Annotated in this window: 51 protein-coding genes and 1 tRNA gene (2 of these 52 only partly in view); 25 read left to right on the top strand and 27 right to left on the bottom strand. The window is 70.6% G+C overall.

The features are described 5' to 3' along the window. The 3 genes from HNR16_RS03020 to HNR16_RS03030 all read right to left on the bottom strand — a co-directional run. Positions 1-561: the 5' portion of a PRC-barrel domain-containing protein gene (locus HNR16_RS03020; RefSeq protein WP_158040164.1), read on the bottom strand. 480 nt of this gene lie to the left of the window's left edge; the window shows 561 of its 1,041 coding nt (coding positions 1-561); it begins with the start codon at positions 559-561; its stop codon lies beyond the left edge, outside the window. Positions 562-679: 118 nt separating this feature from the next. Then, on the bottom strand, positions 680-1,807 hold the full coding sequence (locus tag HNR16_RS03025) for a DUF4349 domain-containing protein (RefSeq protein WP_179558072.1): 1,128 nt from the start codon (positions 1,805-1,807) through the stop codon (positions 680-682). Positions 1,808-2,012: 205 nt separating this feature from the next. Continuing rightward, a complete protein-coding gene (locus HNR16_RS03030) occupies positions 2,013-2,864 on the bottom strand; it encodes an aldo/keto reductase (protein WP_158040162.1) in 852 nt (283 codons plus the stop codon). Positions 2,865-3,317: 453 nt separating this feature from the next. Between HNR16_RS03030 and nrdH the strand changes: the two genes are divergently transcribed. From nrdH to HNR16_RS03050, 4 genes are all read left to right on the top strand, one after another. Then, positions 3,318-3,554 carry a glutaredoxin-like protein NrdH gene (nrdH, locus tag HNR16_RS03035; protein ID WP_158040161.1) on the top strand — a complete coding sequence of 79 codons (237 nt, stop codon included), beginning with the start codon at positions 3,318-3,320 and terminating at the stop codon, positions 3,552-3,554. Positions 3,555-3,647: 93 nt separating this feature from the next. Further along, on the top strand, positions 3,648-4,070 hold the full coding sequence (gene nrdI, locus HNR16_RS03040; protein WP_158040160.1) for a class Ib ribonucleoside-diphosphate reductase assembly flavoprotein NrdI: 423 nt from the start codon (positions 3,648-3,650) through the stop codon (positions 4,068-4,070). Positions 4,071-4,096: 26 nt separating this feature from the next. Then, positions 4,097-6,196, top strand: coding sequence for a class 1b ribonucleoside-diphosphate reductase subunit alpha (nrdE, locus tag HNR16_RS03045; RefSeq protein ID WP_158040221.1), 2,100 nt, complete (start codon positions 4,097-4,099; stop codon positions 6,194-6,196). Between the two features lie 126 nt (positions 6,197-6,322). After that, entirely contained in the window at positions 6,323-6,679 is a 357-nt protein-coding gene (locus tag HNR16_RS03050; protein WP_179558073.1) for a VOC family protein, read from the top strand. 78 nt (positions 6,680-6,757) lie between these two features. Here HNR16_RS03050 and HNR16_RS03055 read toward each other — a convergent pair whose 3' ends face one another. Both HNR16_RS03055 and HNR16_RS03060 read right to left on the bottom strand, forming a co-directional pair. Beyond that, on the bottom strand, positions 6,758-8,290 hold the full coding sequence (locus tag HNR16_RS03055; protein ID WP_158040159.1) for an APC family permease: 1,533 nt from the start codon (positions 8,288-8,290) through the stop codon (positions 6,758-6,760). 113 nt (positions 8,291-8,403) lie between these two features. Beyond that, entirely contained in the window at positions 8,404-8,961 is a 558-nt protein-coding gene (locus tag HNR16_RS03060; RefSeq protein WP_179558074.1) for a TetR/AcrR family transcriptional regulator, read from the bottom strand. A 159-nt stretch (positions 8,962-9,120) separates the two neighbouring features. Here HNR16_RS03060 and HNR16_RS03065 point away from each other — a divergent pair, with 159 nt between their 5' ends. Together HNR16_RS03065 and nrdF are read left to right on the top strand one after the other, a co-directional pair. Further along, a complete protein-coding gene (locus HNR16_RS03065) occupies positions 9,121-10,539 on the top strand; it encodes an NAD(P)/FAD-dependent oxidoreductase (RefSeq protein WP_158040157.1) in 1,419 nt (472 codons plus the stop codon). Between the two features lie 362 nt (positions 10,540-10,901). Then, on the top strand, positions 10,902-11,885 hold the full coding sequence (nrdF, locus tag HNR16_RS03070) for a class 1b ribonucleoside-diphosphate reductase subunit beta (protein ID WP_158040156.1): 984 nt from the start codon (positions 10,902-10,904) through the stop codon (positions 11,883-11,885). Between the two features lie 85 nt (positions 11,886-11,970). On the opposite strand, the gene HNR16_RS03075 is transcribed toward nrdF, so the two are convergent. Both HNR16_RS03075 and HNR16_RS03080 read right to left on the bottom strand, forming a co-directional pair. Beyond that, the gene (locus HNR16_RS03075; RefSeq protein ID WP_158040155.1) at positions 11,971-12,279 is read right to left on the bottom strand and encodes a hypothetical protein; all 309 of its coding nucleotides are present in this window, start codon (positions 12,277-12,279) and stop codon (positions 11,971-11,973) included. Between the two features lie 97 nt (positions 12,280-12,376). After that, a complete protein-coding gene (locus tag HNR16_RS03080) occupies positions 12,377-12,652 on the bottom strand; it encodes a hypothetical protein (RefSeq protein ID WP_158040154.1) in 276 nt (91 codons plus the stop codon). Here HNR16_RS03080 and HNR16_RS03085 point away from each other — a divergent pair. From HNR16_RS03085 to HNR16_RS03120, 8 genes are all read left to right on the top strand, one after another. After that, on the top strand, positions 12,636-13,523 hold the full coding sequence (locus HNR16_RS03085) for an ABC transporter substrate-binding protein (protein WP_225737821.1): 888 nt from the start codon (positions 12,636-12,638) through the stop codon (positions 13,521-13,523). The two genes, HNR16_RS03080 and HNR16_RS03085, sit on opposite strands and share 17 nt — an antisense overlap. 13 nt (positions 13,524-13,536) lie before the next feature. Continuing rightward, on the top strand, positions 13,537-14,655 hold the full coding sequence (locus HNR16_RS03090; RefSeq protein ID WP_158040153.1) for an amino acid ABC transporter permease: 1,119 nt from the start codon (positions 13,537-13,539) through the stop codon (positions 14,653-14,655). Next, positions 14,652-15,425: an amino acid ABC transporter ATP-binding protein gene (locus HNR16_RS03095; RefSeq protein WP_276509184.1), complete on the top strand. Its 774-nt coding sequence runs from the start codon at positions 14,652-14,654 to the stop codon at positions 15,423-15,425. The genes HNR16_RS03090 and HNR16_RS03095 overlap by 4 nt, the downstream gene beginning before the upstream one ends. 136 nt (positions 15,426-15,561) lie before the next feature. Continuing rightward, the gene (locus HNR16_RS03100; protein ID WP_158040152.1) at positions 15,562-16,584 is read left to right on the top strand and encodes an NAD(P)H-quinone oxidoreductase; all 1,023 of its coding nucleotides are present in this window, start codon (positions 15,562-15,564) and stop codon (positions 16,582-16,584) included. A 24-nt stretch (positions 16,585-16,608) separates the two neighbouring features. Beyond that, positions 16,609-17,166 carry a GNAT family N-acetyltransferase gene (locus HNR16_RS03105; protein ID WP_158040151.1) on the top strand — a complete coding sequence of 186 codons (558 nt, stop codon included), beginning with the start codon at positions 16,609-16,611 and terminating at the stop codon, positions 17,164-17,166. Between the two features lie 175 nt (positions 17,167-17,341). After that, positions 17,342-19,633, top strand: coding sequence for an ABC transporter substrate-binding protein/permease (locus HNR16_RS03110; protein WP_158040150.1), 2,292 nt, complete (start codon positions 17,342-17,344; stop codon positions 19,631-19,633). Positions 19,634-19,662: 29 nt separating this feature from the next. Then, positions 19,663-20,565: an amino acid ABC transporter ATP-binding protein gene (locus HNR16_RS03115; protein WP_158040149.1), complete on the top strand. Its 903-nt coding sequence runs from the start codon at positions 19,663-19,665 to the stop codon at positions 20,563-20,565. A 287-nt stretch (positions 20,566-20,852) separates the two neighbouring features. Then, the gene (locus HNR16_RS03120; RefSeq protein ID WP_179558075.1) at positions 20,853-21,746 is read left to right on the top strand and encodes a 3-methyladenine DNA glycosylase; all 894 of its coding nucleotides are present in this window, start codon (positions 20,853-20,855) and stop codon (positions 21,744-21,746) included. An 87-nt stretch (positions 21,747-21,833) separates the two neighbouring features. Here the strand turns inward: HNR16_RS03120 and HNR16_RS03125 are convergent, their stop codons facing one another. Both HNR16_RS03125 and hrpA read right to left on the bottom strand, forming a co-directional pair. After that, positions 21,834-24,359 carry an esterase-like activity of phytase family protein gene (locus HNR16_RS03125; protein WP_225737820.1) on the bottom strand — a complete coding sequence of 842 codons (2,526 nt, stop codon included), beginning with the start codon at positions 24,357-24,359 and terminating at the stop codon, positions 21,834-21,836. Positions 24,360-24,597: 238 nt separating this feature from the next. Further along, positions 24,598-28,563, bottom strand: a complete 3,966-nt coding sequence (gene hrpA, locus HNR16_RS03130; RefSeq protein WP_158040148.1) for an ATP-dependent RNA helicase HrpA — start codon at positions 28,561-28,563, stop codon at positions 24,598-24,600. Positions 28,564-28,630: 67 nt separating this feature from the next. Between hrpA and HNR16_RS03135 the strand changes: the two genes are divergently transcribed. Further along, on the top strand, positions 28,631-29,179 hold the full coding sequence (locus HNR16_RS03135; protein ID WP_158040147.1) for a TetR/AcrR family transcriptional regulator: 549 nt from the start codon (positions 28,631-28,633) through the stop codon (positions 29,177-29,179). A gap of 13 nt (positions 29,180-29,192) precedes the next feature. Here the strand turns inward: HNR16_RS03135 and HNR16_RS03140 are convergent, their stop codons facing one another. Then, positions 29,193-30,206 carry an SDR family NAD(P)-dependent oxidoreductase gene (locus HNR16_RS03140; RefSeq protein ID WP_158040146.1) on the bottom strand — a complete coding sequence of 338 codons (1,014 nt, stop codon included), beginning with the start codon at positions 30,204-30,206 and terminating at the stop codon, positions 29,193-29,195. Positions 30,207-30,438: 232 nt separating this feature from the next. Here HNR16_RS03140 and HNR16_RS03145 point away from each other — a divergent pair, with 232 nt between their 5' ends. Further along, on the top strand, positions 30,439-31,281 hold the full coding sequence (locus HNR16_RS03145; protein WP_158040145.1) for an aldo/keto reductase: 843 nt from the start codon (positions 30,439-30,441) through the stop codon (positions 31,279-31,281). Positions 31,282-31,351: 70 nt separating this feature from the next. On the opposite strand, the gene HNR16_RS03150 is transcribed toward HNR16_RS03145, so the two are convergent. Continuing rightward, on the bottom strand, positions 31,352-32,038 hold the full coding sequence (locus tag HNR16_RS03150) for a hypothetical protein (protein WP_158040144.1): 687 nt from the start codon (positions 32,036-32,038) through the stop codon (positions 31,352-31,354). 277 nt (positions 32,039-32,315) lie between these two features. Then, positions 32,316-34,598 carry a dolichyl-phosphate-mannose--protein mannosyltransferase gene (locus HNR16_RS18580; RefSeq protein WP_225737819.1) on the bottom strand — a complete coding sequence of 761 codons (2,283 nt, stop codon included), beginning with the start codon at positions 34,596-34,598 and terminating at the stop codon, positions 32,316-32,318. A 66-nt stretch (positions 34,599-34,664) separates the two neighbouring features. Between HNR16_RS18580 and rsmI the strand changes: the two genes are divergently transcribed. The 5 genes from rsmI to HNR16_RS03180 all read left to right on the top strand — a co-directional run bounded on the left by rsmI (position 34,665) and on the right by HNR16_RS03180 (position 39,926). Next, on the top strand, positions 34,665-35,513 hold the full coding sequence (rsmI, locus tag HNR16_RS03160; RefSeq protein ID WP_158040143.1) for a 16S rRNA (cytidine(1402)-2'-O)-methyltransferase: 849 nt from the start codon (positions 34,665-34,667) through the stop codon (positions 35,511-35,513). Between the two features lie 10 nt (positions 35,514-35,523). Next, a complete protein-coding gene (gene metG / locus HNR16_RS03165) occupies positions 35,524-37,107 on the top strand; it encodes a methionine--tRNA ligase (RefSeq protein ID WP_158040142.1) in 1,584 nt (527 codons plus the stop codon). Further along, positions 37,104-38,033 (top strand): TatD family hydrolase, encoded by a 930-nt coding sequence (locus tag HNR16_RS03170; RefSeq protein ID WP_179558077.1) that lies wholly within the window; start codon positions 37,104-37,106, stop codon positions 38,031-38,033. Before metG ends, HNR16_RS03170 begins: the two co-directional genes overlap by 4 nt. Continuing rightward, positions 38,030-38,878, top strand: a complete 849-nt coding sequence (rsmA, locus tag HNR16_RS03175; RefSeq protein ID WP_158040141.1) for a 16S rRNA (adenine(1518)-N(6)/adenine(1519)-N(6))-dimethyltransferase RsmA — start codon at positions 38,030-38,032, stop codon at positions 38,876-38,878. The genes HNR16_RS03170 and rsmA overlap by 4 nt, the downstream gene beginning before the upstream one ends. Positions 38,879-38,984: 106 nt before the next feature. Continuing rightward, positions 38,985-39,926: a 4-(cytidine 5'-diphospho)-2-C-methyl-D-erythritol kinase gene (locus HNR16_RS03180; RefSeq protein WP_158040140.1), complete on the top strand. Its 942-nt coding sequence runs from the start codon at positions 38,985-38,987 to the stop codon at positions 39,924-39,926. 52 nt (positions 39,927-39,978) lie between these two features. Here HNR16_RS03180 and HNR16_RS03185 read toward each other — a convergent pair whose 3' ends face one another. The 15 genes from HNR16_RS03185 to HNR16_RS03255 form a co-directional block, all read right to left on the bottom strand. Next, positions 39,979-40,626, bottom strand: coding sequence for a response regulator (locus tag HNR16_RS03185; RefSeq protein ID WP_158040139.1), 648 nt, complete (start codon positions 40,624-40,626; stop codon positions 39,979-39,981). Then, entirely contained in the window at positions 40,617-41,561 is a 945-nt protein-coding gene (locus tag HNR16_RS03190) for a sensor histidine kinase (protein WP_179558078.1), read from the bottom strand. The genes HNR16_RS03185 and HNR16_RS03190 overlap by 10 nt, the downstream gene beginning before the upstream one ends. A 206-nt stretch (positions 41,562-41,767) precedes the next feature. Beyond that, on the bottom strand, positions 41,768-42,409 hold the full coding sequence (locus HNR16_RS03195; protein WP_225737818.1) for a DedA family protein: 642 nt from the start codon (positions 42,407-42,409) through the stop codon (positions 41,768-41,770). Positions 42,410-42,589: 180 nt separating this feature from the next. Next, on the bottom strand, positions 42,590-43,210 hold the full coding sequence (locus tag HNR16_RS03200; protein WP_158040136.1) for a maleylpyruvate isomerase N-terminal domain-containing protein: 621 nt from the start codon (positions 43,208-43,210) through the stop codon (positions 42,590-42,592). An 80-nt stretch (positions 43,211-43,290) separates the two neighbouring features. Beyond that, entirely contained in the window at positions 43,291-45,147 is a 1,857-nt protein-coding gene (locus HNR16_RS03205) for an ABC-F family ATP-binding cassette domain-containing protein (protein WP_158040135.1), read from the bottom strand. 69 nt (positions 45,148-45,216) lie between these two features. Further along, positions 45,217-45,999, bottom strand: coding sequence for a glucosamine-6-phosphate deaminase (gene nagB, locus HNR16_RS03210; RefSeq protein WP_158040134.1), 783 nt, complete (start codon positions 45,997-45,999; stop codon positions 45,217-45,219). Positions 46,000-46,271: 272 nt separating this feature from the next. Next, positions 46,272-48,032, bottom strand: a complete 1,761-nt coding sequence (locus HNR16_RS03215) for a TerD family protein (protein WP_158040133.1) — start codon at positions 48,030-48,032, stop codon at positions 46,272-46,274. A gap of 1 nt (position 48,033) precedes the next feature. Then, positions 48,034-49,515, bottom strand: a complete 1,482-nt coding sequence (locus HNR16_RS18090; protein WP_158040132.1) for a TerD family protein — start codon at positions 49,513-49,515, stop codon at positions 48,034-48,036. A gap of 223 nt (positions 49,516-49,738) precedes the next feature. Continuing rightward, positions 49,739-50,092 carry a hypothetical protein gene (locus HNR16_RS18095; protein ID WP_179558079.1) on the bottom strand — a complete coding sequence of 118 codons (354 nt, stop codon included), beginning with the start codon at positions 50,090-50,092 and terminating at the stop codon, positions 49,739-49,741. 22 nt (positions 50,093-50,114) lie between these two features. Continuing rightward, a complete protein-coding gene (locus tag HNR16_RS03230) occupies positions 50,115-50,342 on the bottom strand; it encodes a hypothetical protein (protein WP_158040131.1) in 228 nt (75 codons plus the stop codon). 397 nt (positions 50,343-50,739) lie between these two features. Continuing rightward, a complete protein-coding gene (locus HNR16_RS03235; RefSeq protein ID WP_158040130.1) occupies positions 50,740-51,462 on the bottom strand; it encodes a copper resistance CopC family protein in 723 nt (240 codons plus the stop codon). Between the two features lie 188 nt (positions 51,463-51,650). Further along, complete coding sequence (locus HNR16_RS03240; RefSeq protein ID WP_158040129.1) at positions 51,651-52,322, bottom strand: hypothetical protein; 672 nt, start codon at positions 52,320-52,322, stop codon at positions 51,651-51,653. 73 nt (positions 52,323-52,395) lie between these two features. After that, complete coding sequence (locus tag HNR16_RS03245; protein ID WP_158040214.1) at positions 52,396-52,749, bottom strand: RNA-binding S4 domain-containing protein; 354 nt, start codon at positions 52,747-52,749, stop codon at positions 52,396-52,398. A gap of 47 nt (positions 52,750-52,796) precedes the next feature. Further along, a complete protein-coding gene (locus tag HNR16_RS03250; protein ID WP_158040128.1) occupies positions 52,797-53,342 on the bottom strand; it encodes a MarR family winged helix-turn-helix transcriptional regulator in 546 nt (181 codons plus the stop codon). A gap of 53 nt (positions 53,343-53,395) precedes the next feature. Next, positions 53,396-54,673, bottom strand: coding sequence for a glutaminase (locus HNR16_RS03255; RefSeq protein ID WP_158040127.1), 1,278 nt, complete (start codon positions 54,671-54,673; stop codon positions 53,396-53,398). 111 nt (positions 54,674-54,784) lie between these two features. On the opposite strand from HNR16_RS03255, the gene HNR16_RS03260 reads away from it, so the two are divergent. From HNR16_RS03260 to HNR16_RS03275, 4 genes are all read left to right on the top strand, one after another. Further along, positions 54,785-54,856: transfer RNA gene (locus HNR16_RS03260), tRNA-Gln, on the top strand. A gap of 40 nt (positions 54,857-54,896) precedes the next feature. Next, positions 54,897-56,360, top strand: a complete 1,464-nt coding sequence (glmU, locus tag HNR16_RS03265) for a bifunctional UDP-N-acetylglucosamine diphosphorylase/glucosamine-1-phosphate N-acetyltransferase GlmU (RefSeq protein ID WP_158040126.1) — start codon at positions 54,897-54,899, stop codon at positions 56,358-56,360. After that, positions 56,357-57,334 (top strand): ribose-phosphate diphosphokinase, encoded by a 978-nt coding sequence (locus tag HNR16_RS03270; protein WP_158040125.1) that lies wholly within the window; start codon positions 56,357-56,359, stop codon positions 57,332-57,334. The genes glmU and HNR16_RS03270 overlap by 4 nt, the downstream gene beginning before the upstream one ends. A 143-nt stretch (positions 57,335-57,477) precedes the next feature. After that, positions 57,478-57,671: the 5' portion of a thiamine pyrophosphate-dependent enzyme gene (locus tag HNR16_RS03275; protein ID WP_179558080.1), read on the top strand. 3,190 nt of this gene lie beyond the right edge of the window; 194 of the gene's 3,384 nt are visible here — the first part of the coding sequence; it begins with the start codon at positions 57,478-57,480; the stop codon falls past the right edge of the window.

Below are 57,671 nucleotides of genomic sequence, written 5' to 3' on the forward strand. Positions count from 1 at the left end.
GTTCGGTTCCTGCGTCTGGTCGTCGAGGTACACCTGCCCGACCTTGCCGATCCGCTCGTCACCGGTCCCGATGATCGTCGCGGTGAACAGTTGCGTCAGTCGTGACTCGCGTTCGGCCAGTCGCTCCTGCTGGGCGACGAGCTCGGCCGCTGCCTCCGCGGCGACCGGATCGTCGTCCGTGAGACCGCCGCCCTCCGCGGGGTACTCGGTCGGCGCGTTCGCGTCCTGGGCGTCGATGAGCGAGGTGTGCGTGTAGCCGGCTCCGTCCGAGGCGTCGTCTCCGTAGCCGGCACCTCCCGCGTCGCCGTAGGACGGTGCATCGCCGTACGAGGGAGCCTCGCCGTAGGAAGGTGCGTCGTCGTAGCCGGGTGCGTCACCGTACGCGGGTGCGTCTCCGTAGGACGGTGCGTCTCCGTATGACGGTGCGTCGTCGTAGGCGGGTGCGTCACCGTAGGAGGGCGCATCACCGTATCCCGTGGCGGAGCCGTCGGAGCCACCCGGACCGCCGTCGGATCCGTCCGACGGAGGCCAGCTCGGGGCGTTCCTGTCGTCTGCGGTCATGTCGTCCTCCTGACACGGTTCGGCGATTCCATCCGCCGGGGATCCCGGCCGCCGGGGTGTTGCGGAGTGCCCAGCCTATCGAGCGGCTCCTGATGGGCGAGCGGCGCCGCGCTGCGGGTCACCGGACTCCCGGACCGTGCTCGTCCCGGGGCGGCGCCGTCGGTCCGCCGCCGGTGCCGTCCTCCGGGCCCGCCGACGGCGATGGCGATGGCGACTTCTCATCGTCGGTATGGGGTGTCGCGGGGGCGGCGCCCCGGCTGTCGCCGGCCGCGCCGGGCGTCGCGGGGGTGTCGTGTCCGTCGGGCGCGACGCGAGCGGTGGTCGCGATGTTCGCGTCGCCGTGATCGGTGGGAGCGGTGTTCCAGGCGACGCCGGCGGGCGCGGGGTGGGCGACCGTCGCCGCCCGGCGACGGGACCGGCGCACGAGCGCACGGATGAGCACGAACAGGATGCCGGCGAGGATCGCGAGGAAGACGAGGCCCGGGAGTGCGAACCCGAGCGCGGTGAGGAGCCCTTGGAGGACGAGGACGAACGTGTTCCACCCCGCCTGCAGTCCGCCGAAGAACCCGGGCTGATCGCTCGGGCCCGGATTCGCGATCTCGTCGTTCGAGATGTGGACCCAGAGCGTCGACATCGAGACCTGGTCGTCGAGTGCCGACTTCTGCGCTTCGAGCGACTGCAGCTCGGCCTCCCGCTCGGAGAGCTGCGTCTCGACGGCGAGGAGATCCGTCACGTTCGTCGTCTTCTCCAGCATGGCCCGCAGGCTCGTGACGGACGAGCGGAGGGATTCGATGCGAGCGTCGAGGTCGGCCTGCTCGAGCGTCACGTCGACGACATCCGTCTCGACGCTCTGGACCGTTCCGAGGGGCCGCAGCTTCTCGATGAGGTTCTCGTACTCGTCGGCGGGCACGCGGATCGTGAGCGTCGACCACCCACCCCGGGTCGAGTCCTCGGAGCGGGAGTCGATGCGGCCGCCGAGCTCCGCGGCGATCGTCGCGGCCGACTCGGTGGCCGCGCCCACGTCGCTCGACGAGATGCTCATGCTTCCCGTCGTGACGACGCTGCGGTCATCGACGGTCGTGGACGCCGAACCGGGATCGGCCTCGGCGTACTGCCCACCGGCGTCCTGGGCGGACTCGGGGTAGGCGACACCCGGGTCGGAACTCGAGGCGGCGGCACAGCCACCGAGGAGGAGGGCGGCGAGCGCGGCCGTCGTGAGGGCCGTCGCGATTCGATGTGAGCGCATGTGTGCATCGAATTGGCGCCACCTGGGAATCGTGTGGGATTTCGGGGTGTCGCGAGCGGGGATCATCCCCGGGATCAGTCGCTGAGCTGACCCGCGTCGTGTCCAGGGGGGACGCGGTGCGGCGGGCGGTCGGCCCCGGGGCGGAGCACGGCCGTGATGCCGCCCCGGTGGGGGGCCGGCCGCGAAGCGTTCGGGCCGAACCGACTCAGGGGAAGAGGTCGGGGTCCTTGCCCGTCCGGTGCCCGTTGTCGAGCGACGCGATCGCGGCGCGGTCCTCGTCGTCGAGCGAGAAGTCGAAGACGTCGAGATTCGCGGCGAGTCGGTGCGGGTTCGCCGACTTCGGGATGACGACGGTGCCGTCGTCGAGGTGCCAGCGCAACACCACCTGCGCCGGAGTGACGCCGTGCCGCTCCGCGATGCGCGCGAGGACGGGATTCTCGAGGAGCGTGCCGCGGGCGAGCGGCGACCACGCCTCCGTGACGATGCCGTGCGCGGCGTCGTACGCGCGCGTCTCGGCCTGGGGGAGGTTGGGGTGCAGCTCGATCTGGTTCACGGCGGGCACCGTCGAGGACTCGGCCGCGAGGCGATCGAGGTGGTGGGCCTTGAAGTTCGACACCCCGATCGACCGCGCGCGGCCCTCGTCGCGCAGCCGTTCGAGGGCGTGCCACGTGTCCACGTAGAGGTCGAGCGACGGGGCCGGCCAGTGGATGAGGTAGAGGTCGACCGCATCGAGCCCGAGGCGGCCGAGTGATTCGTCGAAGGCGCGCAGCGTCTCGTCGAAGCCCTGGCGGTCGTGCCACACCTTCGTCGTGACGAACAGCTCGTCCCGGTCGATGCCGGAGGCGCGGATCCCGTCGCCCACGCCGCGCTCGTTCTCGTACAGCGCGGCCGTGTCGATGTGCCGGTAGCCGAGATCGATCGCCGTCCGGACGACCTCGCTCGTAGTCGCATCGTCGATCTTGTACACGCCGAGGCCGAGCTGTGGGATCTCGTGGCCGTCGTTGAGTGGGATGCGGGGCACACGTGCCGCGCGCTCGGCGGCGTCGGGATGCGTCATGTCGGCTGCTCCAAGGAGTCCGTGCGGCGGTGGGCTACGCACGATACCGGAGGCACCGGGGGCGCGGATCGCGACGTGCCGAGCGACGTCACGAGAGGCCCCGGAACGGAATGTCCGAGGGGTGCGGGAACGTTGGCGGTGAAGGAATCGCAGGGTTCGTGCATGGAGTCGACGGTCGTGCACAGCAACTGTGCACACACCGGTGCACAGTGTGTGGAAAAGCCGTCGATCCACGTGGAAAAGGGCCCCGAACTGTGGAGGGAGCTGTGCAGAATGACACGGTTGTAACCCCGTATCTTGTGGTGGTACGGTCTTCCGACACAAGATGTAGTGGCTGAAGGCGGCGAGTCGCCGAAGCGACCGGCGCAGGCGAACGTAGAGTGAGCCACGTCACCTTCCCCGCCACGACACCCCGCCACGACACCTCGAACACCCCCGAAACAGGAGTTCTCAATGGCCCGCATCGCCGTTTACAGCAAGCCGTCCTGCGTTCAGTGCACCGCGACGTACCGAGCGCTCGACAAGCAGGGCATCGAGTACGACGTGTTCGACGTCTCCGTCGACGAGCAGGCGCTCGCCACGGTCAAGGAGCTCGGGTACCTGCAGGCGCCCGTGGTCGTGACCGAGAGCGACCACTGGTCGGGCTTCCGCCCCGACAAGATCAACGCGCTCGTCGCGAGCTTCGCGTAGGACGCCGTCGTCCGGGTGACGGGATCGACCGACGATCCCGTCACCCGTCGCCGACACCGTCCACCCACCACGCATCCGAAAGCCGCTGGCGACATGGCGCAGCTCATCTACTTCTCGAGCGTCTCCGGCAACACCCGACGATTCATCGACAAGCTCGGGCGCGAGGCGCGACGCATCCCGCTCATGACCGCCGACGAGACCATCCTCGCCGACGAACCGTACGTGCTCGTCGTCCCGACGTACGGCGACGGGCACGGCAACAACGCCGTCCCGAAACAGGTCGTGAAGTTCCTCAACGTGCCCCACAACCGTGACCTCCTCCGCGGGGTCATCGGTGCGGGGAACACGAACTTCGGCACCACCTACGGCCTCGCGGCCGACGTCATCGCGGCCAAGTGCCGCGTCCCAACGCTCTACCGCTTCGAACTCTTCGGCACGCCGGAGGACGTCGAGGCCGTGAACTCCGGATTGGATTCGTTTTGGCAGCACACACCTCTCTCGACGCCCCGACCGTGACCGCGGCGCAGCCGGGCTCGACGGGCATGGACTTCCACGCCCTCAACGCCATGCTGAACCTCTACTCGGCCGACGGGAAGATCCAGTTCGACAAGGACCGTGAGGCGGCCCGCGAGTACTTCCTCCAGCACGTCAACCAGAACACGGTCTTCTTCCACGACCTCGAGGAGCGGCTGAAGTACCTCGTCGACAACGACTACTACGAGGCCGCGACGCTCGAGCGCTACTCGTTCGAGTTCATCCGCGAGCTGCGCGACCGGGCGTTCAAGGCGAAGTTCCGCTTCCCGACGTTCCTCGGCGCGTTCAAGTTCTACACCTCGTACGCGCTCAAGACGTTCGACGGCCAGCGCTACCTCGAGCGCTTCGAGGACCGCGTGCTCATGGTCGCGCTCGGCCTCGCGCGCGGCGACGAGCACCTCGCGACGGCACTCGTCGACGAGATGATCGCCGGCCGGTTCCAGCCCGCGACGCCGACCTTCCTCAACACGGGCAAGAAGCAGCGCGGCGAGCTCGTGAGCTGCTTCCTGCTGCGCATCGAGGACAACATGGAGTCGATCGGTCGCTCGATCAACTCCGCGCTGCAGCTCTCGAAGCGCGGCGGCGGTGTGGCCTTCAGCCTCTCGAACATCCGCGAGCACGGCGCACCGATCAAGCAGATCCAGAACCAGTCGTCGGGCATCATCCCCGTCATGAAGCTCCTCGAGGACAGCTTCTCCTACGCGAACCAGCTCGGTGCGCGGCAGGGTGCCGGGGCCGTCTACCTGCAGGCGCACCACCCCGACATCCTCCGCTTCCTCGACACGAAGCGCGAGAACGCCGACGAGAAGATCCGCATCAAGACGCTCTCGCTCGGCGTCGTGATCCCCGACATCACGTTCGAGCTCGCTCGCCGCGACGAGGACATGTACCTCTTCTCGCCCTACGACGTGGAGCGCGTGTACGGCGTGCCGTTCGGCGACATCTCGGTCTCCGAGAAGTACCAGGAGATGGTCGACGACTCGCGCATCCGCAAGACGAAGATCGGTGCGCGCGCGTTCTTCCAGACGCTCGCCGAGATCCAGTTCGAGTCGGGCTATCCGTACATCCTCTTCGAGGACACGGCGAACCGTGCGAACCCCATCGAGGGCCGCATCAACATGTCGAACCTGTGCTCGGAGATCCTGCAGGTCAACTCTCCGACGACCTACAGCGAGGACCTGGGCTACGACCACATCGGCAACGACATCTCCTGCAACCTCGGGTCGATGAACATCGCCATGACCATGGACGGCCCCGACTTCGGCCGCTCGATCGAGACCGCGATTCGCGGCCTCACGGCCGTGAGCGACATGTCGGACATCCAGTCGGTGCCCTCGATCGCGAAGGGCAACGCGGGGTCGCACGCGATCGGCCTCGGGCAGATGAACCTGCACGGCTACCTCGGACGCGAGCGCATCCACTACGGCTCAGACGAGGGCCTCGACTTCACGAACATCTACTTCTACTCGGTGCTGTACCACGCGATCCGCGCGTCGAACCTCATCGCGCGCGAGCGCGGTCACTCGTTCGAGGGCTTCGAGGCCTCGACGTACGCGTCGGGCGAGTTCTTCGACAAGTACACCGAGCGCGAGTGGGCACCCCGGACGGAGCGCGTGCGCGAGCTGTTCGCGGGCATCCACATCCCCACGCGGGACGACTGGCAGGCGCTCAAGGCCGACGTGCAGGAGTTCGGCATGTACAACCGCAACCTGCAGGCCGTCCCGCCGACGGGGTCGATCTCGTACATCAACCACTCGACCTCGTCGATCCACCCGATCGCGTCGAAGATCGAGATCCGCAAGGAGGGGAAGATCGGCCGCGTCTACTACCCGGCGCCCTTCCTCGACAACGACAACCTCGAGTACTTCCAGGACGCGTACGAGATCGGCTACGAGAAGATCATCGACACCTACGCCGAGGCGACGCAGCACGTCGACCAGGGGCTCTCGCTGACCCTGTTCTTCAAGGACACGGCCACGACGCGCGACATCAACAAGGCGCAGATCTACGCGTGGCGGAAGGGGATCAAGACGATCTACTACATCCGCCTGCGCCAGATGGCGCTCGAGGGCACCGAGGTCGAGGGCTGCGTGAGCTGCATGCTCTGACCCGGCGCGGGTGACGACGCGGGGCGACCGTCCGAACGGGCGGTCGCCCCGCGTCGTCGCGCATCAGGCACCTCGCCCGTCGCGTCGTCCGGACGCGGTCGCAGCCACGGTGCATAGGGTGCCGCCATGCTGCGAGTGGGATCGATCGTCATCCGCGTCGAGGACCTCGACCGCCAGGTGACGTTCTGGACGGCCGCGCTCGACGACGTCCCCCGCGAGCGGGGTGATCCGGGATTCGTCGTGCTCCGTCCCCGCGAGGGGGCCGGGCCGAACGTCTCCCTCGATGTGGCGCGCTCCGAGCGCACGATCCCGCCCCGCATCCACCTCGACCTGTACACGGACGAGCAGGACGCCGAGGTGGCGCGGCTCGTCGCGCTCGGTGCGCGCGAGGTCGCGTGGGCGGCGATGCCGGCCGATGCGGACTTCCGCATCCTGGAGGACCCCGAGGGCAACCGGTTCTGCGTCGTCGACACGAGCTGCTGAGGGGCGCGGCCGGCAGGCACACGACGAACGGGGCCCGATCCGCGTCGCGGACCTGGCCCCGTTCGAGGTGGTCGCCGGTCAGCCCTCGTCGGGCACGAGCACCGGGGTGTCGCGGTTGAGGCTCTCGCCGCGGAAGAAGGGCTTCGAGCCGGGACGCAGCCACCAGATGCCCATGAGCACGAATCCGAAGAGGATCGCGCCGATACCGATCACGAACGCCCCGCCGACCCCGAGCAGCACGGTCTCGGAGTAGTCGGTGCTGATCATATCGATCGCCGACTGGATGAAAGCGTAGGCGAGCATGAGGCCGCCCAGGAGCGGCAGGAGGCCCTGCAGGAAGAAGTTGCGCGCGCTGTCGAACAGTTGCCCGCGGAAGTACCAGACGCACGCGAACGACGTGATCGCGTAGTACAGCGCGACCGCGAGCCCCATGGACGTGAGCGAGTCGGCGAGCACGCTCTCCGAGATCATCGACATCACGACGTAGTAGACGATCGCCGCGATCCCCATGACGGTCGTCGAGAACCACGGGGTCTTGAAGCGGGGGTGCACCGAGGCGAACTTCGCGGGCAGCGCCCGGTACACGGCCATCGAGAGCGTGCCGCGCGCGGTCGGGAGGATCGTCGTCTGCGTCGACGACGCGGCCGACACGAGCATCGCCAGGATGAGGAACCAGCCCCACGGCCCGAACAGCGCGTCGCGCAGCACGGTGAACACGTCGTCGAGGTTCGCCTCGTTCGTGAGACCGATCCCCGTGTCGCCGAAGCCGGCGAACATCATGACGGCGACCGAGACGCCGAGGTACGTGACGATGAGGACGACGATCGTCGCGAGCGCCGAGCGTCCCGGCGTCGTGCGCGGGTTCTTCGTCTCCTCGTTGAGCGCGAGGCACGTGTCCCAGCCCCAGTAGATGAACAGGCACAGCAGGACGGCCTCGATGAAGCCCGACCACGAGTCGAGTGCGGCCGGGTTGAACCACTGCCAGTCGAACGCCACGGCGCTCTCCGACGTGCCGTTCATCGCGCCGATGAGCGCGAGGGTGCCGAACGCGGCGAGCGCGACGTACTGGATGATCATGAGGACCATCTGCAGACGCTCACCGATCTGCACGCCGATGGTGGAGATGAACGTCATGAGTGCGATGAACACGACGCCGGTCGCGACGACGATCGCCGTGTTCTCCGCGAAGTCGTCGTTGCCGACGAGGTACCAGAGGTAGCGGCCCGAGATCTCGGCGACGTTCGCGAGCACCATGATGGCCGAGACGGCGACGGCCCACCCGCCGATCCAGCCGATGACCGGGCCGAAGGCCTTCGTGCCCCACACGAACGTGGTGCCGCAATCGGGCATCTCCCGATTGAGCTCCTGGTACGCGAACGCCGCGAACACCATGGGGATGCACGCGGCGATGAACGCGACCGGGGCCTGTGGCCCGACCGCGAGGATGACCCAGCCGAGCGTCGCGGCGAGGGAGTACAGCGGGGCCGTCGACGCGAGGCCGATGACCGTCGAACCGACGACGCCGAGCGCGCCGGTGTTGAGACCCTTGCCCACGTGGATGTGGCCGGTGTCCGTGATGTTGCCGAGGTGAACGCGCGGCGCCTTGCTCATGGCAGCTCCTCGAGGTGTTGCGGAAGTGGGGTCAACGTACACCGACCGGTTGGTGTACCTCAAGAGTCGTTCCGGGACGATATCCGCAGCGCGTATCCGTCGCCCGCGCGGGATCAGATTCCGCGAACGAGCCCGAGTGCGCGCACCATGCGCAGGAGCGCCTCGATCGAGGCTCGGTCGACGAAGGGGCGCGGTGCCCCGCTCTGCCCGTCGAGCTCGGCGTTGTAGGCGATCCCGTCGCCGAGCAGGACGACGGTGCGCGCGAGTTGCTCGTCACCGAGCTCCGCCAGGATGCACTCGTACCAGCGCGCCCGCCCTCGTCGGAGCGCGGGGCGCACGCTGCCCTCGTCGGTCGGGGCGAGGCGCACGAGTGCCGCCATCGTCTGTTCGAGCTCGGAGAGGTAGTCGGCGCTCGTGCGCAGGTACCACTCGGTGGGGGAACGCCCGGGTGTCGTCATCTCGACGAGGTCCTCGTCGACGAGCTCCGCGAACCGATCGCACAGTCCCGTGACGAGCGCTTCCCGCGTGGGGAAGTGGTAGATGAGGCCGCCCTTGGAGACGCCTGCGGCGCGCGCGACCGCATCGAGCGTCGCGCCCCGGTCTCCGTGTTCGAGCACGAGTCGCCGGAACGCGGCGAGGATCTCGCCGTGCCTGCTGCGGGAGGTGGCCACGGGCGTCACTGTATCGGGCGTCCCGGTGGCACGCGTCGGTCGCTCGACCGCGCCCCTGCGAGGAGCGGGCTCTTGACCACGACGGGACGGACGTTTACTGTACCGACGAGACGGTATAGGTACGGGGTCGGTCCGCGGCCCCGACGGCTGGAGGCAGTGATGAGCGAGACGTCCGCATCGACGGGCACCGACACGACGCGCGAGCACGGGCGGGTGCACCGTTCGTACTGGATCGACCGTGCACCGGCGCGTCGACCGCAGTCGGCGCTGACCGCCGACATCACGGCCGACCTCCTCGTCGTCGGTGGCGGATACACGGGGCTCTGGACCGCACTGCACGCGAAGGAGCGCGATCCGGGTGCACGCGTCGTGCTGCTCGAGGGAACGACGATCGGGCACGCCGCGAGCGGCCGCAACGGCGGCTTCATCGACCCGAGCCTCACCCACGGGCTGTCCAACGGCGTCTCGCGCTGGCCCGACGAGATCGACGAACTCGTCGCCCTGGGTGTCGAGAACTACGAGGGGATGCACGCCGACATCGAGCGACACGGGATCGACTGTGACTGGCGCGAGGGTGGCATGGTGACCTTCGCGCGAAACGCGTGGGAGTCCGACGCGCTCCGCGAGGGACGGGACGAATGCCTCGAGCACGGTGAGGAGGCCGAGTACATCGGCCCCGGCGGCGTCGGCGCCCTCACGCGGTCACCGGCGTTCGTCGCCGCCCTGCGACAGCCGAGGATGGCGACCGTCGATCCGTACCGGCTCGCGATCGGGCTGCTCGACGCATGTCTCGCCGCCGGGGTCGAGGTGCACGAGTCGACCGTCGTCGCCGGCATCGATCACCGCGGCAGGGGAACAGTTCGTGCCCGGACGGCGACGGGGGCGAGTGTGCGGGCCGAGCGCGTCGCCCTCGCGACGAACGCGTACCCCGCGCTCCTGCGACGGCTCGCACTCACGACGGTTCCCGTCTACGACTACGCACTCATGACCGAACCGCTCACCGACGAGCAGTTCGCGTCGATCGGCTGGACGGGCGACGAGGGGCTCGCCGACGCCGGGAATCAGTTCCACTACTTCCGCAAGTCCGACGACGGCCGCATCCTGTGGGGCGGCTACGACGCGATCTACCACTACGGATCCCGGCGCAGCGAGCATCTGACGCAGCGCGCGGCGACGTTCGAGACGCTCGAACGCAATTTCCGGGACACCTATCCGCAGCTCGCGGACGTCCGCTTCACGCACCAGTGGGGCGGCATGATCGACTCGTCCACACGGTTCTGTCTCACGGCAGGTACGGCCGCCCGCGGCCGCATCGCGTACGCACTCGGATACACGGGACTCGGCGTCGCCGCCACGAGATTCGGTGCCGACGCGATGCTCGACCTGCTCGCGGGCGAGTCGACGCGTCGTACGCGGTGTGCGCTCGTCGCGGCGGGGAGCCTGCCGTTCCCGCCCGAGCCCGCGAGGGCGATCGGCGTGAACCTCACGCGCTGGTCGATGGCCGCGGAGGACCGCACCGGAAAGCGGAACCTCTGGCTGAAGGCGATGGACGCGGTCGGACTCGGCTTCGACTCGTAGGTGCGCTGCGGCGCCCGCCGGTCCGACGTGACGCGAATCGGGGAATTCGTGCAGGCGGAGCGCGCGTCGGCCGAGGCTCCCACGTGGCGTGCGCGGTGGTGGAGCGCGCGAGCGCGCGCAGGGGGCGCGTGGTGCTGCCGACCGGTGCCCGCGGAGCACTTCGCGGACCCGGTCCGCGTCCCGAGGCCGACGGCGTCGACGGGCGTCGACGGGCGTTGACGGGCGTCGACGGGCGTCGACGGGCGTCGACGGCGAGCCGATCGGGCCCGCGCCGACCCCGGGCTAGACTCGCTCGGAGCGAGATGGGCGCCGTCCCCTCGGCCGCTCGCCGCCATCTCGAGTCAGACGATTGAGGAGCCGGTTTGAACGCCCCGCAGGAGACCTCGCACCTTCTGGACTCGGTCCAGGCCATCAACTGGAACCGCATCCAGGACGACAAGGACGTGGAGGTGTGGAACCGCCTCACGAACAACTTCTGGCTGCCCGAGAAGGTGCCGCTGTCGAACGACATCCAGTCGTGGTCGACGCTCACGCCAGAGGAGAAGCAGCTCACGATGCGCGTGTTCACGGGGCTCACGCTCCTCGACACGATCCAGGGCACCGTCGGCGCCGTGTCGCTCATCCCCGACTCGTTGACGCCCCACGAGGAGGCCGTCTACACGAACATCGCGTTCATGGAGTCGGTGCACGCGAAGAGCTACTCGTCGATCTTCTCGACGCTCTCGAGCACGCCCGAGATCGACGACGCGTTCCGCTGGTCGACCGAGAACGAGAACCTGCAGCGCAAGGCGAAGATCGTCATGGACTACTACCACGGCGACGAACCCCTCAAGCGCAAGGTCGCCTCGACGCTCCTCGAGTCGTTCCTCTTCTACTCCGGGTTCTACCTGCCGATGTACTGGTCGAGCCACGCGAAGCTCACGAACACGGCGGACCTGATCCGGCTCATCATCCGTGACGAGGCCGTGCACGGCTACTACATCGGGTACAAGTATCAGCGTGGGCTCGAGACGTCGACGGAGGAGAAGCGTCAGGAGCTGAAGGACTACACGTACGAGCTGCTGTTCGAGCTCTACGAGAACGAGGTGCAGTACACGCACGACCTCTACGACGGGGTGGGGCTGTCGGAGGACGTGAAGAAGTTCCTGCACTACAACGCGAACAAGGCGCTCATGAACCTCGGCTACGAGGCGATGTTCCCGTCGACGGTGACCGATGTGAACCCCGCGATCCTCTCGGCGCTGTCGCCGAACGCGGACGAGAACCACGACTTCTTCTCGGGCTCGGGCTCGTCGTACGTGATCGGCAAGGCCGAGAACACGACCGACGAGGACTGGGAGTTCTGAGCCGCCTCGCCTGAGCGCGCGACGTTCCGGGCGGTTTTCGGGGTTCCGGGGCAACCGGAACCCCGAAAACCGCCCGGAACACGATTCAGTTCGCGCGCAGGGGCTTGAGGGCGCCCGCCCAGCGCTCGAGCTGGTCGAATAGCGTCTGCGCGAGCGCGGCCTGGTGGGTGCCCGTGACCGAGACGGAGGTCGAGAGGATGCTCTCGGGCTTCGCGGGGATCTCGGTCGTCGTGTCGTCCGCGTTCTGGAACACGACGGGCCACTCGCCGTCCCCGGCGGCTGCCGTCGTCTCGGCGGGCGTCTCGCCACCCGACGAGCAACCGGTGAGTGCGAGCGCGGCGGCCGCGGCGACCGCGAACGCGGCGCGCAGGGATCGGGAACGAGTGTGCAACACGGTGGATGCCTTTCGGTCGGTGGGACGTGCGACTGCGGCGCAGCCTCGGGGCCTAAGCGTAGCCTTGCCTAAAGCTGTACGGAGTGTCGCGGTCCGCTCACGACGATGTCGTCGCGGTTCGCAGAGCGACCACGGGTCGACGATCCGCCCCACCACCGGACGGGGCGCCGCGCACGAGCGATCGGATATGCGAACGGTCGCGTCCCCCCGCCTCGATTTCCACGATGAACGGTTCGCCCTGCCGCACGGTGACCCGCCACGCCGATATGCTCTCCACATTCCCGGAAACGTCGGCGCCGCCGCGTTCGTCCGGTCCGGCGACGAAGCCGGCATCCGCGTGACCGAAAGGACTGCCCGTGCGCAACAGATTCATCGTCCCCGCCGCCATCGGTGCCATCGCCGCCATGCTGTTGACCGGTTGCGTCAACAACGAGACGACCCCCGAGACGGACGGATCCGCCGCGCCCGAGGTCGCCGTCGACGAGGCCGCCGCGGCGCTCCTCCCCGAGAACATCAAGTCGGCCGGGGTGCTCACGATCGGTGTCGACGCGAGCTACGCGCCGAACGAGTTCGAGGCCGACGACGGCTCCGTCACCGGCTGGGAGGTCGAGCTCGGTGACGCGGTCGCCGCGAAGCTCGGCGTGAAGACCGACTGGAAGAAGCTCCTGTTCGACGCGATCCTTCCGCAGGTCGCCGGCGGAACGCTCGACCTCGGATTCTCGAGCTTCACCGACAACGCCGAACGTCAGCAGCAGGTCGACTTCGTCGACTACTACGAGGCCGGTCTGCAGTTCGCGAAGAGCCCCGACGCCGAGGCCATCGACCCGGAGAACCTCTGCGGGCTCTCGATCGCCGTCCAGGCGACCACGACGAGCGACCAGTACCTCACCGACAAGAGCACCGAATGCACCAACGGCGGACAGTCGGCGATCGAGATCGTGAAGTCGGACGGTCAGGACGAGGCGACGAGCAACGTCGCCCTCGGCAAGGTGCCCTACATGCTCGGTGACTCGCCGATCACGCAGTACGCCGTCGCGCAGTCCGACGGGAAGATCGAGCTCGCGGGCGACCTGTTCGACTCCGCGCCGTACGGCATCGTCATCGCGAAGGACTCGGCGCTCGTCCCCGCCATCCAGGCGGCGGTCCAGTCGCTCATCGACGACGGCACCTACACGGCGATCCTCGAGAAGTGGGGCGTCGAGGCGGGGGCCGTGACCTCCGCCGAGATCAACCTCGGCAGCTGAGGTCGACGCGCGCATGACCGACTCCACCGCCCCGAGCCGCGGTACGGACGCGATCCAGGCCGTCAAGCTCAAGCACCCGATCCGCACCACCTTCGCGGTGCTCATCGTGCTCGTCGTCGCCCTGTTCGTCTGGGACGCGGCGACGCGCGACGCCTACCAGTGGGACGTCGTCGCGAAGTACCTCTTCGACCGACGCATCAGCCAGGCGGCGCTCATCACGCTCGCCCTGACGGTGTGCTCCATGGTGCTCGCGATCGTCATGGGCCTCGTGCTCGCGGTCATGCGATTGAGCGACAACCCCGTCCTGAAGTCCGTGTCGTGGGTCTACCTCTGGCTGTTCCGCGGAACGCCGGTGTACGTGCAGCTCGTGTTCTGGGGCCTGCTCGGCACGATCTACAAGACCGTCACGATCGGGCTGCCCGGGACGCCGTTCACGTTCGGCGAGATCTCGCCCTTCGCGGGCCTCGACCTGTTCTGGCTCGCCGTCCTCGGACTCGCGTTCAACGAGGCCGCCTACATGGCCGAGATCGTGCGCTCCGGCATCCTGAGCGTCGATCGCGGACAGGACGAGGCCGCGCGGGCACTCGGCATGGGATGGCGCCAGACGATGCTGCGCATCGTCGTCCCGCAGTCGATGCGCGTCATCATCCCGCCCACGGGCAACGAGGTCATCTCGATGCTCAAGACGACCTCGCTCGTCACGGCGCTCGGCTTCAGCCTCGAGCTGTACGCCCGGACGCGTGCGATCTCCTCCCAGATCTACGCGGTCGTGCCGCTGCTCATCGTCGCGAGCATCTGGTACCTCGCGGTCACGAGCGTCCTCATGGTCGGCCAGTACTACCTCGAGCGCTACTACGCACGCGGGGTCGCCGCCCAACGGCCCGACCTCGGCGACGAGGGGCCCATGCCTGCCACGGGCACGATCGGCACCCTCCCGTCCGAGGAGGCGACGGTCTCGGGCGTGGCCGGCGACGACGCCGGGACGGTGCCGTCCGGCGCACCACCCGGAGCCCGAACGGCGACGCTCACGAAATCCGACGGTGCCGCCGCGTCCGACCCGTCGGTCGACGACGCCGATGCGAACGACGGCGACGACCCCGCCGACACGAGCGGCGAAGGAGGACGCGCATGAGCGACGAGACGACGCCCATGGTCAGCGCCGAACACATCGTGAAGCGCTACGGCAACCACACCGTGCTGCAGGACATCTCGGTCGACGTGCAGCGCGGCGAGGTCATGTGCCTCATCGGGCCGTCCGGCTCGGGCAAGTCGACTTTCCTGCGCTGCATCAACCACCTCGAGTCCATCGACGGCGGACGCCTGTGGGTCGACGGCGAGCTCATGGGCTACCGGCAGCGGGGCGACAAGATCTACGAGCTGTCGCCGCGCGACGTGGCCCTGCAGCGGCAGGACATCGGCATGGTGTTCCAGCGCTTCAACCTGTTCCCGCACATGACCGTGCTCGAGAACATCGTCGAGGCGCCGACCCGCGTCAAGGGCGTGAAGCGCGACGCCGCACGGACACGTGCGATGGAGCTGCTCGATCGTGTGGGGCTCGCGCACAAGGCCCGGGCCTACCCGTCCCACCTGTCGGGCGGCCAGCAGCAGCGCGTCGCCATCGCGAGGGCGCTCGCGATGGATCCGAAGCTCATGCTGTTCGACGAGCCGACGAGCGCCCTCGACCCCGAACTCGTCGGTGACGTGCTCGAGGTCATGAAGCAGCTCGCCGAGTCGGGCATGACGATGATCGTCGTCACGCACGAGATGGGATTCGCGCGCGAGGTCGGCGACACGCTCGTGTTCATGGACGGCGGCGTCGTCGTCGAATCGGGCGACCCGCGCGAGGTCCTCTCGAACCCGCAGCGCGAGCGCACGAAGGCGTTCCTCTCGAAGGTGCTCTGAGGGAGCGCGAGCAGCGCACGGACGCGTACACCGGGGCCCGGACCGACACGTCGTCGGCCGGGCCCCGCTGCGTCCGGCGCGCCACGCGCCGCGGGTTCGCCACGGGGTACCGAGCTTCCGCGCCTAGGCTGACGACATGCGCGCCATCATCTACGACGAGTACGGCGGGCCGGAGGTGCTCCGGTGGGGCGAGACCGCGGACCCCGTCGCGGCGCCCGGCGAGCTCCTCATCGAGGTTCGGGCGACCGCCCTCAACCGCGCCGACGTCCTCCAGGTCCGCGGCCTCTACGACCCACCGCCGGGGGAGAGCAGGATCCTCGGCCTCGAGTGCGCCGGCGTCGTCGTCGCGCTCGGCGAGGGCGTGTGCGACGAGATCGCGCCGCTGCTCGGGCGCCCGTGGGCCATCGGCGACGAGGTGTGCGCACTCCTCGGCGGCGGCGGGTACGCACAGTACGTCGCCGTTCCCGCCGTGCAGGTGCTGCCCGTTCCGAACGGCGTCGACCTCGTCGAGGCGGCGGCGCTCCCCGAGGCCGCCTGCACCGTCTGGTCCTCGATCTGTATGCCCACGCCCGTCCGCGCGGGTGAGGTCGTGCTCGTGCACGGCGGCTCGGGTGGCATCGGCTCCTTCGCCGTCCAATTGGCGGACGCGCTCGGCGCGATCGTCGCCGCGACCGCGGGCGGGCCGGAGCGCACGGCCGTGTGCGCCGAGCTCGGCGCCGACATCGTGGTCGACCACCGATCCGAGGACTTCGTCGAGCGCATCCGCGCGACGACGGACGGACACGGGGCGGACGTGATCCTCGACGTCGTCGGCGGCGACTACCTCGCCCGCAACCTCGACGTGCTCGCCGAGGACGGGCGGCTCACGATCATCGGACTCCTCGGGGGCGCGTCCGCGGAACTCGACCTCGCTCGGCTCCTCGACCGCCGCCTCACCGTCCGCGCCACGAAGCTCCGCAACCGCCCCGTCACCGGGCCCGGTTCGAAGGCCGAGATCGTCGCCGAGGTCGGTCGACACGTGTGGCCGCTCCTCGCGTCGGGTGCGATCCGGCCCGTCGCGACCACCATCGCCCCGATCACCGACGCCGCCTCGTTCCACGCGGCGGCCGGCCGCTCGCTGCCCACGGGCAAGGTCGTGTTCCGTGTCGCCGCGGGCTGAACGGGACGAGCACGGGAGCGCCGCATGACGTCGATCGACATCCATCGGATCGGCTGGGCCGACTCGCGAGGGAGGTCCCTGCGGGCCGCGTTCGACGCGGAGATGGACGAGCGCTACGACGACGGCCCGATGACCGAGACCCAGGCCATCCGCCTCGACAACGTCTTCGGCGTCGACGAGCGCGGCATCGTCTGCGCCTTCCTCGCACTCGTCGACGGCGTCCCCGCCGGCCACGGCGCCCTGTTCCGCAGACCCGAGGCCGGGACGTTCGAGGTCCGCAAGGTCTTCGTCCTCCAGCGGGTGCGCGGGCTCGGCGTCGGGCACCGCATCATGACCGCCATCGAGGCCCACGCGGCCGAACTCGGCGCGACGCGGCTCGTCCTCGACACGGGGCCGCGACAGCCCGATGCGGTCGCGCTCTACGAGTCCCACGGATTCGAGCGCACGACACCGTTCCCGCCCTACGACACGATGCCCGACGCGATCTGCTTCGCGAAGACGCTGCCGCCCGACACGTCCGACACGTCCGACACGTCGGCGGAATCCGGCGGGGTGAACGGGGCCGTCGAGCCGCGCGGATAAGGATCGCGTCACGATCCGGGCCACGAACGGGCCCGGGGTAGGGGCGGCGTGCCGTCGGGGGTAGCGTGGCCCGTGCACATTCGGCGTGCACCACTGCGCCGTCCACGCGCCGACTCCACGGCGAACGTCGACGATGACGATCGACGCGGGAACGGCCACCGAATCAGGGAGAAACATGCGTTCCACCCTCTTCAGATCGTTGCGACGCCTCGCGTCGGGGCAACGGTCGTTCCTGTCGTTCTGCGCGACGGTCATCATCCTGCTGCTCGTGGGCGGCGCCGTCGCCTCGGGCGCACAGGCCGCGACCGGCGCGGCCGGCGACAAGCCCGGCGCCGGTCAGCACTTCATCATCGCGACCGACACGACATGGGCGCCGTTCGAGTTCGAGAAGGACGGCCAACTCCGCGGCATCGACATCGACCTCCTGAACGCGATCGCCGAGGACCAGGGCTTCACGGTCGAGGTGCGCCCGCTCGGCTTCGACGGGGCACTCGCCGCCGTCCAGGCGAACCAGGTCGCGGGCATGATCGCCGGGATGTCGATCACCGACGAGCGCAAGCAGACGTTCGACTTCTCGAACCCCTACTTCGACTCGGGCATCCAGATGGCGGTCGCCGAGAACAACACGACCGTCTCGTCGTACGAGGACCTCAAGGGTCAGAACGTCTCGGCGAAGAACGGCACCGAGGGCTTCGACTTCGCGACGCAGCTGAGCCAGGAGATCGGGTTCACCGTCACCGGGTTCCAGGACGCCGCCGACGCGTACAACGACGTGACCGCCGGGAACTCCGTCGCCACGTTCGACGACTACCCGATCCTCGCGTACGCGATCCAGACCGGTGAGGCCGGCCTCAAGACCGTCACCGATCAGGAGCGCGCCTCCTCGTACGGTTTCGCTGTCAAGGCCGGTGAGAACGCCGAGCTGCTCTCGATGTTCAACGACGGCCTCAAGAACGTCGTGCAGTCCGGCGCCTACCAGAGCATCCTCGACGAGTACCTCGGCGACAACGCACCGGACGCGACGAAGATCTCCGGCGGGGCCATCGCGCTCGGCAACGAGGTCATCGAGGACGACGGGCCCGGTACGCTGCCGAAGAACCCGCTGTTCGCGACGGACACGCCGAAGGACAAGGGCACGTTCATCATCGCGACCGACACGACGTTCGCGCCCTTCGAGTTCGAGGTCAACGGCACGCGCCAGGGCATCGACATCGACCTCATGAACGCGATCGCCGCGAATCAGGGCTTCGAGATCCAGTGGAACGCGCTCGGATTCGACGCCGCCGTGCAAGCCGTGCAGGCCGGGCAGGCCGACGGCATCATCGCAGGCATGTCGATCACCGACGAGCGCAAGGAGGTGTTCGACTTCTCCGACGACTACTTCCAGTCGGGCATCCAGATGGCCGTCAAGAAGGGCAACTCGGACGTCGCCTCCTACGACGACCTCGCCGGGAAGAACGTCGCCGTCAAGACCGGTACGTCGGGCGCCAAGTTCGCCGAGTCCATCAAGGACCAGTACGGCTTCGCGATCTCCCAGTTCGCCGACTCGAACGACATGATCAACGAGGTCACGACGGGCAACTCCGTCGCCCTCTTCGAGGACTACCCGGTGCTGCAGTACGGCATCCAGCAGGGCGCCGAACTCCAGACGGTCACCGAGCCCGAGATGGGCGACGCGTACGGCTTCGCCGTCCTCAAGGGACAGAACGCCGACCTCCTCGAGATGTTCAACACGGGCCTCCAGAACGCCAAGGACACGGGCGTCTACCAGACGATCGTCGATCGCTACCTCAAGAGCGAGACCGACAACTCCGGCGGCGGCTTCTTCGCGCTCCTCGCCTCGTCGATGCCGACCCTGCTCACGGGGCTCGGATACACGCTCCTCGCGACCGCGCTCTCGCTCGTTTTCGCGATGATCCTGGGCATCCTGTTCGGCTTCATGAAGCTGTCGAGCAATTGGCTCGTGCGCGGTATCGCGTCGACGTACGTGAACATCTTCCGCGGCACACCGGTGCTCGTGCAGGCGTTCTTCTTCTACTTCGGTGTGCCACAGCTCACGGGTATCAACATGGACGCGCTCACGGCCGGTGTCATCACACTGAGCCTCAACGCGGGTGCCTACATCACCGAGACGTTCCGATCGGGCATCCAATCGGTCGATCCGGGGCAGATGGAGGCGTCCCGCTCCCTCGGTCTCGGCTGGGGCAAGTCGATGCGCAAGGTCGTCATGCCGCAGGCCTTCAAGATCATGACCCCCTCGCTCATCAACCAGTTCATCATCACGCTCAAGGACACATCGCTGCTGTCGGTGCTCGGTCTCGCCGAACTCACCTACCAGGGCCGCATCATCATCGCCTCGACCTTCCGGTCGTTCGAGATGTGGATCATCGTCGGCGCGCTGTACTTCATCGTGATCTGGCTGCTCACCGTGCTCAGCAACTACGTCGATCGGAAGTTCAACAAGTGAGCGCCGCGGACGACCGCAAGGAGACGAACATGAACAACGACGACGAGAAGACCACGGACGACGCCACGACCGGGACGACGACACCGGGCCTCGGGAAAAAGGACGCCGCGGCGGAGGCCGACGAGACGGGCACGACGACCGAGGCCGGCGATGAGAACGGTTCGACGGACACGCCGTTCACGGAGCGCGTCGCCGTCGTGCACGGCGATCGCGTCGAGGTCGTCGACCTCCACAAGTCGTTCGGATCGAACGACGTGCTGAAGGGCATCGACCTGACGATCGCGAACGGCGAGGTCATCGCGATCATCGGCCCGTCGGGGTCGGGGAAGTCGACGCTCCTGCGCTGCCTCAACCGGCTCGAGGAGGTCACGAGCGGGCACGTGTACGTCGACGGTGAGGACATCACCGAGAAGGGCGTCAACCTCGACTCGATCCGGCAGCGGATCGGGATGGTGTTCCAGCACTTCAACCTGTTCCCGCACATGACCGTGCTGCAGAACGTGACGCTCGCGCCCGTCGAGCTCGGCAAGCTGTCGCGCACCGCCGCGAACGAGCGGGGCCGGGAACTGCTCTCCCGCGTCGGGCTCGCCGAGAAGGCGGCCGCGCGACCCGCGCAGCTGTCGGGCGGCCAGAAGCAGCGCGTCGCGATCGCCCGGGCGCTCGCGATGGACCCCGAGATCATGCTGTTCGACGAGGCGACGAGCGCACTCGACCCCGAGATGGTGGGGGAGGTGCTGCAGGTCATCCGCGATCTCGCGAAGTCCGGCATGACGATGGCGCTCGTCACGCACGAGATGGGCTTCGCGCGCGAGGTCGCCGACCGGGTGATCTTCATGGCGGAGGGCGTGGTCGTCGAGCAGGGTGATCCCCGCGAGCTCTTCGCGAACCCGAAGGAACACCGGACGCAGGACTTCCTCTCGAAGGTCCTCTAGCGGGCGGGGCGACCCCGACAGCCGCCGGACTCGGCCGGGCACACACGTGTGCCCGGCCGAGTGCGTTCCGGCTCGGGGCCGACCGGCCGTGCGCGCACGTGCCTGTCGATACGCGTCCTGCTCAGACTGTGACGCGCACACGACCGGCCCTGCGCGCACGTGCCTGTCAGGCGGGCGAGGCGGTGTGCGTCGTCTGCCGTCCGCCGTCCGCCGGCTGTCGTGCGTCGACTGTCGTGCGTCCTCCGTCGGGCGCTGTGTGCCACGTACGACGGTGCGACCATGGAGGTATGTCGTCCATTCCGATCGATGCACCACCCCGCACGGCGATCCTCGAGCCCGACACCTGGCGGCTGATCGAGCGGGCGCACGCGGAACGAGCCGATGCGTTCACGGCCGGTCACCGTGAGCGTCGCGGCACCGGGCGCACGCACCCCATCGAGGACTTCCTGTTCACCTACTACCCGTTCAAGCCGTCGCGATTGCGCGTCTGGCACCCGGGCGCCGGCGTCGTCCTCGCCGGTGCCGATCGGGCCGATGTGCGCCACTACGTGCAGACCCGGGACGGTGCGACCCTCGATGCCGCCGCGTTCCTCGCCGCGAACACCGTGAACGTCGGCTTCGTCGAGGGGCTCCTGCGCGGGACGGCGTCGCGGCCCGCGCGGTTCTCGTGCTTCGGCATGCACGAGTGGGCGATGGTGTATCGACTCGATCCGGCCGAGCTCCGTCACACGGGGCTCCCGCTGCGGCTCGGTCGCGACGAGACCGACGCGGTCGTCGAGGCGCACGACATCGCGTGCACGCACATCGACGCGTACCGGTTCTTCACGCCGGCGGCCGTGCCACGAAACCGGTTCGCGCCGACACGCGAGACACAACCGGACCTCGAGCAGGGCGGCTGCCTTCACGCGGGCATGGACCTCTACAAGTGGGCGGCGAAGCTCGGCCCGGCGGTCGAGGGCGAGTTGCTGCTCGACGCGTTCGAACTCGCACGCGACATCCGCGTGCTCGACATGCGCGCGAGCCCCTACGACGTGAGCGCGTACCGCCACACCCCGGTCGCGGTCGAGACGCCCGAGGGCAAGCGCGAGTACGCCACGGCCCAGCGCGGCTTCGCCGCCCGGGGCGCCGAACTCCGCAACCGCCTGCTCACGTCGATCACGAAACTCCGCGCCGCCGCCTGACCGGACGAGTCCCGGGCGGTTTTCGGGGTTCCGGGTCACCCGGAACCCCGAAAACCGCCCGGAACTCGTCTCGCGGTATCGCTGGGGTCAGCCTCGGCGGTGGAGGGTGCGGCGGTGGCGGAGCGTCAGGGCGGTGGCGCCGGCGAGTGCCGCGGCGGCGGCGATCGCCAGCATGACCCACGGGACGCCATCGGCGCCCGTCGAGGCCAGTGCGCCGTCGGTCCCCGCCGTGGTCGGCGTGCTCGGTGCGGGCGTGCCCGCACCGTCCGTCGCTCCCGGTGTTCCCGTCGTCGTCGGCTCGGGCGTGGTCGAGGCGCCGAAGAGCTCCTCGCTCGTCCCGAGCCGCAGGAAGACCGTCTCACCCGTCGCGTCGTCGAGACCGTCGTTGTCCGTGACCGCGAACACGCGACCGTCGGCACCGATCGTGAGCCCCTCGAGCTTCTCCTGGGTCCACCCGTTCGTCGCCTGCAGCTCGGGCAGGACATCGAGCGCGAGCGTCTTCGGGAGCACGGTGAGCGCATCCCGCGTCTCGCCCGAGCCCGTCGCGGGAACATCGATCGTGTAGATGCGCTTGATCGCGGCGTTCGGGCCGTTGAGCTTGTCGCGCTCGATCACGGCGAGCGTGTCCTCGTCGACCGCGACGATCTCCGAGAGCCCCAGCCAGTCGCCCGAGGTCGAGGTGGACTCGAGCTCGTAGCCGAACCAGTTCCACGTGCCCGCGGCGACGTCGTACTGTCCGATGCGCGTCGTCGACGCCCCCTCGAGCGGTTCGAGCGGCGAGGCGGCCGGGTCGACCCAGAGAGGACGCTGCACGGCGACGTAGACGAGTTCGCGTCCGTCGGCGTCGGTCGTTGCCGTGACCCCCTCGAGGCCCCACTTGCCGATGTGGCTCGAGACGTCCTCGGGAAGCGCGATCTCCTCCTGCACGACCCCCGCGTCATCGGTGCGGACGACGCGGTTCTCGGGGCCCGTGGCGCCCTCGCTCGCGAGCCAGAAGCCGCCCTGCGGACGCTTGAACACGCCCTCCACGTCGTACGTCGCGGCCGCACCGTCCTTCGTGACCGGGATCGTCGAGGTGATGACCGCGGGGGCCGAGGAGACGTCGATCGTGTACAACCGGCTTGTGGCGAGCGCGGCGTCCGTCGCCGAGTAGAGGGTGTTCGCATCCACCGGGTCGGCGCTCAGCGCACCGAGCGCCGTCCAACCGATCGGGGTGCCGTCGACGTCGGCGGACTCGATGCTCGGCTGCGAGGGCGTGCCCGCGCCGAGCTGGTACACGTTGACCGCACTGCGCACGCCGGCCTTCGCATCGTCGGTCTCGCTCGAGACGGCGAGGAGGCCGCGTGACGGGATCGGGAGCACCCCCTCGGGGCCGTTGGTCGTGAACAGGATCTGCGAGAAGACGGGGGCGGCCGGGTCGCTCACGTCGTAGACGGCCACGAAGTTCGAGCGCTCCGAGGCGACGAACGCGTACGGCACGCCGTCGAACTCGGCGATCGCGAGCCCCTCGGGCTCCGACCCCTTCTTCGCCGCGCGGTCCTCGTTCGCGAGGCTGTAGCGCATCGCGATGTGCTCGAACGAGTTCCCCGCGTCCCACACGACGTCACCGCTCGCGGAGAACACCGTCCAGCCGCGGCTGCCACCCTTCCAGTCGCCCTCGTTCGCCGTCGCGAGGTGGTCGTCGTCGACCCAGCCGACGGCGTCGGGCTCGCGCGGCACGTCGTTCAGCGAGTCGTCGGCGACGAGCTCGCCGTCCTTGGTCGCGTCGATCCCGGTCAGATCGACCGTGCCGGCCGAGAAGACGCGCTCGATCTCGCGCGTCGCGAGGTCCACGATCACGACGCCGTTGTTCTCCTGCAGCGTCACGGCGACCTCGTTGCGGCCGTTGATGCTGACGTACTCGGGCTCCGGGTCCTCCGGGGTGTCGAGGCCTGCCGCGACGAACGAGGGGAGCGCCTGGCCGTCGTGCTGCACGAACGGAACCGGGTCGGCGGTCCAGGCGTCGGGCGTGCCGGCGAGCTCGATCACCTGCAGGAAGCCGCCCGGCAGCTGGGGGAGGCCGCCGTCGCCGGCGTCCTCGTCGCGCTGGTTCTCGATCGCGATCGTCGCGTAGGCGCCGTCCTTCGACACGGCGATGGAGTCGGGCTGACCCTTCAGGTCGATCGAGGCGACGCGCTCACGATCCGCGATCCGGAGCACGTCGACGCGGCCCTTGGGCTCCGTGAACGCACCGCCGGTCTCGTCGATCACGACGAGGACGTAGTCGCCCGCGACGGCCACCGACGTGGGCTGGTCGTCGGCGTGGCCGAGCGATGCGAGCGACACGGTGCCGAGGCCTGCCGGCGCGTTCGGGTCGCTCAGGTCCACGAATCCGATGCGCTTGCCCGCGGCGTCCGTGTAGACGAGCGTCTGCCCGTCCGGCGTGACCGTCGAGATCTCCGCGACGGTCTCGTCCGCGGGATCCATGCCCTCGGGGACATTGAGGTAGACGGGGTACGTCGCGGTGCGGTGGAACGCATCACCCGGCGTCGCGAGGGCGGGGGCGGCGGCGAATGCGCTCGCGCCGAGTGCGACGACGGCGGCGGTGGCGAGTGCGGAACGGCGAATGTGCACGACTCTCCCGGTTCGTCCGTCCGCGCCCGGTGCGCGAAGCGGCACCCGCCAGCGTCCTCCGCGGGGACGACGAGCGACCGTCGCCAGGGTGAACGAGGAGTGTCGTTGACGTGACGGAAACCTGCGCGCGAGCTGAGCGCGCAGTCTCCGCGTTCCGGGCGAAAACCGGGGTTCCGGGTGCCCCGGAAGCCCCGAAACCGCCCGGAACACGGCTGGGGTCCTCGTGCACGGGCCGGGGCTAGGCCGTCAGGGCCTGTTTCAGGCGTTTGAGGCTTGCCGGCTCGGCCGTGCCGAGCTGCTGCGCGAACAGACTCACGCGGAACTCCTCGAGCAGCCATCTCGCGTGCGCGATGTTCGCGGGCGCGCCCGGTGCGAGCGGGAGCGTGCCGCCCGCGGCCTCGTAGAGGCCGAGCGCCTGCGTGATCTGCTGCAGGCCCGCGCGTTCGAGCGACGCGTTCTGCGACATGCGCTCCATCCGCATCTCGACCGCGCGCAGGTACCTGGGCAGGTGCGCGAGCCGGTCGATTCCCGTGCGCGACACGAACCCGTCGGACACGAGCGCGTCGAGTTGCCCCCGCGCATCGGCGAGCGACGGCAGCACCGAGAGGTGGTTCGCGCGTGAGATCGCGCTCCCCGCGGCGCGGTGCCTCGCGAGCGTCTCGGCGACGACCTTCGTCTGCGCGAACAGCTCGTCGATGAGCGACGCGGACAGGGCGTCCCGGATCGCCTCGAACTCGGCCCGCGTCCGCACCGGGGCGTCACCGCGGGCCGCGACGGCGCGCGCCGCGAGTGCCCGGACGACGTCCGCGAGCAGCGCCGACGTCGATGCGTACGGCGACGACGCGAGCGAGAGCTTCTCCTGCGCCGTGAGGTGCTCCTGCACGTACGACACGGGGGAGGGGATGCCGGCCGCGACGAGCGCCGCGACCGCGGGCGGATGCAGCGCCGCCTGCTCGTCCGCGGTCGTCACGAGGGCGAGATCGACCCGTCCCTTCGGGCCGAGCCGGAGCGTTGGGTAGGCGCGCACCACACCCTGCTTCTGCCGGATGTCGATGTGCGCCGGGATCTCGTCCATCGGCCACTCGGTGAGCGCCGTGCGGTCGAAGTCGTGCCCGGCCGATGCCGCCCCGCTCGCCTCGGCCACGGCCGCGGGCCCCGCGTCGCGTCGCCCGGGCCTCGGCCGCTCGCCGCTCGTCGCCCGCAGGAGCGAGCGCTCGCTCGCCTCCTTGAGCCGTGCCTGCAGCGCGGCGAGATCATCGCCCGCCGCGAGCTCCCGACCGCGCTCGTCGACGACCCGGAACCGCATGCGCAGGTGGCCCGGCACCTTCGACCAGTCGAACTCGGCCGTGTCGAAGCGGATCCCGACCTGCCGTTCGGCGACGTGCCGCAGCGTGTCGTCGAGGGGCCCCGGCACGGGCTCGGCGCGATCGGGGCGCACGTCGCCGAGCGCATCGACGAGCTTCGCGGCCCAATCGGCCGCGGGGACGAAGTTGCGACGGATCACCTTCGGCAGCGAACGCAGGAGGGCGGTGACGAGCTCCGTCCGCATGCCCGGCACCTGCCAGTCGAAACCGACCGGATCGAGCCTGGCGAGCAGCGGCAGCGGCACGATCGCGGTCACGCCGTCGTCGCTCGCGCCGGGGTCGAAACGGTAGCGGAGCTTCAGCCGCTGGTCGCCCTGCCGCCACTGCGTGGGGAACGCGTCCGCGTCGTCCGCCTGCTCCGCCTCCTCGCCGAGCAGGTCGGCGCGGCGCAGATCGAGCAGTTCCGGGGTGTGCTGCTCGGCCTCGCTCCACCAGCGCTCGAAGGTCGGCTGCGAGACGACGTCGTCGGGGATCCGTTCGTCGAAGAACGCGAACACGACGTCGTCGTCGGCGACGAGATCGCGCCGACGCTCGCGCTCCTCGATCTGCGTGAGCCGGCTTCGGAGCTGCCGGTTGCGGCGTTCGAACGCGTGATCGCCCGTCCAATCACCCTCGACGAGTGCGTGCCGGATGAACAGATCGCGCGACCAGCGCGGGTCGATCGCAGCGAAGCCGACGCGGCGACCCTTCACGACGGGCACGCCGTAGAGCGTCACGTTCTCGAGCGCGACGACCTGGCCGCGCTTGCGCTCCCAGTGGGGCTCCGAGTGCTGGCGCTTCGCGAGCGGACCGGCCAGCGCCTCCGCCCAGGCCGGGTCGATGCGCGCGACGGTGCGCGCGAACAATCGGCTCGTCTCGACGAGCTCGGCCGCCATGACGGCGTCGGGCGGCGACTTCGCGAGCCCCGAGCCCGGGAAGATCGAGAAGCGCGTGCCACGAGCGCCGAGGTAGTCGCGCTTGACGCGATCGTGCACGCCGAGGTGGCTGAGCAGCCCCGCGAGCACGGAGCGGTGGATCGCGTCGCCCGCCGCGTGCCCCTCGGGTGCGTGCCACGCGTCGCCCGTGGCGGTGTCGGTGCCGCGCGCCGTCCGAGCGGGCCGGTCGATGCGCAGGCCGAGGGGGCCCGCGAGCTGACGCAATTGGCGGAACACGTCCTGCCACTCGCGGAAGCGCACGAAGTTGAGGTGCTCGTCGCGGCACAGGCGCCGGAACGCGCTCGACCCGAGCGCCTGCTGCCGCTCGTCGAGGTAGTCCCACAGGTTGAGGAGTGTGAGGAAGTCGCTCGACGGGTCGCGGAAACGCGCGTGGAGCTGGTCGGCACGCGCCCGGCGGTCGAGCGGGCGCTCGCGGATGTCCTGCACCGTGAGGCCCGCGACGACGACGAGCACCTCGCGGCTCACGTCGTGGAGCTTCGACTCGACGACCATGCGCGCGAATCGCGGGTCGATCGGGAGGCGGGCGAGCGAGCGGCCGGTCCTCGTGAGGCGCAGCCGCGCGTTCTTCGCGCGTCCCTCCCCGGCATCGACGGCGCCGAGCTCGCGCAGGAGGTCGACGCCGTCACGCACGCCGCGCGGGTCGGGCGGCTGGATGAACGGGAAGCGCTCGATCTCGCCGAGCCCGAGCTCGAGCATCTGCAGCAGGACGCTCGCGAGGTTGGTGCGCAGGATCTCGGGATCGGTGTACTCGGGGCGCTTCGCGAAGTCGGCGGCCGAGTAGAGGCGGATCGCGATGCCGTCGCGCGTTCGTCCCGATCGGCCGGAGCGCTGGTTCGCCGAGGCCTGCGAGACGGGTTCGATCGGCAATCGCTGCACCTTCGCGCGCGTCGAGTAGCGCGAGATGCGTGCCGTTCCGGTGTCGATGACGTACGCGATGCCGGGCACCGTGAGCGAGGTCTCGGCGACGTTCGTCGCGAGCACGACGCGCCGCACGACGCCGGGTGCCCGCTTCGTGTCGAAGATGCGGTGCTGTTCGGCGGCGGACAGTCGGCCGAACAGCGGGAGCACCTCGGTGTCACCGGGGCGTCTGCTGCGTGCGAGGTGCGCGCGGATCGCGTCCTGCGCGTCGCGGATCTCGGCCTCGCCCGGCAGGAAGACGAGGACGTCGCCGGGGGCCTCGCCCGCGAGCTCGTCGAGCGCGGCGACGATGCCCTCGTTCACGTCGCGGTCCGCGTCGGGGGTCCACTCGTCGTCGAGCTCGTCGAGTTCGTCCGCCTCGACGTCGACGCCCGCGGCCGGGACCCGGTCGGCGACGAGCGGCCGGTACCGGATCTCGACGGGGTAGGTGCGCCCCGAGACCTCGATGATCGGGGCGTCGTCGAAGTGCGCCGCGAACCGTTCGGGGTCGATCGTCGCGGAGGTCACGATGACCTTCAGGTCGGGACGCTTCGGGAGGAGTCGTTTGAGGTACCCGAGCAGGAAGTCGATGTTGAGGCTGCGCTCGTGCGCCTCGTCGATGATGATCGTGTCGTAGGCGCGCAGCTCGCGATCACGGTGGATGCGGTTGAGCAGGATGCCGTCGGTCATGAGCGCGATGCGCGTCTCGTCGGAGACCTGATCGGTGAAGCGCACCTGATAGCCGACGAGGCCACCGAGCTCGACGCCGAGTTCGTCGGCCACGCGCTCCGCGATCGTCCGTGCCGCGATCCGTCGCGGCTGCGTGTGCGCGATCGAGGTGCGCCCGAGTTCGAGGCAGATCTTCGGCAGCTGGGTCGTCTTCCCCGAGCCGGTCGCGCCGGCGAGGATCACGACCTGGTTGTCGCGGATCGCGGTGGCGATGTCGTCGCGTCGCTGGGAGACCGGCAGCTCTGGCGGGTAGGTGATCCGGGGGAGGGCGGCGTTCATTCGGCCTCCATGCTACCGCCGCGGCGCGGGCGTGCGCGGCGGCGGAGCGGGCGTAGGCTCGACGCCCATGACGGACCCCGCCGCACCGCGTCGACCGAGCCGCGAGGCGATCTTCGAGCACGCCGGGCGGCTCTTCCGCGAGCGCGGCTACGCGCACACGTCGGTGCGCGACATCTCGTCGGCCGCGGGGGTCGATGCGGCACTCGTGATCCGCCACTTCGGGAGCAAGGAGGGGCTGTTCCTCGACACGATGGTCGTCGACGCGCTCGGTGACGCGCTGCCGGGGCCACGCGAGCGATTCGGTGAGCGGTTCGTCGCTCAGATGCTCGACGAGGACGCGCGCGTGCGGGACGTGTTCCTCGCGCTCGTGCGCGCGAGCGACGCCGATCCGGTCGGGCGGCGGCTCGCCGAGGCGCACGAGCGACGATTCGTCGCCCCGCTGCGCGAGATGCTCGAGGGGGACGACGCGGATCTGCGTGCGCGGCTCGCGGCGGCGCTCGTGGGGGGACTGCTCTACTCGATGTGGGTGGTCGGCGACGAGGGGCTCCTCGCCGCCGACCGTGACGTCGTCGTGCGACGCTACGGCGCGCTCCTGCAGTCGCTGCTCGACGCGTGAGCGCGCCTGACGATCACTGCGCCGACCAGCCGCCGTCCGAGGGCAGGATCGCGCCGGACACGTTCGACGCGTCGTCGCTCAGGAGGAACACGATCGATGCGGCGAGCGACTCGGGCGTCGCGACGGCCGGGAGCAGCACCATGCCCTTCTTGATGCGGTCGGCGCCGAGCTCCGACGCGAACGTCGCCTGGATGCCCGTCGCGACCGGGCCGGGGGCGACCGCGTTGACGCGGACGCCGAGGTGGCTGTACATGAACGCGGCGCTCTTCGTCATGCCGACGACGGCGTGCTTGGAGGTCGTATAGGCGAATCCGGCGGCCGAGCCGCGCAGCCCGGCCTCGGAGGTCACGTTCACGATCGATCCCGAGCCGGCCGCGAGCATGCTCGGGAGCACGGCCCGGCTGAGCAGGAACGTGCCGTCGACGTTGACCGACATGACCCGTCGCCACACGGCGTCGGACACCTCGTGGAGTGGGGTCATGTCGTCCATGACGCCCGCGACGTTCGCGAGCGCGTCGATGCGATCGCCCGCCGCGTCGACGATGCGCGCGACCGCCTCGGGGTCGGTGATGTCGCCCGCGACGGTCACGAGTTCACCGCTGCCCGGCGCGATGTCCGCGAGCCGGTCGGCGACGAGGTCGACCGCGACGACGCGGGCGCCCTCGGCGAGCAGGCGCTCGGCCGTCGCACGACCGATGCCCGAGGCGGCACCCGTCACGATCGCGGTACGTCCGGCGAACCGCGCGCCCGCGACGGGGGTGGCCGGGCCGGGCTGCGGGGCCGTCTCCTCCTCGGGGAGCTCGCCCCCGTTCGCACCGCGGACGAGCTGCTCGACCGCCGCGGCGGGCAGCTTGCCGCCGCTCAGCTCGACGAGCTTGCCGAGCGGCAGTGACCGTGCCGGGGCGAGCGACGAGGCGTCCTGGCCGCCGGCGGCGACGAGATCGCGCAGGAGGGGCCCTCCGACGGGGTGGTCGAGCCACTCGCCGACGGTGGCGTGTGAGGTCAACGGAGTCTGGTGGTCGGTCATGGGCCGCCTTCCGGTCGTGGCCGGCCGATGCCGGCACCTCGAGTCTGACCGCCGATCAGGTGGGTGTCAACAGTGTTGACTCCCCTCTTGGGACGACCGGGGACGACCGGCAGTACGGGCAGCACGAGCCGGTCGAGCGGCACGAGCGGGACGGCGCGCTCGGCGCCACGGGGCGCGGCGGGGAACGATGACGCTCAGCGCGTCTTGCGCGAGCCACGGGTAGAACGGATGCATGACGAATCCAGTGATTCCCGACATCACCCTGAACGACGGCACCACCATCCCCCAGCTCGGGTACGGCCTCTTCAAGGTCGACTCCGACCAGGCGGAACGTCGCGTGTCGGAGGCGCTCGAGGTGGGCTATCGCCACATCGACACGGCACGCATCTACGGCAACGAGGAGGGCGTCGGGCGCGCGATCGCGTCGAGCGGTATCCCGCGTGATCAGCTCTTCGTCACGACGAAGCTCTGGAACGACGACCAGGGGCGCGATCGCGTCGACGCCGCGCTCGACGCGAGCCTCGAGCGACTCGGCCTCGACCGCGTCGACCTCTACCTGATCCACTGGCCCGCGCCCGGCAACGGGAAGTACGTCGAGACGTGGGAGCGCTTCGTCGAACTCCCCGCGACGGGACGCGTGACCTCGGTCGGGGTCTGCAACTTCCTCGAGCCGCACCTGCGCGACATCATCGATGCGACCGGCGTGCGGCCCGTCGTCGATCAGATCGAACAACACCCGTACCTGCAGCAGCCCGAACTCGACGCGTACCTGCGCGAGCAGGAGATCCGCACCGAGGCATGGGGGCCGCTCGCCCAGGGCAAGACCGACCTGTTCGAGGAACCCGCGGTCGTCGCGGCCGCCGAGGCACACGGCAAGTCGCCCGCGCAGATCATCCTGCGCTGGCACCTCGACAAGGGGAACATCGTGTTCCCGAAGACGAACAGCGTCGAGCGGATGCGCGAGAACCTCGACGTGTTCGATTTCACGCTCACGCCCGACGAGTTCGCCGCGATCACGGCGCTCGACCGCGGGCCGTCGGGGCGGGTGTCGGCGGATCCGCTCGAGGTGAATTGAGCGGCCGAGCGGGGTGAACGACGGCGGGGCGTGACCGAGTGGTCACGCCCCGCCGCTCGATTCCGTCGAATCAGGCGTCGCCCCCGGGGGCGGCGGTGGCGGTCGTGGCCGACCACCTGAGGGGCGCCTCGTAGTACGGGCTGCTCTCGTCGCCCGTGGTCATGCCCGTGATCGTGTTCGGCGTCTGGGCATCCCACTCGATGCTCGAGAGTTCGCCACCGGCGGGCACGAGGATCACGTCGCATGCGGCGTCGGTGCTCCGGGCGCCGGGGCACAGGTCGCTGACGTCGCCGCTCGAGCCGAAGTTCAGCGTCAGGAACTCGGCGAAGCTGCCGTCGGCGAGCACGCCGTACAGCGGCGAGGTGGTCGGCTTCTCGTGCGTCTCCTGCAACGACGTCGGGAGGTCGAACTGCGACACGACGAGCCACGGCGTGTAGCCCGCGAACTTCTCGGGATTGTCGAGCTTGTCGAAGAACGAGGCGTCGGACTCGGTGATGCTCGTGACGGTGAGGCCGATGTCGGTCGGCTCGCTCGTGCTGTTCGCCGTGTTGGTCGCCTCGCCGGGCACGAGGATGGTCTCGCCCACGGCGACGGTCGAGCCGGCGGCCACGAGCGTGTCGGGGACGGTGACCTCGATCTTCTCGTCGCCGAAGATGCCCGAGATCACGGAGCAGGACGAGAGGGCCGCGGCGGCGGCGATCGCGATGGTGCCGGTGAGGAGCGCGCGGAGCGCGGTCTTGGTCGTCGAGGTGGTCATCGTTCCTCCCATGGAACTCGGTGGAATGTCTCAGCGTTCATCGAGCCTACTGGCGTCGGTGCGGGTGACGTCAATGCACCTTCGGGATGATTGGATATTCTGTATATCTAGATTATGGTGCGGTTGTCGCCACGCGATGGACACGCAGCTGCCATGGACGAAAGAGCCGGGTTGTTGCTACCGGGCCCGGGGCCCGGTAGCAACAACCCGGCTCTTTCGTGGCGGGAGTCGCGGGTTCGCGATCGAGGGGACGGTCGAGGCGGCGTGCGGCTCTCGCCTACTTCCAGCCGACGAGCCAGTGGGTGAGCGACCAGTACCAATCCGGGATCAGGATCCCCGTCCACACGGGAAGGAAGAGCGCCGACACGAGGGTGCACACGACCAGGAACACCGCCGTCGCGTTCACGCCGAACGTTCGGGCGCGGCGCGGCGCATCGGACGCGGGCACGATCGAGTACAGCACGTACACGATCGCCAGGATCATGAACGGCAGGAACGCGATCGCGTAGAACTGGAACACCGCCTGTCGCTCGAGATAGGCGAGCCAGGGGAGGTAGCCGGCACCGACACCCACGAGGATCGGCCCGAGCTGCCAGCGCGGCTGCAGGACGAGCATCATCACGCAGAAGATCACGGCAACGGTCCCGGACCACCAGATGATGGGATTGCTGATCGACGTGATCGCCTCGACGCACAGTTCCGCATGGCAGGCCGCGTTGTCCGACGCCGAGGAGTACTGGTAGCTGAACGCGGTCGGACGGATGAGGAACGGCCACTCGAGCGGCGACGACTGATACGGATGGTCGGCCGACAGGCCGGTGTGGAACTTGTACGCCTCCGACGAGTAGTGCCAGAGGCTCTGCAACGACCGGGGCACCCACGCGAGCGCACCCGTCCACGCGTTCCCCGGCTCGTCGGCCCACGTGCGGTAGAAACCGCCCGTTGTCGAGAGCCAACCCGTCCAGGTCGACAGATAGACGACGAACGCCGCGGGGATCGTGAGCAGGAACGACACCGGACCCTGCTTGAGGACCGCCGCACTCGCCCAGAACGTGACGCCGCGTCGGCGTCGCTCCCACGCGTCGACCGCGACGGTGTACAGGCAGAAGGCCGCGAGGAAGTACAGCCCCGACCACTTGACGCTCGACGCGAGACCGAACGCGATCGCCGCTGCGACGAGCCACGGACGGTTCCAGATCGCGGGCCCCCAATCGGGCCCGCCGGGGCGCTTGGCGGGCGCCCTGGTGCCCGCGACGATCGGCGTGGGAGCGGCGTCGTCGGGAGCGCCGCCGGCGTCCCGACCGGCCGCCGCCCCCTCGGTGCGGCGCCAGTCGAGGATGCGGGCATCGATTCGCCGGACGAAGTCCTGCCTGTCGAGCAACACGAACAGGAAGCCGAGGAGGACGAAGAACATGAGGATGCCGTCGAGGATCGAGATCCGCGACGTGACGATCGCGTGGCCGTCGATCGCGAGCAGGAATGCGCCGATCGTCGCGAGCACGGGCGAGCCGAACAGCTTCCGGGCCACGAGCCACAGGAGCGGCACGGCGAGCGTGCCGAGAATCGCGACCCCGATGCGCCAACCGAAGGGGTTGTCGGCGCCGAACAGGAGCATGCCGAGGCCGATGACGAGCTTGCCGAGCGGCGGATGCACGACGTAGCTCGCCTCGTCGAGGTAGACGTTCGGATCGCCCGACGCCCAGGAGTCGTTCGCGTTCTCGGGCCATTTCGCCTCGTAGCCGAGGTGGACGAGCGACCATGCGTCCTTCACGTAGAACGTCTCGTCGAAGACGAGGAAGCCGGGGTGCGCGAGGCCCACGAGACGGAGGAGTGCGGCCAGGAGCGTCACGGCGCCGAGGAGGATCCACTCCGTGCGACGGCGGAGCACGGCCGTACCCGTGAATCTCGCCCACAGGTCGTCAGCCCAGGACCCCGTACGTGTCGGCGTCGAGGAGGAGGCGGCGGCGGACCCGGGGTCGACCGTTTCGTCTTCCGTCGTCGCGGTGAGCGTTGCGGTTGCGGTTGCCGTCGCAGTCGCCGGTGCTGCCGTCGACCCGGCGGCTGCCCCCGTGCCGCCCGCCACGGTCTCGGTCGCGTCGTCGGGTGGCGTGAGGTCCGACGCGTCCGGAGGTGATGCCGGGGACGGGGTGCCCTCGCCGCCGGCATCCTCGTCGTCCCCGTCCGCGTCCGCGTCCGCGTCCGCGTCCGCGTCCGCGTCCGCGTCCGCGTCCGCGTCCGTGTCCGCACCGGAGAGGGTGTCGTGGTCGTCGCGCGCGTCCCGGGCGGATGCCGCCGAGCCCGAGTCGTCTACGTCACGGCCGGCGGGGCCGGTGCCGCTCGCGTTCGAGTCCCCGTCCCGCTCGGTGTCGCCGGCGGTGTCGCCCTGCTCGGCGTCGTCGATCGACGACCCGTCCGGGGGCGTCACGTCCGCATCGGCGTCGCCGCCGTCCGTTCCGCTGTCGGGCGAATCGGTGTCGGGACGCTCCGGAACCGCTGCGGCGTCGTCGGTCGTGGCCTCGTCGTCCCGCGACCGGGGCTCGTCGTCACTCGTTGCGCTCACGCAGGCCATGCTAGGCGGCGGCCCGGGGGAGCACCGCGAGCACGCCGACATGACAGGATCGAGCGCATGATCATCCTCGCCGGAACCCCCATCGGGAACCTCGGCGACGCGTCGTCGCGACTCGTCGAGACGCTCCGCGGCGCGGACGTCGTCGCGTGCGAGGACACGCGCACGACGGCCAGGCTCCTCGGGCTGCTCGGCATCGAGGAGCGCCCGCGGCTCGTCGCACTGCACGAGCACAACGAGCAGGACGCGGCGGCCGAACTCGTCGAGCTCGCGCGCGAGGCGGATGTCGTCGTGGTGTCGGACGCAGGGATGCCCGCGGTCTCCGATCCCGGCTACCGCATCGTCGCGCTCGCGGCCGAGCGCGGTGTCGACGTCACGTCGGTGCCCGGGCCGACCGCCGTCGTCACGGCGCTCGCCGTCTCGGGCCTGCCCACCGATCGATTCGCGTTCGACGGATTCGTGCCGCGCAAGGAGGGGGAGCGACGCCGCTTCCTCGAACGGCTCGCGAGCGAGCGGCGGACGGTCGTGCTGTTCGAGTCGCCGCACCGTCTCGCGGCGACGCTCGTCGACATGGCGTCCGTGTGGGCCGCGCAGCCCGAGCGTCGCGTCGTCGTGTGTCGCGAGCTCACGAAACTCCACGAGGAGGTGCGGCGCGGCACCGCGGCCGACCTCGCCGCCTGGGCGCAGGAGGGCGTCCGTGGCGAGATCGTGATCGTCATCGACGCGGCCGCGCCCGAGGTCGTCGATCCCTCGTCCGCCCTCGACCGCGTGCTCGCCCTCGTCGCCGCGGGAACACGATTGAAGGACGCGGCCGCAACCGTCGCCGCCGAGACGGGTCTCGCGAAGCGCGAGCTCTACGAGGCCGCACTCGACGCCCGACGTGCGCGGAGCGAGCCGCGCGCGGAATAGGATGGCCCGCATGGCTTCTGGCGATTCCTTCTACGTCACGTCTCCGATCTTCTACGTGAACGACGTGCCCCACATCGGGCACGCCTACACCGAGGTCGCGTGCGACGTGCTCGCCCGCTGGCACCGCCAGCGCGGCGACGACACCTGGTTCCTGACGGGGACGGACGAGCACGGCCAGAAGATCATGCGCTCGGCGCTCGCGAACAACGTGACCCCGAAGGAGTGGGCCGACCGGCTCGTGACCGACGCGTGGAAGCCGCTGCTCGAGACACTCGACCTGTCGAATGACGACTTCATCCGCACGACGGACGAGCGCCACGAATCGCGCGTGCAGCAGTTCGTGCAGCGGCTCAACGACGCCGGGTTCATCTACGAGGCCGAGTTCGAGGCGCTCTACTGCGTCGGCTGTGAGGAGTTCAAGCCCGACTCGGAGATCGTCGACGGCACCGGCCCGTACGAGGGCGAGAAGGTCTGCGCGATCCACTCGAAGCCCCTCGAGCTGCTGCAGGAGCAGAACTACTTCTTCAAGCTGTCGGAGTTCCAGGACCGACTGCTCGCGCTCTACGAGGAGCGGCCCGATTTCATCCAGCCCTCGTCGGCCCGCAACGAGGTCGTCTCGTTCGTTCGCACGGGCCTGAAGGACCTGTCGATCTCGCGCACGACGTTCGACTGGGGCGTCAAGGTGCCGTGGGACCCGGACCACGTCGTGTACGTGTGGTTCGACGCGCTGCTCAACTACGTGACCGCGATCGGCTACGGCGACGAGGACGAGGCGGCGCGGGAGAACTTCGATCGCCGCTGGCCCGCGACGCACATCGTCGGCAAGGACATCCTGCGCTTCCACGCCGTCATCTGGCCCGCGATGCTCATGGCGGCGGGCCTCGAGGTGCCGCGGCGCGTGTTCGCGCACGGGTGGCTGCTCGTCGGCGGCGAGAAGATGTCGAAGTCGAAGCTCACGGGCATCGCGCCGACGGAGATCACCGACGTGTTCGGCTCGGACGCGTTCCGCTACTACTTCATGCGCGCGATCCACTTCGGCCAGGACGGCTCGTTCTCGTGGGAGGACCTCTCGGCGCGCTACCACGCGGAGCTCGCGAACGGCTTCGGCAACCTCGCCTCGCGCGTCATCGCGATGGTGAAGAAGTACTTCGACGGCGAGGTGCCCACCGCGGGTGCGCTCGAGGCCGTCGACGAGGCGGTGCTGGAGACGGCCCGCACGGCGGTCGCCGATGCCGACGCCGCGATGCTCGACATCCAGATCCACGACTCGATCGCCTCGATCTGGAAGCTCGTCGACGAGCTCAACGGCTACATCACGACGACCGAGCCGTGGGTGCTCGCGAAGTCGGACGACACGCGCGAGCGTCTCGGGACCGTCCTCGCGACCGCGGTGCAGGGCCTCGGCACGCTCGCCGTGCTCCTCCACCCCGTGCTGCCGAAGGCGACCGACAAGCTGTGGGCCGCGATCGGCGGCGAGGGCGCGGTCGGTGACGTCCGCGTCGCCGACGCCCTGGCGTGGCGCGGCTCCGGCCGGGTCGGTGCCCTCGAGGCGCTCTTCCCGCGCGTCGAGCAGGAGGTCGTGGGCGCGTCGTGACGAACGGCGACCCGTCGCAGTACCCGCGCAAGCGGGAACCCGTGCAGGAGCACGGTCAGTCGCGCGTGCTCGCGTACCCCGACGTCCCCGAGCCGCTGCCGGTCGTCTGCTACGACAACCACACGCACCTCGAGATCGAGGACGGCGAGGAGGGGCTGACCGTCGCCGAGCACCTCGACCTCGCGGCGCGGGCGAACATCGGCGGCGCGATCACGGTCGGTGGCGACGTGCCGTCGAGCCGCTGGTGCGTGCACGCCGCCGAGCAGGACGCGCGACTTCTCGCCGCCGTCGCGATCCACCCGAACGAGGCGCCGCGCTACGCGGCCGACGGGCGGGCCGCACTCGATGCCGCGATCGACGAGATCGACGCGATGGCGGCACACCCGCGGGTGCGCGCGATCGGCGAGACGGGCCTCGACTACTTCCGGACGCCCGACGTCGCCGACCAGCGCGCGCAGCACCACTCCTTCGAGCGGCACATCGCGCTCGCGAAGTCGCACGGCCTCGCGATGCAGATCCACGACCGCGACGCGCACGACGACGTCATCGCGACGCTGCGCGCACAGGGTGCCCCGGACGTGACGGTCTTCCACTGCTTCTCGGGCGACGCCGACATGGCGCGCATCGCCGCCGACGAGGGGTGGTACCTGTCGTTCGCGGGCACCGTCACGTTCAAGAACGCGGCGGGGCTCCGCGAGGCGCTCGCCGTCACCCCGCGCGAGCGGATCCTCGTCGAGACCGACGCGCCGTTCCTGACGCCCGTTCCGTTCCGCGGTCGCCCGAACGCGCCGTATCTCGTGCCGCTCACGGTGCGGTTCATGGCCGAGCAACTCGGTGCCGACCTCGCCGAGTTCACGGCCGACGTCGCCGCGAACACGCTGCGCGCCTACGGCCCCTTCGACGGGATCGGCGTGGTGACCGCGTGAGCGTCCGGCTGCTCGGGGCGTCCGAGATCCGCCGCCTCGCCGCAGAGCTCGACCTGTCGCCGACGAAGAAGCTCGGCCAGAACTTCGTGCACGATCCGGGCACCGTGCGGCGCATCGTGGCGACCGCGGGCGTGCGGCCCGGCGAGCACATCCTCGAGGTCGGGCCGGGCCTCGGCTCGCTCACGCTCGGGCTGCTCGAAGCGGGTGCGGACGTCACCGCGATCGAGATCGACGAGCGTCTCGCGACGCTCCTGCCACGGACGGTCGACGATGCCGCCCCCGGCGCGACCCTGCGCGTCGTGCACCGCGACGCGCTCGATGTCGAGGACGTCGAGCCGCACGGGGACGTGCCGCCCGTCGCGCTCGTCGCGAACCTGCCCTACAACGTCTCGGTGCCGGTGCTGCTGCACCTGCTCGCGCGCCTCCCGTCGCTCCGGCGCGGGGTCGTCATGGTGCAGGCCGAGGTGGGCGAGCGGCTCGCCGCCGCCCCCGGCTCGAAGGTGTACGGCTCGCCGAGCGTGAAGGCGGCCTGGTACGGCGATTGGACGACGGCCGGACTCGTCGGACGCAAGGTGTTCTGGCCCGAGCCGAACGTCGACTCCGTGCTCGTCGCGTTCGCCGCCCGCGCCGAGCCGGTCGGCGACGACGCACTCCGCGCCCGCGTCTTCGAACTCGTCGACGCGGCGTTCGCACAGCGCCGCAAGATGCTCCGGCAGGCCCTCTCGGGCGTCTACGGATCGTCCGCCGCCGCATCCGACGCCCTCGAACGCGCGGGCGTCGCCCCGACCGCGCGCGGTGAGGTGCTCACGCTCGACGACTTCGTCCGGCTCGCCCGCGACCGCTGACGTCGCACGCCCGGTCGGCGTCGCGGGGCGGGCCTCGTCGTGCGCGCGGCCGCCGGGCACTCCCATCGTCAGCGCCACGCGCACGACCCTCGGGTACCGTTGCGACATGACCGCGACGATCCCGCTCCAGCACCGCGTCGTCGCGCGCGCACCCGCGAAGATCAACGTGTCGCTCGAGGTCGGCACGGTTCACCGTGACGGTTCACGGCAGCTCGCGACCGCGTTCCAGGCGATCTCGCTCTTCGACGAGGTCGAGGCGATCGACGCCGACGAGTTCAGCGTGACCTTCGACGGACCCGTCGACGCGCGGCCCCTCGCATCCGACGACGAGAACCTCGCGATCCGTGCCGCCGGCCTGCTCGCCGAGCGCGCCGGGCACGACGGGGCAGCGGCACTCCACATCACGAAGCACGTGCCCGTCGCCGGGGGGATGGCCGGGGGCTCGGCCGACGCCGCCGCGACCCTCGTCGCGCTCGACGCACTCTGGGGGACGGGCCTCGCGAAGGAGGAGCTGCTGGAGCTCGGCGCCCAGCTCGGCACCGATGTGCCGTTCGCGCTCATGGGCGGCACCGCGGTCGGTACGGGGCGTGGCGAGGAACTGAGCCCGGCCCTGTCGACGGGCACGTTCCACTGGGTCGTCGTGACGACGCCGAACGGCAGTTCGAGCGCCGATGCGTTCCGCGCGCTCGACGAGGAGCGCGACGCGGGGGACCTCCCGTTCGAGCCCGTGACGCCACGGGTCGCGGACGACGTCCTCCAGGCGCTGCGACGCGGCGATGCCCACGCGCTCGCGGGTGCCCTGCACAACGATCTGCAGGAGCCCGCGCTCCGGCTCCGGCCCGAACTGCGCGACGTGCTCGAACTCGGAGAGCGAGCGGGTGCGCTCGCCGGGATCCTCTCGGGCTCGGGCCCGTCGGTCGCGTTCCTCGCCGCCCACAAGACCGGGGCGATCGACCTGCAGGTCGCGCTCACGGCCTCCCAGCTCGACGTCGTGCGCGTGACGGGCCCTGTGCCAGGTGCGCGTGTGCTCGAGGTGTCCGAGCCCTGAACCCCGCAGTGCGTGCGCCCGCAGGCCGACGAGGCGCCGGGGCGGCCGGCCGCTAGCGATCCCGGAGGTAGGCGAGCACGGCCAGCACCCGTCGATTGTAGGTCGTGTCGGACGCGATGCCGAGCTTGTCGAAGATCGTCGCGATGTGCTTCTCGACGCCGCTCCGACTGATGTGCAGACGGGTGGCGGTCGAGGCATTGCTGTGCCCCTGCGCGAGGAGTTCGAGCACCGATCGCTCGCGGCCCGAGAGCGCCGGAAGTCCCGAGTCGGGTTCGCTCTTCGCGGCGATGAGTTGGCGGATGACCTCGGGGTCGAAGGCCGTACCACCCGCGCGGACGCGCTCGATGGCGTCGAGGAAACCGGCGATGTCGGAGATGCGATCCTTGAGCAGGTAGCCGTTGCCCCCACGGCCGTCGAGCAGCTCGCTCGTGTGCCGGCGCTCGACGTCCTGGGACAGCACGATGACGCCGATGCCGGGCTGCTCGGCGCGGATCCGGATCGCGGCGTGGATGCCCTCGTCCACGAAGTCGGGCGGCACGCGGACGTCGATGATGACGACGTCGGGCGGGTCGGACGCGACGGAACGAAGGAGGCCCGCGGCATCGCCCACGGCATCGGTCACCGTGTGCCCCTCGGCGGCCAGAAGTCCGGCGATGCCCTCGCGGAGAAGCGCGGAGTCCTCGGCGATCGCTATGCGCACGGGAGCACCGCCTCGATCGTTGTCGGCCCACCGGGCGGACTGCCGACGTGGAGTCGGCCGCCCCGCGCGGCGGCGCGGGCGGCGATACCGGACAAACCCGGGCCCCCCGGATCGGCCCCGCCCGTCCCGTCGTCCCACACGACGACGACGAGACGCGTCCCGCGTCGGGTGACGTGGACGTCGATGCGCGAGGCGTTCGCGTGCTTCACGACATTCGTGACCGCCTCGCTGACGATGAAGTACGCCGCCGCTTCGGTGGCGTGGTGCGCGAGGCCGTGTGCCTCGAGGTGAAGGTGCACGGGCGTGACGGTCCGATCGCGGAGTGCCTCGAGGGTCGCCGGTAACCCGTCCCGGACGAGCATCGCGGGGTACGTGCGCCACGCCACGGCTCGGAGGTCGTCGAGGACGGACTGCGCCTCCTCGCGCGCTCGCCGCTGCAGCGCCCGGCGCTCGTGGGCATCGCCCGTGCCGTCGGCGCGCTCTGCTCGTGCGAGCAGGATCGACAGCGCGACGATGCGTTGTCGCACGCCGTCGTGGAGGTCACGTTCGATGCGCCGTCGTTCCGCGTCGACGGCCGCGACCACCTCGTCGAGCGTGCCGTGCAGGCGGGCCACCTCACGGGTGAGCTCGTCGACACCGGGACGAGCGAACGTCCACCAGGTCAGCCGATCGAGCCACGCGGTGCCCGCGAGCCCTGACGCGGCCGGGAACAGGAGGAGTGCGCCGGGCAGCGCGTACCCGGCGACGGTCACCCACGTGACGGTGCCCGGCGCGGCGTCGAAGATCGGCACGGGTCCGTGGGTCGTGGCGCCGACGAGCATCTGCCACGTGACGATCAGGCCCAACGAGACGAGGGTGAGGATCGCTGCACCGAGAAGACCCGTCACCGAGTCGACGGCCAGGAGCGCGAGCAGCCTCCGGCCCCGCGGTCGCATGCCGGGCATCCTGCCGTGAACCCATGTCAGTCGGTGCTCGATCAGACTCGCAGCCCCACGGGCGGGCCGCAGGGACACTGGCACCGCGAGGAGGGCGAGTAGGAGCAAGGGCACCGTGAGGGCGCCGAGAAGGGTGGAGACGAGCGCCCGGGCAGCAAACCGAAGTCCCTCCCACCACCTCGTTCGAACCGATGTGTCCGGGGCGCTCACGCACCCATCCTCCGACGCGCGTCCCGACGTAGCCTGACGACGACGAACCCGACGACGGCGATCACGACGGTCACGATGACGACCTTCTGGAGGATGTCGGCGTACTGCTCGACGAGGCCCCAGTTCTCGCCGAGCACGTAGCCGGCGAGCACGAAGACCGTGTTCCAGATCGCGCTCCCGGCCGTCGTCAACAGTGTGAATCGGCCGAGCGGCATGCGTTCGATACCCGCGGGGATCGAGATGAGACTGCGGAAGAGGGGGATCATGCGATCGACGAACACGGCCTTTGCGCCGTGTCGGGCGAACCATGCCTCGGCCCGGTCGACATCGGCGACCCTCATCAACGGGACGCGGGCGACGATCCACCGCAATCGATCGCGACCGAACCAGGCGCCGAGCGCGTAGAGGACGACCGCGCCGACAACCGAGCCGAGCGTGGTCCACAGCAGGACCTCCGCGAGGCCGAACGTTCCACGGCTCGCGGTGAACCCCGCGAGGGGCAGGATGATCTCGCTCGGGAGCGGTGGGAAGAGATTCTCCAGGGCGATCGCCAGGCCGGCGCCCGGGCCTCCCAGCGATTCCATGAGGGAAACGGCCCACTGGGCGACGGTGTTGAGCTGTTCTGTGTCGTTCTGCATGACTCCGACGCTACGAACCGCACGCATACGAGTCAGGCCGGTCAGCCATCGACCTGAGGTGTGGATTTCCGCACCATCGGGACCGCGAGCCGTCCTGTCCAGACTCGTGGTGCGGGTAGGGGCCGCGCGTCCGCATCGACGTCACGGGCCACATCCCGTGGACATCGCGAGCCGGAGCGCTCAGAGCACGCTGAAACCGGGCGGCAGCGGTGCTCGGCCCGTGAGCGCGCGAAGCAGGAGGGCGTCCTCCTCGCGCTCCGCGGCGCGGTCGATCGCGAGCCGGAGGGCGTGGCGGATCGAGGCGGTCGTCGGGTCGGGCACGCGCACGCCGCCCGCCGTCGCGACGTCGAGCCCGTGCACCGTGAGCTCGAACGCACGCGTCGCGAGGTAGTCGACGAGCCGGATCGTGCCGAACGGTATGGGCACCGTGAGATCGTCCGCCGTGTGGTCGACGAGGGTGCCCACCCGGGTCGCGAGCACGCGGACGGCCGCGGCCGGGTCGTCGCCCAGCTCGTCGCCGCTGCGCCGGCCGCGCTCGGCGATCTCGTCGTCGTCGGCCGACTCGGTCGCGCGGAGGTAGGCGGCGGGGCTCTCGAGCTCGACCGCGGCGTCCGGAGCGGCGCCGTCGATCGCGCGCTCGACGGTGCTGAGCGCGCGGCTCGTGTGCCCCACGAGCGAGCGGAGGGTCCACACGCCGAGGCTCTCCCGCTCCCACTCGCGGGGGTCCACCTCGGCGACCGTCGCGACGAAGCCGTCCGACGCGTCGTGGAACCAGGCCCTGATCGTGTCGTTCTCGCTCATGGCCCAATCCTGCGAGCAGAGGCGCGCGCGGGCAAGCCTGCGACCCCGGGTGACGGACCGTGTCGCCGTGTGAGGGGCGCTCAGGCCTCGAGCTGTTCCGAGAGGTCGAGCCAGCGCAGTTCGAGGTCGTCCTGTTCCGTGGCGAGCGCGTCGCGGGCCTCGCCGAGCGCGCGCAGGCCGTCGTAGTCGCCCGGGTCGTGCGCGAACAGCCGCTCGTCGATCGCCTTCTGTTCGCTGCTCACACGATCGAGCCGACGCTGCACCGACTGGAGCTCCTTCTCGCGCGCGCGACGCTCCGCGCCGGCGAGCCGAGTGGGTGCGGGCTCGCTCGCCGCGGCCGACGCGTCGGTCGCGGCCTGATCCGTCGCGGTCGGTACGCCGGCACCGCCGAGCGGCGAGGTGGCCGTCGCGGTGCTCGGCCCGTCGCCGCGCTGCTCCCGACGGCGCAGTTCGAGGTACTCGTCCACGCCACCGGGCAGGTGACGCAGGCCGCCGTGCCAGACGGCGTACTGCTGGTCGGTGACGCGTTCGAGCAGGTACCGGTCGTGCGACACGACGACGAGCGTGCCCGGCCACGTGTCGAGCAGGTCCTCCATCGCCGCGAGCATGTCCGTGTCGAGGTCGTTCGTGGGCTCGTCGAGGATGAGCACGTTCGGTTCGCCGAGCAGGACGAGCAGGAACTGCAGCCGACGTCGTTGCCCACCGGACAGATCCGACACGGGCGTCTGGAGCTGTGCCGAGGTGAAGCCGAGTCGCTCGAGCAATTGCGCGGGCGTGAGCTCGGACCCGCCCGTCGCGTAGCTCGACTTGAGCCGCGCGAGGACCTCGAAGACCTTGCGAGAGCCGTGCTCGTCGAGCTCCGCGAGGCGCTGCGAGAGCGTCGCGATGCGGACGGTTGTGCCCGTCTTGACGCGGCCGCTCGTCGGCTCGAGCTCGCCCGACACGAGCTTCAGGAGCGTCGACTTGCCGGCCCCGTTGACACCGAGGATGCCCGTGCGCTCACCCGGCGCGATGCGCCATTCGATGTCGCGCAGCACCTCGCGCTCGCCGAAGCGGACGCCCGCGTCGAGCAGGTCGACGACGTCCTTCCCGAGCCGCGCCGTCGCCATCTGCTGCAGCTCGACGGCGTTGCGCACGGGCGGGACGTCCTCGATGAGGGCGTTCGCCGCCTCGATGCGGAACTTCGGCTTCGAGGTGCGCGCGGGCGCGCCGCGGCGCAGCCACGCGAGCTCCTTGCGCATGAGGTTCTGACGCTTCTGTTCGACGGCCGCGGCCTGCCGATCACGCTCGACCCGCTGCAGCACGTACGCGGCGTACCCGCCCTCGAACGGCTCGATGATGCGATCGTGCACCTCCCACGTCGTCGTGCACACGGCGTCGAGGAACCAGCGATCGTGGGTGACGACGACGAGCGCGCCCGACGAGGGCGACCAGCGGCTGCCCAGGTGCTGCGCGAGCCACGCGATGCCCTCGACGTCGAGGTGGTTCGTCGGCTCGTCGAGGAAGACGATGTCGTGGTCCTCGACGAGCACCTGCGCGAGCGCGACGCGGCGCTGCTGACCACCCGACAGGTCACCGACGCGCGCGTGCCAGTCGAGGTCGGCGACGAGTCCGTCGATGACGTCGCGCACGCGCGCGTCACCCGCCCACTCGTACTCCGCGCGATCCCCGACGATCGCGGCACCGACCGTGAGCTCGGGATCGATCGTGTCGCCCTGATCGAGCATCCCGATGCGCACACCGCGCCGCGACGTGACCTGCCCCGCGTCCGGTTCGAGACGGCCCGCGAGGAGCTTCAGGAGCGTCGACTTGCCGTCGCCGTTGCGGCCGACGACGCCGATGCGGTCGCCCTCCGCGATGCCGACGGTGATGTCGTCGAAGACGACGCGCGTGGGGTATTCGAGTCGGAGCTGCTCGGCTCCCAGAAGATGTGCCATGTCGCGTTCAAGGCTAGGCGATCGGCGGGCGACGCCGGGACCGCGCCCGGCCGTCGCCGCCGCCCTGCCTCACAGACCTTGCCAGGCGGGCTTCGCCTCGTACGCGGCACGGTAGTAGTCCGCGTGCTCGAGGCGCGAGGCCGCGGCCTCGTCCACGAAGACGGTCACGCGCGGGTGCAACTGGATCGCCGAGGCCGGGCAGCCGGCCGAGACGGGTCCCTCGACGGCGCGCGCGACCGCGTCGGCCTTGTGCGCGCCGGAGGCGAACAGCAGCAGGTGCCCGGCCGCGAGGATCGTGCCGATGCCCTGCGTGACGCAGTGCGTGGGCACCTGCTCGGGGGAGTCGAAGAAGCGCGCGTTGTCGCGTCGCGTCTGCGCCGTGAGCGTCTTGATGCGCGTCCGCGAGGCGAGCGACGAACCGGGCTCGTTGAAGCCGATGTGCCCGTCGGTGCCGATGCCGAGGATCTGCACGTCGACGCCGCCCGCGAGGGCGATCGCCTCCTCGTAGCGTTCGCCCGCCGTCGGGAGGCGCTCGAGCGATCCGTCCGGCACGTGCACTCGCTCGGGATCGAGCCCGAGCGGTTCGACGGCCTCGCGGCGGATCGTGCTGAGGTAGCTCTGCGGATGCTCGGGGTCGAGACCCGCGTACTCGTCGAGCGCGAACGCCCGCAGACGATCCATCGGGATCCCGTCGCGCGTGACACGCTCCGCGAGGGCCCGGTAGAGGTGGAGCGGGCTCGATCCCGTCGCGAGGCCGAGCACGAGCTCGGGGTCACGCGTGATGCGATCGGCGAGCAGCGTCGCGGCGGTCGCGGCCGCGTCGGCGTCGGACTGGATGACGACTTCGGTCATGAGATTCTCTCGAAGGAACTGGTGGAGTTGCCCACGTGATGACGCTAGCGGGAACCACCGCCCGAGTGGGTCCTGCGATATCGGGTGCGCCCTCGACGGGCGCGAGACCGGGCACGCGAAAAAAGCCGGGTTGTTGCTACCGGGCCCCGGGCCCGGTAGCAACAACCCGGCTTTTTTGCGTGCGGCGTGCGGCGTGCGGCGTGCGGCGTGCGGCGTGCGGCGTGCGGCGTGCGGCGTGCGGCGTGCGGGGTGCGGGGTGTTCGCGGGGTGGGTCAGGGGTGCGCGAGCGTCTCCACGATGCGGCCCCGCTCCGACGGGTCGAACGGCGCGAGATCGATGTCGAACTGCCACTCCGAGCCCACCCACGGATCACGCAGTGTCTGGCCCTGCGTGACGGGCAGGTGCATCGACACCTCGTCGAGTAGCGTGACCGCCGAGTTCGACGAACGGTCCCCGGGCGGCCCCGTGACGATCATCGACACCCCGTGCGCCGGACCGAGCTCGAGAAGCCGGATGAGCGTCACGAGGTTCTGCTCGTCGATGTCCTCGGCGAGATCGCCGAGGACGAGCACGGTCGGGGCCGCGTCCGTCTCGACGCCCGCGCGAATCGACATGAGCGTCCGGTCGGCGCGATCGACGATGTTCGCGATCCGTGCCGCGATGTCCTCGCGCAGCACCGCGGGCGACGCCGCGAGGAGCGGACCGCACGCCTGCGCGAGCTCCGTCAGCTCGCCGCGCGGATCGACGATCTCGACGCGCGCGGCCGGATCGAGCGCGAGCAGTCTGAGCACGACCGCGATCGCGGCGGGCGCGACCATGTTGGACGGTCCGTCGAGCCACAGCGGCCGGATCATCGGTGCGTACACGCACAGCGGCACGCGCAGCGACGTGTGCGTGGTGTGCACCTCGCCGACGCGGATGCCGTCCGGTGCGGGTCCGCGTCGCAGCCACGACGGCGAATCCCAGGACGCGAGCGGCGCGGGCAGTTGTGGGTCGATGACGCGCAGTTCGTGGGCGAGCACCGAGTGGTCAGCCTCGAGGCGAGCACGGGCCTGGGCGACGAGGTCGTCGTGGCGGCGCTGGGCGTCGTCCCGCGCGGAGCCGCCCCCGGTCGCGCGCGACGCCGGGTCCGCGAGCGCGGTACTCAGTTCGCCGTCGAGGCGGTCCGTCGCGTGTGCCGTCACCGATTCGTACGTGGCGACGGAGCGGGCCGCGTCCTCGAAGACCGACATCATGCGCTCGAACGCGTGCTGTGGCAGCACCGGCACATCGGCGGGCGCGGGCCCCTGCCACTCCGGGCGGGCCGACTGCTGCGGCGCTGCCTGCGACGGGAGGGGGCCCGACGCGTGCACACCCGAACCGGCGGGACCCGACGTCGAGCCGACCGGCGAACCCGGAGACGACGTCCAGGCCGGGGCGGACGCCGGGACGTGCGGGGTGGCGGTCGTGCTCGAGTGCGACGATGCGAACGGCGTCGCGGACGCGTGCGGGACCCCCGCCGTCGAGGGCGGGGGAGATGCTCCAGGCGTCGGCGCCGCAGGGGCCTGCGCGGTTGACGCGCCGTCGTCCTCCACCTCGACACCGTGGGCGACGAGGAGCGCACCGAGACCACCGTCGTACCCCTGACCGACGGCTCGGATCTTCCAGCCCTCACCGCGTCGATAGACCTCCCAGCAGATCGAGGCGGGCCGTGCGTCCGCGACGCGCAGTCGCCCGACGGGGACGCCCGCCGCCGCGATCTCCGCCGTCAGGTCGTCGAGCCGGTCGGCGCCGTCGGCGGAGACCACGCACAGCACGGCGTGTGCGCCGGGCCGTAACGCGGTCGTGTCGATCTCGATGCTCGTCCCCACGAGGCGCACGCCGGGCGTCGTCGGTTGGTTGTAGAACACGACGTCGTCCGTCGAGGCGACGCGCAGGTCGTCACCGACGACGAGCGCGCTGAGGTCGACGGCCTGCCGTGCGGCCGCCGTGAACGTTGCGCTCGTGGCCGGGAGCGGCGCGTTCGCGCCCGGCACGAAGTCGACGTCGGACACGTCAGCTCACGAACCGGGCGAGCTGCGGCGCCGCCTCACCGGGGTGGCGCGCGTTGAAGCCCTCGCCGATCGCCTGCATCTTCCAGTCCGACCCCGAGCGGACGACCTTCGCCATGGCCATCGCCGTGAACGGCATGCCGCCCTGCAGCGTGAAGCGCGCGAGCTCGGCGTTCGTCGTGCCGTCGACGAGGCGGCAGAAGGCGTTCGCGATCTGCTCGAACGTGTGCTGCTTGTACGACGTCACGATGAAGAGGATCTGGTCGACGTGCGGCGGAACGCGCGTGAGGTCGACGTGGATGATCTCGTCGTCGCCGTCACCGTCGCCCGTGAGGTTGTCGCCCGAGTGGCGGATCGAGCCGTCCTTCGAGATCAACTGCCCGTAGTACGCCACGTCGACGATGCTCGGGCCCGCGAACATGAACGCGGACGCGTCGAGGTCGACATCGATCTCGCGGTTGCCGAAGAGCCCACGGCGCTGGATGGGGTCCCAACCGAGGCCCATGCGCACGTACTCGAGCGCGACTCCGCCCTCCTTGCGGAGCGTGACGCCCTGCCCCTTGGCGAGGCTCACGGGGCGGTTCGACTGCAGGGTGGGCTCCGCGGGGGCGGCAGCCGGGGCGCCCTGCCCGAAGCCGGGCGCGGGTGCCTGTTGCGGCTGACCGTAGGCGGGTGCCGGTGCGGCCTGCGCCGCCGGAGCCTGCGGGGGCTGTCCGTACGCCGGTGGCTGCTGTGCGGGCGGCCGGCCGCCGAACGCGGGGGCCTGCTGCGGGTCGTATGCGGGCGCCTGTCCCGGCGCGGGCGCCTGCTGACCGCCGAACGCCGGTGCTTGCTGCGGGCTCGGCGCTGGCGCCTGGGCACCACCGAAGGTCGAGGCGTGCTGCGGATCGTTCGGGGTCGTGTACGGCGGCACCTGCGGGGCGGGGACGGGGGCGGCCTGCTGCGGCTGCGCGGGCGCGGGCGCGGCAGGAGCGGCGGAGCCCCCGTCGAGCTGGACACCGTGGTCCGTCACGAGTTCGGCGAAACCGCCCGCGTAGCCCTGCCCGACGGCGCGCACCTTCCAGGCACCTGCCCGGCGGTAGAGCTCGAGGGCGATGACGACGGACTCGCTCGCGAGGCCGTCGATGACGTAGTCGAACAGCGCGTTGCCCGCCCCGTCGGCGACGATCGCCGTGGGGGCGGGGAACCGACCGAAGCTCGACGAGCCGTCATCGAGTGTGATGACCGCGCGCACCTGGTCGACGTCCTGCGGCACCGCGGCGAGATCGACCTCGAGCGAGGCCGGCTGCCCGGCCGCGCCGGGGACGAGGCGCACACCCGGCCCCTGGGGCTGGTTGTAGAACACGAAGTCGGCGTCCGAGCGCACCTTCCCGTTCGCCGCCACGAGCAGTGCGGAGAGATCGGCGGGCGCGGGGAGCTGCACCGAGACGAGAACCCGGTCGGTCGTGAGCGGGGCGTTCTGGCCCTTGGTGAGTGAGGTCGGCACAGGCGTGATCCTGACGTGTCGGGGCGGATGGTGGAACTCGGGGTCGATCAAGCGTTCCTACTGTACGAAACTCCCACGACACGACGGTGCGCTCGGGCCGGACGGCAGGGTGGAGATCCGGAGTCAGCGTATTGGGATCACCGCGGGGTCACGTCGTCCTGGCGACGGATGCGACGCCGGGTCGTCGTACGGGGCACGCGCCCCGGGTGCGTCGGGCGAGCGCTCAATCGCCGCCACCGTCACCGCCCCCGTCGCCGCCTCCACCACCATCGCCGCCCCAGCCACCGCCGTCGTCCCACGAGCCGAATCCGCCGTGCTCGTGCTGGTCCGTCGGCCACCAGCCGCCGTCACCGCCTGCCCCGCCGGCCCCGCCGTGACGTCGGTACCGAATCCGGCGGCGGCGAGCACGAATGCTGTGGAAGACCGACGCGACGAGCAAGAACAGGAGCATCGCGACGACACTGCCGGCGATGAGCAGCCACTCGACGGGCGACATCCCCCAGAACAACGGGGCGTCCGGCCCGGCGGAGCCCACGGGGTGGGCGGCGTGGGACAGCGACGTCAGGACATCGGACACGAGGCGATCGGGCCGTGCCCCGTCAATCACCGCCACCGCCCCCGTCGCCACCACCGCCGTCGCTCGATCCCCACCCACCGTCGGCGTGCCCCGAATCCCAATCGCCGGCGTCACCACCGGCGGCCGTGCCGCGACGCCGACCGGACGGCCTGCGCGCGCCCCGCACGGTGGCGACGACGATGACGACGACGATCGTCACGACGACGAGGATGCCGAGGGCGAGGATCCCGAGCACGATCAGGTCGGGCACTCCGGCGGACGCGCTCGCGACGTGCTCGGTGAGTCGCGCGGCGGCGGCGGGAGCCTCCTACTGCGGCGGGGCGATGGGCGGCTGCACGATGGCGCTCCTTGCTGCGGTGCCGTTCACGGTGATCGGGATGTTGCGATGACGGTCACGCTATGGGCACCCGGGCAGCCGAGGCGTCGGTACCCGGACGGAGGCGTCGTCCGTCCGGCGGCGGAGTGCACGGACGGTGCGGGGCGAGCCGTCCGGTGCGTCCCCTCCGGCGCCGTCGGCCGCGGCGAGGGCGGGCCCGGGCGAGGCGCCGGGCCGTCCGGCGCGCGGCGTGCGCGGCCGATCGGCCCGGGCGACCCGACGGGAATCGCGTGTCACACGTTCGTGCGGCACCGTCGGACGTGCGGCGCCGTCAGGCGCGGTCGTCACCCTCCCGGTCGGCCGGCCGCGACTCGCTCTCGTCGAGCCCCGCCGTGTCGACCCCCGCTCGCGCTCGTGCCCGCCTGACGACGAGCGTCACGGCGACCGCCGCAGCACCGGCGACGACGACGAGCAGTGCCCACACGAACGAGGGGACCCCGCCGTCGTCGGCGGGGACGGCCGTGGCCGCCGTGCCCGACGGCTCCGGGGCGACGGCGCCCACGTCGCTCGTCGCCTCCGCCGTCGCCGGCGTACTCGGGTCGGCGCTCGGCCGGGATTCCGCCGCGGCGACCGAGAACGCGATCGTCCCGCTGATCGGGTGGCCGTCGGAGGAGACGACGCGCCACTCGATCGAGTAGTCGCCGTCGCCGAATGGTTCGGGAATGGGCACCGTGACGTCGGTCCCGTCGAGCGCGAGCGGGTCCGTCGGCACGACGGTGCCCCCGGCGTCGAGGAGTTGCACCTCGGAGCCGACGTCGAGGATCTCCGCGCTGAAGCGCAGGAGGAGTTCGCTCGGCGCCGCGGTGAGGGTCTCGCCCTCGGACGGGCTGCTCTCGACGAGCTGATCGTGGGCACTCGCGGGGCCCGCCGCCCAGAGTGAGAGCGAGGCGGCGAGGAGCGCGCCGAGCGACGCGAGCGTTCGCAGGGAGCCCCGGCGCCGTCCGCGGCTGCGGGCGCGGTCGTGGGTCGTGGTGGTCGTGGTGGTCATTGTCATGGAGTTCGTCCTCGTTCGTCGTCGCCGGCGCCCGGGCGACGACGGGTGGGCGAGGCCACCGGTCGTCGGTAGGGCGGGCGAGCGCGGTCGTCGGAGCGGCGGCCTGGATCACCGATCGTCGTGGCACGCCGCCTGTCGCGCGCTCGGGCGCGGGCCGACACGGACGGGCCCGGTGGGGGCCGTCGGCGTCAGCGCATCGCGGGGAGCACGCGAGCGCCCAGCGTGGGCGGACCACGCAGCCCGAGGCTCGTCGCGAGGCGTTCCTGCAGCGACGGCACCCACGGAAGATCGAGTGCGACGCCGCGGGGCGACGCGACCTCCTGCCGCCGCGGCGGCACGAGTCGCGAGAGGGCGAGGATGCGGAGCACGAACGCGCGGAGCGCGCCGAGCGCGGCGACGAGCGTCTCGCCACGGTGCAGCGCGAGCGTCGTCACGATCGCCGCGACCGCGTGCAGGAGCCACATGGGCGAGTCGGCGTGTCCCGCGTGCCCCGTCCCCGCGGCGCTGAGGGCGGCGAGGGCGGTCGCCGGGTCGACGTGGTGCGCGTGCGCGGCGGCCGGCACGACGTGGGAGGTGTTCGCGGTCGCGCCGAGCACGAACAGAACGTGGAACGCGAACTGGCTCACCGCGACCGAGAGGCCGAGTCGAACGAGCGAATGACGCAGACCGGCAAGCCGGATACACGCCGTCGTCGCGACGAGCAGCGGCAGGACGACCCCGACGGGCCCGGGCACCGCACCACCCGCCGCGAGGTGGGAGACGAGGGCGACGAACGTCGAGACGACGGCCGCAGCGGAGCCGAGCAGGAATCGACGGCGGCGCTGCGCGCTCGCAGCAGCCGAGATCGTCGCGCCCTCCACGCCCCCGATCGTAGTCGTCCGGTGACGTCGACGTGGCGCACGGACGGTGGCGTGGGCGGCGGGCCGCGGCCCCTCAGCGGCCGCGGAGCCGGTCCAGATCGCGCCGTTCGCGCTTCGTCGGGCGTCCGGCGCCGCGATCCCGCACGGCGTAGACGCCCGTCTCGCCCGCCTTCGGGCGCGGCGGTGAACGGTCGACGACGTGTTCGGCGGCGACCTGCGCGCTCCCGCGCTTCTGGAGGAGGCCCGCGACCTCCAGCACCCGATCGAATCCGGCCACCCGGACGCGCACGGTGTCGCCGACCCGCACCGGGGCGGCGGCCTTCGCGCGCTCGTCGTCGATGCGCACGTGTCCCGCCCGGCACGCCTCGGTCGCTGCCGAGCGCGTCTTGAACACGCGCACCGCCCAGAGCCACACGTCGACCCGCATCGACGTGGGCGCCGGTGGCACCGGAGGCTTGGCGGACGGACGTCGGTTCACGACGCGGGACGCTCGTCGTGCGTGTCGACGTCCATCGCGAAGGAGAGCACGCGCAGCGACCCCGCGAGGTCGTCGCGCGCCGTGGGGTCCAGATCGCTCAGCACGAGTCGTTCGGCCGCGACGAGGCGTGTGAGCGCGTCGTCGACGAGCGCCCGTCCGGGTTCGGTCATGCGCACGAAGATGCCGCGCCCGTCGTTCGGGTCGGTCTCGCGCTCGACGAGTCCGCGCTGCGCGAGCCGATCGATGCGATTCGTCATCGTGCCGCTCGAGACGAGGGTCACGGCGAGCAATTGCTTGGGGCTCAACCGGTGCGGCGCGCCCGCGCGGCGCAGCGCCGACAGCACGTCGAACTCCCACAGCTCGAGCCCGGTCTCGCCGAACGCCTTCTTCCGCACCGCGTCGAGCTGTTTCGCGATGCGCTTGACGCGCGAGAAGATGCGGAGCGGATCGACGTCGAGATCGGGGCGTTCGCGCTCCCAGTCGAGCACGATCTCGTCGACCGCGTCACGCTGAGCGGCGCGGTTCCGGGCGTGCTGGTCCATCCACCCATTATCACCCGCGGGCTCCTGCACGGTCCGGCGGCCGTCCCGAGCCGTCATCCCGCCGCGAGCGGTTCGTCCACGACGACCGCCGCCCCGAGCGCATCCGCGGACACGTCGCCGAGGAGCTCGCCGGGGTCGTGCACCGTCACCGAGACGCCGTCGAGCGCGACCCGACGGCCCGCCTCGACGAGCATCCGCACCGCGACGTCGCTCATCGTGAACACGTCCTCGAGGTCGACGACGAGACTCCCGAGATCGCCCGTGTCGAGCTGCGAGAGTGCGCGCAGGACGCGCTCCGCGCCCGTGAACAGCATCGAACCGCGCAAGCGGACGGTGACGGTCCGCGCGCCGTCCCCGTCGATGTCCACCTCGGGGGCGCTCATGATGCTGCGCGCCGGCTGCACCGACTCCATGAGGTGCAGGCCCGTGTCGGCGGAGAGCCGCTCGCACACCTGCACGCCGCGGACGCTGTTCCCGTGCTCGTCGAGCCTGGGTGAGAACACCGCGAGGCCGAGCTGCCCGGGCAGCGCACCGATCACGCCGCCCGACACGCCGCTCTTGGCGGGGATGCCCACCGTCGTGATCCAGTCGCCCGCCGCGTCGTACATGCCGCAGCTCAACATGACGCTCAGCACCTGCCGCACGACGCGCGGATCGATGATCCGGCGGCCCGATTGCGGCTGCCGACCCGAGTTCGCGAGCGTCGCGGACATGAGCGCGAGGTCGCGCGCCGTGACGTCGATCGAGCACTGCCGCGTGTAGCCGCGGACGATCTCCTCCGGATCGTCCTCGATGATGCCCTGAGCGCGCAGCATGTGGGCGATGCCGAGATTGCGGTGCGCGGTCGACATCTCCGACTCGAACACGGCCTCGTTCACGTGCAGTTCGCGACCGGCGAGCTCGGAGAACGCCTCGAGCACGCGTTCGACGCGCTCGTCCTCCGAGCTCAGTCCGTCGACGACGAGCGCGTGCGACGCGATCGCGCCGGCATTGATCATCGGGTTGTACGGCCGTCCCGTCCCCGCCTCGAGCGACAGCTCGTTGAACGCGTTGCCGCTCGGTTCGACGCTGATACGGCGCAGCACCTCGTCGAGCCCCGAGTCCTGGATCGCGAGGGCGTACACGAACGGCTTCGAGATGGACTGGATCGTGAACTCGACGTCGACGTCGCCCGCCGCGTAGACCTCGCCGTCGATCGTCGACAGGGCGACGCCGAGACGTTCCGGATCGGCTCGAGCCAGGTCCGGGATGTAGTCGGCGAGGGCACCCGAACGGTCGGACGCACACGCGTCGACGACTTCGAGCAGGTAGTCGGGCAGCGGCGATCGCATTCGGCCTCCTGGGTCGTGGGGCACCAGTCCACCACGGCGGCGTGGCCGAACGCGACGGCGCGGTGCGGCGGATCTGGCAGACTTGTCGCGCGGACGCCGCGGCGTTCGTGGTCCTCCTTGGTGTAACGGCAGCACAACAGCCTTTGGAGCTGTGGGGTCCAGGTTCGAATCCTGGGGGAGGAACGACCGGCGGTAGGGGCCGTCGGCGAGCGAGGGAGGTCCCGTGACCCGATCCGATCTGGCCGTCGTCATCCTTGCGGCAGGGCAGGGCACGCGGATGCGTTCGAGATTGCCGAAGGTGCTGCACACACTGGGCGGCGTGCCGCTCATCGGGCACGTGCTGCGCACCGCGGCGGAGCTCGAGCCGGCCCACACGGTGACGGTCGTCCGGCACCAACGCGATCGCGTGGAGGAGGCCGTGCGCGAGCTCGACCCGAACACGCTCATCGCGGATCAGGACGAGATCGCGGGCACGGGGCGCGCGCTCGAGGTCGGTCTCGCGGTGCTCCCGGACCACTTCGAAGGTGTCGTGGTCGTGCTCTCCGGCGACGTGCCGCTGCTCGATTCGCCGACGGTGTCGCGGCTCGTCGCCGAGCACCGGGCGGCGCAGAACCAGCTCACGCTCCTCAGCGCCTCGTACGCCGACCCGACCGGGTTCGGGCGCATCGTGCGCGATAGCGAGGGCGCGGTGCGCGCGATCGTCGAGCAGAAGGACGCGAGCGAGGACGAGCTGCGGATCCACGAGATCAACGCCGGCGTCTACGCGTTCGACGCCGCGACGATCCGTCGACTGCTCGGCGGTATCGGCACCGACAACAGCCAGGGCGAGAAGTACCTGACCGACGCGGTGCGGCTCATCACGATCGAGGGCGGCCGGATCGAGGCGGTCCAGGTCACGGACCCGTGGCTCGTCCAGGGCATCAACGACCGGGTGCAGCTGAGCGACGCGGCGACCGAGTACAACCGTCGCCTCATCGAGGACTGGCAGCGCCGCGGCGTGACCGTCCACGACGCGGCCTCGACGACGATCGAGCGCGACGTGACGCTCGGTCAGGACGTCGAGCTCCTGCCCGGCACGCAGCTGCGGGGTGCGACGAGCATCGCCGACGGCGCGATCATCGGCCCCGACACGACGCTCGTCGACTGCGAGGTCGGCGAGGACGCCGTCGTCAAGCGCACCGACGCGACGCTCTCGGTCATCGGCGCACGCGCGACCGTCGGGCCCTGGTCGTACCTCCGTCCGAACTCGATCGTGGGTGAGGACGGCAAGGTGGGGACGTTCGTCGAGACGAAGAACGCGACGATCGGCCGCGGCTCGAAGGTGCCGCACCTGAGCTACATCGGCGACACGACCGTCGGCGAGGAGTCGAACGTGGGTGCGGGCACGATCACGGCGAACTACGACGGGGTGAACAAGCACCGGACGACGGTCGGCGACCACGTGCGCTCCGGGTCGCACAACGTCTTCGTCGCGCCCGTTACGATTGGCGACGGCGCCTACACGGGTGCCGGAACGGTCGTCCGCAAGGACGTGCCCGCCGGAGCGCTCGCGATCAACGTGGCGCCGCAGCGCAACATCGAAGGTTGGGTCGCCACCAACCGGGCGGGCACCGCGGCGGCCGACGCCGCGGCACGCGCGGCCGGCGTGACGTCGCACGAAGAGGAAGAGAACGGTACCCCCCAGTGACCGGCATCATCACCAGCGGCGAGAAACGGCTCGTCATCGTCACGGGCCGTGCGCACCCGCAGCTCGCCGAGGACGTCGCGCACGAACTCGGCACACAGGTGCTCGAGACGGAGTCGCGCACGTTCGCGAACGGCGAGATCTACGCGCGCTTCGGCGAGAGCATCCGCGGTGCGGACGTGTTCATCATGCAGTCGCACTGCAATCCGATCAACGAGTGGCTCATGGAGCAGCTCATCATGGTCGACGCGGCGAAGCGTGCGTCCGCGAAGCGCATCACGGTCGTCGCACCGTTCTACCCGTACGCGCGGCAGGACAAGAAGGGGCGTGGGCGGGAGCCCATCTCGGCCCGTCTCGTCGCCGACATGTACAAGGCCGCGGGTGCCGACCGCATCATGTCGATCGATCTGCACGCGGCACAGATCCAGGGATTCTTCGACGGCCCCGTCGACCACCTCTTCGCGATGCCCGTGCTGCTCAAGCACTTCAAGGAGAAGCTCGACCCCGAGACGCTCACGGTCGTCTCGCCCGACATGGGTCGAGTGCGCGTCGCCGACGTGTGGAGCGACCACCTCGAGTCGCCGCTCGCGATCATCCACAAGCGCCGCGACCCGGCGGTCGCGAACGAGGTGACGGTGCACGACATCGTCGGCAACGTCGAGGGTCGCGTGTGCCTGCTCGTCGACGACCTCATCGACACGGGCGGCACGATCGTGAAGGCGGCCGAGGCGCTCAAGGCGAACGGCGCGATCGGCGTCGTCGTGGCGGCGACCCACGCCGTGTTCTCGCCGCCGGCCGTCGAGCGGCTCTCGAGCGACGCGATCGACGAGGTCGTCGTGACCGACACGCTCCCGCTGCCGCCCGAGAAGCGCTTCGAGAAGCTCACGATCCTGCCGATCGCACCGCTCATCGCGCGCGCCGTCAACAACGTGTTCAAGGACGACTCGGTGACGTCGATGTTCGACGGCGCCGCCTGACTCACTGAGGATTCGCGGGGCTCGTCCGTTCGTCGGTCGGGCCCCGTATCCTGGAGTGCACACGCGCAACATGCGTCCCGCCGACGGCGGGTGACGGGGGAGTGCGCCGCGGTCGCGGCGCGCGCTTGGGGGGACTTCGCAACATGAACGCACGGCACGCCGGACCGCTCGATTCGGGTGATGAGCCCGCCGCATCGGCCCCGGCCCCGACGCCGACGCGTGCGCCGGCGCTGCCCGGTTCTCGGCGCGCTCGTCGTGAAGCACTCGAGGCCGAGCGCGCGCGAGCGGGCGAGCGGTCCGCGGCCGGGCAGCCGCCGGTCGAGCACACGCCCCGTGC

The organism is Pseudoclavibacter chungangensis (assembly GCF_013410545.1).
GTDB classification, from domain to species: domain Bacteria; phylum Actinomycetota; class Actinomycetes; order Actinomycetales; family Microbacteriaceae; genus Pseudoclavibacter; species Pseudoclavibacter chungangensis.

Coding starts and splice junctions, on each gene's coding strand:
- nrdH (WP_158040161.1), top strand. CDS start 3,318: ATGGCCCGCATCGCCGTTTACAGCAAGCCGTCCTGCGTTCAGTGCACC.
- HNR16_RS03120 (WP_179558075.1), top strand. CDS start 20,853: ATGTCGTCCATTCCGATCGATGCACCACCCCGCACGGCGATCCTCGAG.
- HNR16_RS03065 (WP_158040157.1), top strand. CDS start 9,121: ATGAGCGAGACGTCCGCATCGACGGGCACCGACACGACGCGCGAGCAC.
- HNR16_RS03235 (WP_158040130.1), bottom strand. CDS start 51,462: ATGACAATGACCACCACGACCACCACGACCCACGACCGCGCCCGCAGC.
- nrdI (WP_158040160.1), top strand. CDS start 3,648: ATGGCGCAGCTCATCTACTTCTCGAGCGTCTCCGGCAACACCCGACGA.
- metG (WP_158040142.1), top strand. CDS start 35,524: ATGGCTTCTGGCGATTCCTTCTACGTCACGTCTCCGATCTTCTACGTG.
- HNR16_RS03250 (WP_158040128.1), bottom strand. CDS start 53,342: ATGGACCAGCACGCCCGGAACCGCGCCGCTCAGCGTGACGCGGTCGAC.
- HNR16_RS03255 (WP_158040127.1), bottom strand. CDS start 54,673: ATGCGATCGCCGCTGCCCGACTACCTGCTCGAAGTCGTCGACGCGTGT.
- HNR16_RS03140 (WP_158040146.1), bottom strand. CDS start 30,206: ATGACCGACCACCAGACTCCGTTGACCTCACACGCCACCGTCGGCGAG.
- HNR16_RS03115 (WP_158040149.1), top strand. CDS start 19,663: ATGAACAACGACGACGAGAAGACCACGGACGACGCCACGACCGGGACG.
- HNR16_RS03180 (WP_158040140.1), top strand. CDS start 38,985: ATGACCGCGACGATCCCGCTCCAGCACCGCGTCGTCGCGCGCGCACCC.
- HNR16_RS03150 (WP_158040144.1), bottom strand. CDS start 32,038: ATGACCACCTCGACGACCAAGACCGCGCTCCGCGCGCTCCTCACCGGC.
- HNR16_RS03050 (WP_179558073.1), top strand. CDS start 6,323: ATGCTGCGAGTGGGATCGATCGTCATCCGCGTCGAGGACCTCGACCGC.
- HNR16_RS03195 (WP_225737818.1), bottom strand. CDS start 42,409: ATGCAGAACGACACAGAACAGCTCAACACCGTCGCCCAGTGGGCCGTT.
- HNR16_RS03110 (WP_158040150.1), top strand. CDS start 17,342: ATGCGTTCCACCCTCTTCAGATCGTTGCGACGCCTCGCGTCGGGGCAA.
- HNR16_RS03080 (WP_158040154.1), bottom strand. CDS start 12,652: ATGAATCTGTTGCGCACGGGCAGTCCTTTCGGTCACGCGGATGCCGGC.
- HNR16_RS03025 (WP_179558072.1), bottom strand. CDS start 1,807: ATGCGCTCACATCGAATCGCGACGGCCCTCACGACGGCCGCGCTCGCC.
- nrdE (WP_158040221.1), top strand. CDS start 4,097: ATGGACTTCCACGCCCTCAACGCCATGCTGAACCTCTACTCGGCCGAC.
- HNR16_RS03100 (WP_158040152.1), top strand. CDS start 15,562: ATGCGCGCCATCATCTACGACGAGTACGGCGGGCCGGAGGTGCTCCGG.
- HNR16_RS03135 (WP_158040147.1), top strand. CDS start 28,631: ATGACGGACCCCGCCGCACCGCGTCGACCGAGCCGCGAGGCGATCTTC.
- HNR16_RS03245 (WP_158040214.1), bottom strand. CDS start 52,749: ATGCGGGTCGACGTGTGGCTCTGGGCGGTGCGCGTGTTCAAGACGCGC.
- nagB (WP_158040134.1), bottom strand. CDS start 45,999: ATGACCGAAGTCGTCATCCAGTCCGACGCCGACGCGGCCGCGACCGCC.
- HNR16_RS03030 (WP_158040162.1), bottom strand. CDS start 2,864: ATGACGCATCCCGACGCCGCCGAGCGCGCGGCACGTGTGCCCCGCATC.
- HNR16_RS03200 (WP_158040136.1), bottom strand. CDS start 43,210: ATGAGCGAGAACGACACGATCAGGGCCTGGTTCCACGACGCGTCGGAC.
- hrpA (WP_158040148.1), bottom strand. CDS start 28,563: ATGAACGCCGCCCTCCCCCGGATCACCTACCCGCCAGAGCTGCCGGTC.
- HNR16_RS03095 (WP_276509184.1), top strand. CDS start 14,652: ATGAGCGACGAGACGACGCCCATGGTCAGCGCCGAACACATCGTGAAG.
- HNR16_RS03190 (WP_179558078.1), bottom strand. CDS start 41,561: ATGCGACCGCGGGGCCGGAGGCTGCTCGCGCTCCTGGCCGTCGACTCG.
- HNR16_RS03055 (WP_158040159.1), bottom strand. CDS start 8,290: ATGAGCAAGGCGCCGCGCGTTCACCTCGGCAACATCACGGACACCGGC.
- HNR16_RS03205 (WP_158040135.1), bottom strand. CDS start 45,147: ATGGCACATCTTCTGGGAGCCGAGCAGCTCCGACTCGAATACCCCACG.
- HNR16_RS03145 (WP_158040145.1), top strand. CDS start 30,439: ATGACGAATCCAGTGATTCCCGACATCACCCTGAACGACGGCACCACC.
- HNR16_RS03105 (WP_158040151.1), top strand. CDS start 16,609: ATGACGTCGATCGACATCCATCGGATCGGCTGGGCCGACTCGCGAGGG.
- HNR16_RS03090 (WP_158040153.1), top strand. CDS start 13,537: ATGACCGACTCCACCGCCCCGAGCCGCGGTACGGACGCGATCCAGGCC.
- rsmI (WP_158040143.1), top strand. CDS start 34,665: ATGATCATCCTCGCCGGAACCCCCATCGGGAACCTCGGCGACGCGTCG.